The following is a 57,671-nucleotide window of genomic DNA, read 5'->3' on the forward strand; positions in this document are numbered from 1 at the left end:
CTATGTGGATCAAGGTTACACAGGAGAGCAGCCCGCCGAAGCTGCCCAAACAGAGGGCATCAGGCTGGAAGTGGTGAAACTTCAAGAAGCCAAGAAGGGCTTTGTGTTACTGCCCAGGCGCTGGGTGGTAGAACGCTCATTTGCTTGGTCAGCGCGGTTCCGGCGTCTGGCAAGAGACTATGAACGGTTGACGACCTCCCTGGCAGGCATCCACTGGCTGGCCTTTGCCGTGCTGATGCTTAACTCCCTCTTCTCAAGAGTTCATAACACGCTCTAGGCGCACTTGATTTTGCTGACCATTGTCCAGGACCAAGGTTGGTGCGTTTGCTTCATCGCTTGAAGGTCTTATAAAATTTTCCATTTCCAGGCCTTTTACCGCTGTCTGAATGTGGATCAGCGGCCGCAGCCCCGGTGAGCGTTGTTGGCTAAAATCGTCAGGCATCTTGCGGATCCTAAAATCGCGGAAGGTCACGTTGTGGATGTTTCCACCCCCTTCAGGAAAACGCCACCGATCCATATTCACCGCATAGAATCGGCAACCTCCTTCCACATCCCTCACGGTGACATTTTCTATCAATTCCTGATGACTAAGCAGCCGCACAAAAGTGAAGGCACTTTTTGCCCGTAGGTGCTCGACTGTGATATCTCTGATTGGGCCAGGCACCATGTCCTGCTGAATGACATATTCCTTGGCACTACCATCATCTGCATTCAATGCCACCATATCGTCGTTGGTCGCAAAAGGTGAAAGGGCCGTTAGATGGCGGATGGTGCCACGCTGGCAGAAGCCATCCAGATGCACACCATCCTGATTCATTCGCAAGACACTGAAATCGAATCCGATGTGCTCGATAACAAAGTCTTCGATATGGCAGGCACGGATGGCATAGGCGTCTGGATTCCGAATGGTCAGATTGCGCAAAGTGAGTCGCTGGACCTGGATGAAGTTGAGGGCCACTCCTGTGTAACAGGGCATTTCTTCGGGTAGACCGCGAACATTGTGCTCGTTGTTTCCATCCCAGGTTCCGCCTTCGACGGTAATGTCCTGATTGCCTTGCTTGCGATCTCGGTTCGTTAAGAGAAAGAGATTCACGTCGTTGCCTGAATGATCAGCCAGCCGGATCACCGCCTTTTCATCCAGAAGCAGGCTAGTATGAGAATCCAGAAGCAAGGCAGCGCTGATCATGTATTTGCCAGCAGGAATGACCACAGTGCGATTACCACCGTCGAGTGCCTTTTGAATCGCGGAGGTATCATCAGTGGCTCCATCTCCCTTCGCTCCCATCTCACGAACATTGACTGTCAGTGCGGAAATCGGACCAGACTCAGCCGCAGTTGATGGCGTCTGACAGCCAACAAAGAGACACAACACGGCAGCGCAGAAACCAAAGAAGGAGCGTAGGAAATGGCTTTTTACTTCGAGGGGGAGACTCCACATAGGAATCTAACGTTGTTGGGTGCATTTCTCTTCAAAGGTTCCGCTGAAACGGATACCTAGCGCAACCTCTCCACCACCACATTCCTCACTTTGGCAGTCGTTCCCCAAGTGGCGAAGCCGAAGGGGAGGCATTGGTCTATGAAACCGGGGCGTAGGGTAATGTTCTTGCCTTTGATGGTGGCATTCACCACGATCCGATCCTCCACCCAGGCCCGCAGATCCTCAGGACGCACCTCCACCCGCACGCGATACCAGCGGCCGTTTTCAAACCGCTGCTCGCCGCGGGTTTGATTCTCATTGGCATCCTTAAAGTTGATGCTGGAGATGCCTGTCACGGTGCCGCCCCAACCGCCGAGAACGAAGGTGGCGTAGGCGGCGTGACTGCCGACGGGGAAGGTGACCATGCCAAAGATGTCCTCCCCCTCCACCCGCTGGGCTTCATACTCGATGGCGTAGTTCGTCTGCGGCAGGTGGTCATCCCAGCCCAGCCATTTGGCCCCGGTCATGGGCAGACCGGCGCTGAGATGCAGCTCGCCATTTTTCACTTCGATGGTGCCCTCATCGGGAATCCCTGCCTGCTGCCACTGCGCGGCTGCAGTTCCCTCCAGCAGATGCCATACCTGCGGGGGCGGGGCGACCGGGGGCGGGTGGCGACCGCAACTGGCGAGCAGGAGCAGGACCAAACCGAGAAGACCAGAGAGACGCCGCATGGGGTGAGAGAAAAGGGATGAAGGAGCGCTCAAGATGCGAGGAAAGCGGGCGGGCAGCAAGGATAAGACGGGGGCGAGGTGGATTAATGGATGGTGGATGGGGAAGTGGGCCTGATGGGTTGAGGGCAACGTCATTCCCTGGTGAGCGCGGGGGAGACAGGTCTGCTTTTAAGATTGACTCTGCCCTGGCGGGGCCTTTAAAACCTGAGGCACTTCATTTCCCCCCCGACCTTATGAAGATTCCACGGCATCGTGCCACCCTTGTTATCCTGGGGCTTTGCCTGAGCCTGACCAGCGGTTGTCGAATGGCCGATTGGGTGTTTTGCGACGAATATGTCAACCATGTCTGGAACAGTGTTGGCATGGCCGCCATCGCCGCCTTTACCTTGCCTGTCTTGCTCGTGCCCTGGACTATGATTTGGGGGCTAGCCATGAGCGATCCTTATCCGAAGCCCCCGGTCACGCTCTGGCATTGGGCTCCGGGGAATCATGTCCGGCAGGTGTTTTGGGCGCTGTTCTTGGGTCTGCATGCCTTGGTGAGTGTGGCGTATGCATGGACCTTCGTATCTTTCATCGGCCCTCTTAGGACGGATGGTTTTGATGAGGCGGCTCTGGATGCCGGCTATAACGCCGTGGCCAGCCTTGGCGGGTTCTGGTATTGGGCCAGTCTGCGTGCGCTGGCCAGTTATCACTCCACGTTCAAGCTCTCGGCCAAGCACCGACCTACGCCTGCGGCTGAGCTACCGCCGACGACTGAGCCTTCCGCTGCGTGATCGGTCATGGACTTACGCCGAGCGCCGTGTTTCTTAGCCCATGAGCATGACTCTCGAAGCCCTGACCGAACGCATCTGCGCCTTTCGTGATGCACGTGATTGGAAGCCCTTTCACAATCCCAAGGACATGGCCGTGGCCATTGCGGCAGAGGCTGGGGAGCTGATGCAGCATTTTGTCTGGAAGACGCCGGAGCAGATTGATGAGGTGGTGGTGGCCAAGCGCGCCGAGATCACCGATGAAATCGCCGATGTGGCGATCCTGCTCTTCGAGCTGGCGCATAATCTGGACATTCCCCTGGCCGAGGCCATGAGCGCGAAGCTGGATCGCAACGAAAAACGCTACCCCGCCGACAAAGCGCGCGGCAACAATCTGAAATACAACGAGCTGTAAACGTCTCTGTCATTGACGATGGCTGCTGTTACTTGGGTCAGGTAGGGCACCTCACAAAACGCTCTGGGGCAGGTCCTGGCAGGCTCCACGGGTCCATCCATGTGGGCGTTTGATCCAGCTTAACTGGAGATGGGGCCAAGTTGATCCCCCCTGATGCGAGATGGGCCCCATCGCAACCCAAGAAACGGTTTTTCGTCCGATTGTGTCCGTGATGTCCAATTTCTTGCATCCCCCGGCTTCCTCGCTATCAAAAGCCGTTCTCCAATGACACGTCTTTTCGAAATCCTCGGTAAATTTGATCATGAAAGCGACTGCCAGAAGCTGCTCTATGCGCCGCTGCCGCAGAAGCTGACTTATCGGGAGACGACCGTGTATAAAGTGGACTTTGAAGGCGATGCCGCTGCGCTGGAAGCCTTTGTGGGCCAGGTGCTTCAGGACCCGATCAGCCAGACACTGCGTGACGGCGAGACCCTCGCTTTCGACAAGGCTAGCTTCACGCTGGAATACGGCATGAAGGGCGGTGCGCTGGACCTGGAGAAGGAGATGATCCTTAACTACTACCGCGCTTTGGAAAACCCAGCCTTCCAGATCACCAAGCTGACTTTGCGTAAACGCGTGTATGTCTTCGGTGACAAGGCCGATTCCAAGCCCTTCGTTCGCGATATCTGCAACCCTGCGATCCATACCTGGGAAGTGAAGCAGGCGGCCTAATGGCGGCAAGCTCCTTCGTGCCGCTTCAAGCTCATGCTCCGTTTTTCCTTCCTCGGTTTTCCCGTGATCATTCACTGGACCTTCTGGCTGACGCTGGCGCTCCTGGGTGGATTGATCGGTGCGGATACCCCCGAGGAGATGCAGCGCGTGCTCGTCTGGGTCATTGCCGGGGTGCTTTCCATCTTTGTGCATGAGCTGGGGCACGCGCTGACCATGCATCACTATGGGGCGCGGCAGGTGCACATGGTGTTTCACAGCTTTGGTGGTTATGCGGCCAGTGAGCGCCGGTTTGGCCGCAGTGAGTCTTTTTTTGTCAGTGCCGCAGGCCCGTTCGTGCAGATCGCTGCCGGGGTGGCCATGTGGTGGGTGATGGATGCCTGGCAGACCCCGAGCCTGATGGCCAGTTACTTCATGCGTTCCTTTGTGAACGTCAGCCTGTTTTGGGCCGTGCTGAATCTCTTCCCCATCGTCCCTCTGGATGGTGGGCATATCCTGGCGGCGGTGCTCGGTCCGCAGCGGATGAAGATCACCCTGACCATCAGCCTCGTCTGTGCCGTCGGGTTTGGGATTCTTGCGGCTTTACGCGGGCAGATCTTCATCGCCATCTTCTTCGGTATGTTCGCGTATAACAACTGGAAGCAGCTCCAAGGTGAGCGCCCCAGCATGATGCCTTGAGGCATCGGTGCAGGCTGGGCTTTCCGCACATGGAGTGTGCGGGGGACGGCATTCCTATGGAAACGGACCTCTTCGGGCAACTCGTGAGCACGAATGATTTTGATTCACATCTGTCAGTGATTAGTGTCGATTCGTGCCTCATTAGTGGTTCTTAACTCAGCTTCTGCTTACTCCATGTCTGCCGCCCTTGAAGATCTCCTCACTTGCCTGCGCTTCCCCAGCGTTTCCACGGATTCCAAGCATCATGCCGATACGCGTGCCTGTGCGGAGTGGCTGGTGGCGAAGCTGACCTCCATGGGGCTGAGCACCACTCTGCATGAGACTCCGGGGCATCCGGTGGTGGTGGCGAAGAACAAACACATCGCCGGTCGTCGCACGGTGCTGCTCTATGGCCACTACGATGTGCAGCCGGCGGAACCCTTTGCCGAATGGAAGTCCCCACCTTTCGAGCCGACGATCCGCGATGGCGTCATCTTCTGCCGTGGGGCGACGGATAACAAAGGCCAGTTGATGGCTCACGTAGCCGGGCTGGCTGAAACCCTGGCGGCTCATGCCGATCTGCCCGTGAACTTGACCATCCTCTTCGAAGGTGAAGAGGAGATCGGTAGCCCGAACTTGAAGCCTTTCCTGGAAGCCCACCGCGAGGAGTTGGCCTGTGATGTGGTGGCCATCTCGGATACGGGTATGGTCGGCCCAGGCATCGGCACCTTTACGTACGGTCTGCGCGGCATCGCCTGCATGGAGGTGAAGGTACATGGCCCGAGCATTGACCTGCACTCCGGCATCTTTGGCGGGGCGGTGCCCAATCCCGCCACCATGGCGGCGCGTTTGGTGGCCTCGCTGCATGATGCGCAGGGTAAGGTGCAAATCCCTGGCTTTTACGAGGCAGTGAAACCTCTCCAGGATTGGGAGCGGGCTGCCTGGGCCGAGCTTGGCGATGGTGATGCAGAAACCCTCATGCTCACGGGTGTGCCCGAGTTGTTTGGCGAACCTGGATTCACCGAGCGCGAACGCCGCTGGGCGCGCCCTACGGCGGAGGTGAATGGCATCGGCGGTGGGTATCAGGGCGAAGGCTCGAAGACGGTCATTCCACGTGAGGCTTTCTTTAAACTATCCTTCCGCCTCGTGCCGGACCAGAACCCCGAGCAGATTCTCGATTTGGCGACGGCATACCTCCAGTCCAAAGCTCCCTCCAGTGTGCGCCTGGATATCTATCGCGGTCACACGGGGCAGGCTTACCTCATGGATCCCCAGGGTTCACTCGGTCAGGCCGCACAGCGGGCCTTGTTGAAGACCTTCGGAGGCAAAACCGCGCTCATTCGTGAAGGCGGGAGCATCCCGATCGTGCAGGCCTTTAAGGACGTGCTGAATGCCGATACCCTGCTTCTCGGTCTGGCCCTGCCGGATTGCCAAGCTCACGCGCCGAACGAGAACTTCCCGATTGCCAACTTCGAAGCGGGCATTCGCCTGAATCAGAACCTGCTCGCTGAGTTGGGGGCGTGAAGGTGATCGTTAACAGGGCCTCTGGATTCGCTGCTTTTGTTCGGCCAGTTTTGGTGAGGGTTTCAGAGAAACGTCACCAATACTCGCCTACAGGTTTTTGAGCACATAGTCCCAGGTGGTCAGTACGGCCCATGTGGCAGCGACGCCTACCCCGATGTCCACTGCCGTGATGCGATTCCAGAGCCTTTTGCCACTGTTCAAGAAAGCCATCAAGGGTTCAGGAATCTGCTCTTCGGGTCGTTGGGGTGCGGTTTTCTCTCCGTCAGCTTCTGGATTTGTCGATGATGATGTTTCAGCTCCTGCCTGCAAGAGCAGATCTTGGGCACGTTTGAATTCTGCTAGATTCAGGCGGTGTATTGCAGCGGCTACGGCGATCACCAGGAAGTATTCGTTGTGATATTGGCGGTTGATCATCCAACCTGACATGCAATACGCGATCAGTAAAAGCATGGCTGCTCGACGACAGCGTTCATGATCCGTCTCGGGTTGGGTGAGCTGAGAACCGACCAGGAGCGAACGCCCAGCGATCCAGAGCAGGAGGAGGTAGCAAAAGAGTCCATTGATGCCTAGCTCCGCACCAACCTGAACGTAACTGGAGTGGGTGGCTTTATTTTCCATTTGGCCTTCCCAAATGATGTATCCTTTAAACTGTCCCCACCCTTCTCCTGTGGACTTGGTGCGGGTGATTTCACGGGCCATTTCCCACACCATCAGGCGGCCTTGCACACCTTCATCGGCACGAAGATTCCCCATTTTTTCCATGCGAGGTAGGAAACTCAGCGCGGACACGCCTAATGTGGCGGCGATGGCGATGGCGAAGATCTGCACCGCTTTTGGACGGCCGATGACAAAGACTAAGACACACAGCACTCCGCCCACCAGGAAAGAGCCCTTGGATTGGGTGCTGTAAGCACAGTGTGCTGCTAGGGCCGAGCAGAGCGGGAATATGATGATTCTGCCCGTGAAGCCGCCTTTCCAAAAATATAAAACGTAGCTGAGCGGAATGGCCACGATGACGGAGTGAGCGAGCGCGTTCGGATTATTGTGAAGCCAAGTGCCGATGCAGAGGCGGTCAAAGAACATGGAGGTCATGTCCTTGGCGCCGGTCAGATCCAAGCCGTAGAGACTGGCCACAGCCATGAAGGCCACCCCGAGCAGCATAAAGTTCCAGAACTTCAGGTAGCCTAAAACCCGTTCCCAGGTGGTAAGCGAGTGTAGTGTGAAGAAATAGAAGACGACGTAGGGTAAGAAGGCCTTGAACGTGCCATTTGAGTCAGGCGAAGTCCACACGATGTATCCGTAGTAGGCCAGCATAGCCCAGTCGTGCGGGGTCTTGAATACTCCCGGCACCGGAGACCGTGACCGGGCATTCATGAAGCTGGCGATCCAGATGAGGATAACGGGCCGCACAATATTGAAGCCGACCATCGCCGGTATCCAATCTTGAGGCCGGATATAATACAGAAATAGGAATAATAGAGCGGCTCTGTATTCCATCAGGAGGCGAGGCGGCGGCTAGAACGTCAGAATTCCTTTAAGCTGCAACAGCTTTCAAACAAGAGCAAAACGGCTTTTGGAAACATTCGTGTACATTTAACGGCTATTTCCAACTCCGATCCAGCAGATGCGCCGGGAAGAGGTCTGGACGGAACTGGTGCAGTTCTTCATAAGCAGGGCGCACAGCGTCTTTTGCCTCGGGGGATGCGTAAGTCGGGTGAGGCCTCCATTGCGGCTGAATGATGTCCCGGGTCCAGGGGCGATTTTCCAGTTCACTCTGAGACTTGAACAGGGCGTTGACCTTGGCGTGGGAGACTTGGCAGGCCAGGTTCTCTTGTGCCCAGACGTGGGGACGGAGCTTCGGGGTCTTCTGAAGCAGTGCTTGCAGATCTGCTGCCGCGTGGCCGTGGCGGAGTCGGCTGCCCGTTTGATCGTTGATGTAGGCGAGCGGGCCCACGTGGGCATCTTCTCGCATGGCCAGTGCACAGCCTGCAAAGAGCGACTCAACTGCCGCCACACAGCAGCCTTCGCGGCGGCTCATGATGACGGAGACCTTGGCTCGGCATTGATGGGCAGCCACTTCATGGATCGGGATGGATTCATGGATCTCGATGTGGTGGTTCACTCCAAAAGACCTGGCCAGTTGGCGAATTGTGTCTTGAGTCCGGCCGGGCTCTTTTTGACCGATGAGAACCACCTTTAACTCTCCTGGAATCTGGGCCAGGATTTGGAAGAGTTCCCAGTGTCGTTTGAACTCGCCCCAATTCGCAACCATCACGATGTCGGTGCTGCGTTGCTCATAGGGCAGGGGCTGGTAAAGGGTGGGATTGATCCAGTCACAAGGCAGGGTCGGCAGGCACTTCAAGCGAGGGTGAAAGCTCTCAATGATTGGAATCTCCTGATAATTACAGCTCTGCACATACACCGTGCCTGGAACGCGAGATACGGCACAGGCCAAGGCAGCGTAATCGGTGGGGGACCAACTGGTAGAGAGGACGAGATGGTAGCGATCATTTAGCCACCGAAACTCCGTTTCAGAGAGAGCGGTTAACAGTCGTGCCCAGTTATATTCAAAGGTCATCAACAAGATGCCTTTCTCGCCTCCCTCGGACGGTGTCTTCAGCAGGATGCTGCGGCTCAGTCCAGGATCGTCTGCAATGACCTTACGATAGCGTGAATTACAACGAACCACGGCGTCCCAAAGGGGGGCGTTTTCGATCCCGGGCTTTTTTTGAAGACTAGCGAGGATCCGTTGCTTCAGAATCGGAGATTCAGCCAGATCAAAGGCGCGGGCCAACCGAGCGGCTCTCTCTTCGAGGTCTACAGAAAGACGGCCACGGACTGCTAATGCACTGGCGAAGAGGGAACGGGCGAAAGTGGAATGCCGAATTTCGTCTTTGAGTCGTAGCAGTTGGACCATCGGAGATTGAGAGCTTCAGCGTGTATGACAGGCCCCTAGGCCACGTATGATCCTGGTAACTGCATGACCTGCTGATGCAATGCGGCGTCAGGGGTCATGAAGAACCAATCCTGGAGGCCTTTGCGGTCCTCATTGACCAAATCATTGATCTCTCGGAAAAGGAGATCACGCAGGATAGGGTATTGTTTATAATCCACACCGGCGTTGGTGATCTTAGTCAGGTGATGAGTGGGGGAAAAGAAGCTCTGCACTTGGTCAGTCACACCTTTGCGCAGGCAGTCATGCAGTTCGATGAGAATGTCGGCCTTATTGAGCCAAGAGACGCCGCCTTTCACCAGAAGCTCGATTTCATAACCATCGACATCGCATACGACCAGCGTCGTTTCAGGATTGACCTCTTTTTCCAGAGCGATCAAGCCCTGGGGATCGCAGGCACCTCGGATGTCGAAACGATTCTCGACACCGTTGAGTTTAGCGACTTTGGTGAGAGTGGCCCTCGACGGATCGTGCATTTCAAAAGCCACCGTTTTAGATTCCGGGAAAGCCAATGCCAGCCCCACGGCGTAGTAGCCATCTGCGGCGCCGATGTTGATGATGTGGGTGTAGCGGCGGTTCGCGGCCAAGTAGCTCACCAAGCTGTGTAGCTCATGCTCATAGGTGCCGATGACTTTTTGAAAGCGGCAGGAGATGTAACCTTCCGAAGGATATTGGAAGCCTTTGAACGGGCCTTTCTGCACGATGTCCCCGTAAGCACCTTTTTCCTTGAGACGTTTTTCAACCACACGGCGGCGGGCTCGTTGATGTTGATATTGCAGATAATCCATCCCCCGGCTCGCCAGGGGCTTGCTGAAGAGGTTGAGGGTAGGACCGTCTATGAGACGTCTGATCGACTGCACGAGCGGGTTTGCCATAAGTTTTCGGGAGTCTTGGAGTTACTTAGCGAAGGCTAAAGCCTCTTCACCCGTCCGTATAATTCCGGGTAAGGCATCAATCAACTGAGGGAGAAAATTTTGTGATAACATCATGGGGCATTCTCTTTAATGATGGACTCGCCATTTACGCTCATGAATCAAATCGATCTTTCTAACAGAAGCGCCATCGTCACCGGCAGCGCACGCGGTATTGGGTATGCCATTGCGGAACGTTTATTGAGATCAGGTGCGGCAGTGTGCTTGTGGGATGTGGATGCAGGAGCCCTGGCTGGGGCCCAGCAGAGTCTCGCCTCCCTCGGGCAGGTAGTGACAGCCCAAGTGGATGTCACGGATTCGGCCTCCTGCCAATCGGCTGCCCAAGAAACAGTCAGCGCTCTCGGGAAGGTGGATATCCTGGTCAATAATGCGGGCATCGCCGGAAATAACGCGAAGACTTGGGAGCTGAAGCCCGAAGAGTGGGCCAAGGTGGTGGGGGTGAATCTCACCGGAATTTTTCACTGCTGTCATGCGGTGGTGCCCCATTTGCTGAGCAATGGTTACGGGCGCATCGTCAATATCGCTTCCATCGCAGGGAAGGAGGGGAACCCGAACGCGGCCCATTACAGTGCGTCGAAGGCAGGGGTTATTGCCCTGACCAAGAGCTTGGGCAAGGAACTGGCGACCTCCAATGTCGTGGTGAATTGCATCACCCCGGCGGTGATCGAGACGGATATCTTCAGCCAGATGACCCAGACGCACATCGACTACATGCTGGCGAAGATCCCCATGGGGCGGTTCGGCCAGAAGCACGAGGCCGCTGCCATGGTGGCCTGGTTGTGCTCGGAGGAGTGCTCCTTTACGACCGGAGGCGTCTTTGATCTCTCGGGAGGCCGCGCCACCTACTGAAGATGACATCCGCCCCGTCTCGTTCTGCCGATCTTTCGGGGTAAGAAATGTGGCAGGAGTGGCCCCCCTCTCACCCCTGTCGTTGACAAACCCGCTGCGCGCTCCTTTTTAGCCAGCCCTCCCCGGGGAAACCCGCACAACCATCCAGACCGCACCTTTCCCATTATGGACTTCATCGCCAAAAACATCGCCGAACTCTCGCCTTCCATGACCCTTGCCATCACCAGCCAGGCGAAGGCGCTGAAGAAACAGGGCGTGGATGTGCTCAGCTTTGGGGCGGGAGAGCCTGACTTTAACACCCCGGACCATATCACCGCGGCGGCTATCGAGGCGCTGAACACGGGCAAGACCCGTTACACGGAGAGCGCTGGCCTTATTGAGTTGCGCGAGGCGATCGCGGCTAAGCTGCTGGTGGATAACGGCATCCAGTATGACCCTGCCCAGATCAGTGTGAACTGCGGTGCCAAGCACTCCTGTTACAATGCAATCGCCGCCGTCGTGAATCCTGGTGATGAAGTCATCATCCCGGCTCCTTACTGGACCAGCTACCCTGAGATGGTGAAGCTGGTGGGCGGTATCCCGGTTATCGTCGAAACCAAACTGGAAAACGACTGGAAGATCACTCCTGAAGAATTCGAGGACGCCATGTCCCCGATGACCAAGATGATCATCATCAACAGCCCAGGCAACCCAACCGGCTCTGTCTATTCTCGTGAGGAACTGAAGGCCATCGGTGAAATCGCTGCGGCTGAGGACATCCTCATCCTTTCCGACGAAATCTATGAGAAGCTGGTCTATGGCGAAGAGAAGCACGTCAGTATCGCCAGCATCAGCAAGGATATCTTCGACCACACCATCACCATCAATGGTTTTTCCAAAGCCTATGCTATGACAGGCTGGCGCCTCGGCTACACTGCGGCTCCGAAGAAGATCGCTGACGCCATCGACACGATCCAGAGCCACACCACCAGCAATCCCACCACCTTTGCCCAATATGGTGCCATCGCCGCTCTCCAGGGGGATCAACAGATCGTGGCTGACATGCGCGATGAGTTCGACGTGCGCCGCCAGTATATGCTGAGCCGCCTGCAGGCCATCAAAGGCCTCAAGGTCGTCGAGCCGAAGGGTGCTTTCTACTTCCTGGTCGGCATTGAGTCCTACGGCATCAAGTCCATCAACTTCTGCGAGAAGCTGCTCAGCAAAGGTAAAGTGGCTGCCGTTCCTGGCGTCGCCTTCGGTTCGGAATACACCCTCCGCTTCAGCTACGCCACTGGCCTTGATGTGATCAACGCTGGCATGGACCGCTTTGAAGAGTTTTGCGGTCAGCATTAATCCGAGGGCGTCAACTCACAGCACATCACCTTCTTGGAGGGCAGATCTTTGGATCTGCCCTTTTTCATGGAGAGTGCCTGCCCTTCGTCGAGGTGGATTCGCCAAGGATCACTGAACGGCGGAATCTGTTCAGTTTCAGGCAGTTTGAATGATTGGTCATACCTCTTCGGGCTTTTTGAAATCCAATTTGCAACTAAACATATTTTAATAACTAAATCACATTATAATGTGACTAACTCGGATGCGTTTCACCTAGAGCTCACGAGCTTCTCAGAAATGTAAAAGCAAATCGAAATTAGCTTTATTATTAAAAGTAAATATCATATTAATGCGCTTAATGAAGCAGCAAGTGCGTCGCGTCGTTTCTGCATAAAATGTTTTGAGGCCGCCAACCTGACCGAAGGTTTGTAGATCTAGCCCTGGTGTAAGAGAAAGAGAAGGCGCCAGTAAATCGTCATCCGAGTTCTAGTTCTACGTTTACAGCTTAAATTCTCCCCTTCTTTGCGTTGAATTTACAGCAAAAAAGACTGTTAACCCGCTTATCTCGGTCCTTTCCTAGAGCAACGGTGTTGGAACGACGAAATGGCAAAGCAGTCTTCGATTTCCCAATCAGGTTGGTTTGGATGGCAGCATCTGAATGTAATAATTAAGTAATTATCGTGGTCATAAGAGCCTGGAAGCTGCCCGCTTCAAATTTAGTCTCCCAGGATAATATTTAGCATTAGATACAATCATGCATTGATGAAATCGTAGGAAATTTATATTAGGTTAAGTTGCTGGCAGTTGCAAAATGTAATTGTATTGGGAAAAGATTAAATTTACTGTAAATATCATTACTGGTTCTCACTGGTGCTGATGTGTGTCAGAGCTGGCGACTTCATTCGTGTTTCTCAATTAGCTGGGCCTCTTCAGGCGTTCGATTATAGTAAATATAAAAACTATTACCTTATGAAAGTGAACAATACCCTTGTCGTTTCGGTCGGTCAGGCAGGAAACCAGATTGCTTCATCTTTCTGGAGAACGCTCTGCCTGGAGCACGGCATTGATCCTACAACAGCCCAGTGCAAATCGGGTGCTGCGCCTAAGGGAAACTGGAGTGCATTCTTCTCAAAATTGGGAGATGGAAGCTCTGCTAGCTATGTGCCACGTTCGGTCATGGTGGATCTGGAGCCGAGCGTGATTAATCAAATCAAGGCGACGACGGGCTCCTTGTTCAATCCAGCCAACCTAATCACCCGCATGGAAGGTGCTGGCGGGAACTTCGCCGTGGGTTACATGGGGGCGGGCCGCGAGGTTCTGCCGGAAGCCATGGCCCGCCTGGACTATGAAATCAGCAAGTGTGACCATGTCGGCGGCATTATCGTGCTGCATGCCATCGGGGGTGGCTCAGGCTCGGGTTTTGGCTCTCTTCTGATCGAGGAGATCAAGGAAAAGTATCCAGAACATCCCATTCTGAGCTGCGCCATCCTGCCTTCACCGCAAGTGTCCTCTGTGGTGACGGAACCTTACAACACGGTTTTCGCCTTGAGCACTCTGCGTCGTTTCGCGGATGCGTGTCTGATTTTTGATAATGAAGCTCTTTTCAATGTGGCCTTCCGTCGCTGGGGCATTGAAAGCCCGTCTGTGGATGATCTCAATTTACTCATCACAGAAGCCTTGGCTGGCCTGACCGCACCGATGCGTTTCAGCGGCTTCCTGACGGTGGAGATCAGCCTGCGTGAATTACTCACCAATCTCGTGCCTCAGCCGAGCTTGCACTTCTTGATGTGCACCTTCGCCCCGCTGACTCCTCCCCATCAGAGCAAGTTCGAAGAAATGGGCATTGAGGAGATGATCGAGTCCATGTTCAGGAATGAGTCGATGTTTGCCGCGTGTTCTCCCATGGAAGGCCGCTTTTTGAGCACCGCTGTGCTCTATCGAGGGGTGATGGAAGATAAACCGCAAGCAGATGCTGCACTGGCTTCCATTCGTGGGCGTCTCCCATTGACCTATTGGATTCCAACAGCTTTTAAAATTGGTTATGTTGAGCAACCTGGTATCACCCATCGTCGTAGCGTGGTGCTGGTGGCTAATAACACCGAGGTATCGCGAGTGTTTGAGCGCATCTGCTCGAACTTCGATAAGCTTTGGCAGCGGAAAGCCTTCGCCAATTGGTATCTGAATGAAGGCATGTCCGAAGAGCAAATCACAGCCATGCGTGCCTCGGCGCAGGATCTGATTCAGAGCTATCGAGTGGCGGAGGAAACCGGCGTCATGAACAGGGGACAGGAAATCCAGCGCAGGACCTCCACACCGGCATTGGCACCTGAGCCTGAGCCAACACCTCAACCCCAATACACTCCAGCTCCAGTCTCACGCCCCATCCCAATGCAAGGCTACTATGAGGGGGCACGCAGCAGCAGTTCCACCCACCTGCGAACGTTGGTCGAGCGCCGCTACTAGAGCGCTTGCATGACGCATTCATTCAACACTCAAGATCAAGAACTTTTCCCGGAGGACGAACAGTGAGAGAGATTTTAAGCATTCACGTGGGGCAATGCGGCAACCAGATCGCCGACAGCTTTTGGCGACTGGCCCTGAAAGAGCATGGCCTTACAGAAACCGGAACGCTGAAAGAGGGGGCCAATGCAGCGGCCAATAGCAATTTGGAAGTTTTCTTTCACCGCGTAAGAGAGGGAAAATACGTCCCTCGCGCCGTCTTGATCGATCTTGAACCTGGAGTGATTGGCAGGATCGAGAGTGGGGACATGTCCAAGCTCTTCGATGAAAGCTGCATCGTTCGCAAAATCCCAGGTGCTGCTAACAACTGGGCGCGTGGCTACCATGCGGAAGGTAAGCGGGTGATCGATCAGATCATGAATGTGATCGACAGCGCGGTTGAAAAGACCAAGGGGCTTCAGGGATTCTTACTCACGCATTCCATCGGAGGAGGTTCCGGGTCAGGTCTCGGGTCACTGATCCTCGAAAGGCTGCGTCAGGCTTATCCGAAGAAGCGCATCTTTACCTTTTCGGTCGTGCCGTCGCCGCTGATCTCAGACTCTGCTGTGGAGCCTTACAACGCTATTCTCACCCTGAAGCGCCTGCTGGATCACGCGGATGGTTCGGTGCTGTTGGATAATGAGGCTCTGTTCCGCATCGCTAAGACGAAGCTGAATCGCAGCCCCACTTACATGGACCTGAACAACATCATCGCTTTGATTGTGAGTTCCGTCACGGCGTCGCTGCGGTTTCCGGGGAAGCTGAATACCGACCTGAGTGAATTCGTGACTAATTTGGTGCCATTTCCTGGCAATCATTTCCTGACGGCAAGCTTTGCGCCCATGCGCACTGCTGATGACGAAAGCCAAGTGCGCATGAGCTTCCCTGAACTGGCCCGTGAGACCTTTGCGCAGGACAATTTTACGGCGGAGATTGATTGGCAAAACGGCGTTTACCTCGCTGCCAGCGCCTTGTTCCGGGGCGAGGTGAAGGCCAAGGAGGTGGATGAGAACATGGCCACGATCCGCAAGGAGTTGAACTACGCCAGCTACATGCCGGCCTCAGGCGGTCTCAAACTAGGTTATGCCGAGACCGCTCCGGCGGGCTTTGCCTCCAGTGGACTGGCTTTGGTCAACCACACCGGCATCTCAGCCGTGTTTGAGCGCCTGATCGGGCAGTTCGATATCATGTTCGATAATCACGCCTACACCCATTGGTATGAGAATGCCGGTGTGTCTCGCGATCAAATGGCCGTCGCTCGAGACCAGATTGCCAACCTCGCTCTATCCTACCGGGATGCCAGCTAACGCACGATACGGCTGAGCCTTCTTACCCCACCCTCCCACTCTCCTCTCTGTTATTCTTCAACCTTAACCTATCGCCCTCACCATGCCTTACAGTGTCGATACCAAGTTGGATCGTCAGATTGAGATTGCTTCTCGCCATGTGGAAGAAGCACGGCGTGCCGTCAATCGGGACGCCAGTTTCATAGGTCAACTTGTGGAGCAAATCAGCGTCCTGGCGAGTCTTCGGCAAAAGGACGGTGACTTCCCCAAGGCAGAGTCCCTTTACCGCGAAGCGCTTTATAGCGCCTTAGAAGCACGGCCTCGAGATGCGGACTTGCTGATCGGCATTTATTCGCTGCTCGCTCACCTGTATGATCGTTGGGGGCGGATGCCAGAGTCTGCCGAGTTTTATCAAATGGCCTTGGATGCAGCGGAAAAAGCTGGTGTTTGCAACAGCAAGGTGGCCACCATCAAGAACAACTTGGCCATGATTTACAAGCAGCAGCATGACTACGCTAAAGCAGAGCAATACTACCTGGAGGCACTCGACATCTTCGAAGCGACGGATGGCCGCTACAGCGCTAGTGTGGCCAGTGTGTTCAACAACCTCGGTGTTCTTTATTATTTGAACTTGGATGTCGAACACGCCATGCAGATGCACGAACAGGCGCTCGTGATTCGACAAAATCTCGGAGAAAGTCAGATGGATCCAGCGGATCTCTCTCAAACCTACATCAATCTCGGGGCGGCTTATAAAGCCACGGGAGACTTTCAACAGGCGGAGGTGTGGGTGGAGCGCGCGAAAAAACTGCGTGCGCAAATGCACATGAGTCACCCCACGCCCCAGCGAGCCGCTTCCCTTTTGGTGGATAAGCCGTTTTGAATAAATGGATCCTCGCGATAGTTTACAGGTCAGCTAAGTGGCAGCGCTTTGATGAGTTGCAAAGCGATGTAAGACCCTTGTGATTCTGCGTATCTATCTTAATTAGACGGTGGATCTTATAAAAGTGGGCATGAAAATCTCGTCTCGAATTTTCCTTTTCTTTTAGTCTCGGTGTCGTTGTGCTGGTCGTTTGGTTAGCCCTGCAAACAGAAGGAAAAACGGTCGGCACTCGACATTAGAGAGATGGGCTCTCAAAAACGTTCCGAGTCGAAGAAAACCCTCATCAAAAAGGAACGGATACCCCAACCCCCATTCTTTCAGGTTTGGTGGAGCTACAGGCTCCGTAATGGCAACGCTTCGTGCCGGTTTTTTCCTTTGCAAGCCTGCCGTGGCGCTCCTATAAACTTCCCCCTCACGTCCTGGGAGGCGCTGTCGTATTCCAGAACTCCGTTTTGAACCCCCACTCCTGCACTGCCATGGGAAACATCTACAACAACATCGTCGAAACCGTCGGTAAGACTCCGCTGGTGAAACTGAACAAGGTCACCGAAGGACTCGACGCCACCATCGCGCTGAAGTGCGAGTTCTTCAATCCCCTCGGGAGCGTGAAGGACCGTATTGGCATGGCCATGATCGAAGATGCAGAGGCTCGCGGCATCCTGAATAAGGACACCGTCATTGTCGAGCCGACCAGTGGTAACACCGGCATCGCGCTCGCCTTCGTGGCGGCTGCCAAAGGTTACAAGCTCGTCCTGACCATGCCTGAGACCATGAGCTTGGAGCGCCGGACCCTGCTGGCCCTGCTCGGCGCAGATCTGGTGCTGACCCCTGGCCCTCAGGGCATGAAGGGCGCCATCGCCAAAGCGGAGGAGATCCTCAAGGAGACTCCGAATGCCTGGATGCCCCAGCAGTTTGAAAACCCCGCCAACCCGGCTATCCACATGAAGACCACCGCCGAGGAAATCTGGGCGGATACGGATGGCCAAGTGGACATCTTCGTGGCCGCTGTCGGCACGGGCGGCACCCTCACCGGCACCTGCGAGGTGATCAAACCCCGCAAGCCAAGCTTCCAGGCCATCGCCGTGGAGCCTGAGGCCAGCCCGGTCATCAACCAGACATTGGCCGGTGAACCTGTGCAGCCTGGTCCGCACAAGATTCAGGGCACAGGCGCCGGTTTCGTGCCAAAGAACCTTCACCTCAAGGACAGCGCCGGTAACCCGCAGATCATCGAGTGCATCAAGATCAGCAATGACGACGCTTTCGCCATGGCTCGCCGCCTAGCTAAAGAAGAAGGCATCCTGGTCGGCATCAGCACCGGTGCCAACGTGTTGGCCGCCATCCGTGTGGCTCAGCGTCCTGAAAACAAGGGTAAGCTGATCGTCACCGTGGCTTGCTCCACCGGTGAGCGTTACCTCTCCACCGCCCTCGCCGATGAGGCGCGTGCAAAAGTGGGAGCCTAATCTCGTTTCTCCCTCTCGTTACTCTCCAGTTCGTTCGTTAGACCTCCACGGCTCATGTCTAAAGCCACACCAACCGCCCCCGTCGCCCCCCAGGCCCCCATGGAAGAATACTCCACCCCCATGGAGCAATTCCTGGAAGCCCACTTCAAAAAGCTCGTCCTCCTATGCGCCGTGATCGCTGTCGCTGCGGTGGCTTATGGGGTGATCAGCTACACCAACCATGCGAATGCTGTGGCGGCCGGTGAGGCCTTTGCTTCAGCCAAGACCGTAGAGGACTGTGATCTGGTCGTCAGCCAGTATTCGGGCACCATCTCTGCTGGCAATGCACTGCTGTTGAAGGCGGATCTGCTCTGGGAGCAGAACAAGAAGGATTCGTCGGTGGCGACGCTGCGTGAGTTCACAAGCCAATACAGCAGCCACCCGCTGATGGCTGAAACCTTGGTAGCGCTGGGCAGTAAGCTGGAGTCGATGAAGGAAGCCGAAGAGGCTCGCCCGGTTTTCGAGCGTGTGATTTCCGAGTTCCCGAATACTGACACTGCCGCTCTGGCCCAGCTCCGTCTCGGCGACTTGCTGTGGGCCACTGGAAAAGAAGAAGAGGCCAAGGCTGCGTATGAATCCCTGCCTGCGAAGTTCCCGAATGCCAATTCAGACTTCATCGAGCAGAGCGAAGGCCGCCTGAAGTGGATCGCCGCTAAGCTTCCTATCAAGGAAGTGGATGGCCCGCCCAAGCCGAAGGCCCCAAATCCGGCATCTCCTGCCCCTGGCGCTCCTCAGCTCAAGCTGAACACCCCGGGCATCACCCCCACCCTGATTCCAGGAGCTACTGGCGCAGCACCGACCATCCAGGTCACTCCCTCCACGCCTGAGCCAGCACCGCTGGCTCCGATTGAACTGAAGCCCGCTCCCGCAGAGGCCCCGATGGCCCCTCTCGAAGCTGTTCCAGTTCCGGTGCCTGCCACTTCAGCACCCGCTGACCCTCAGGTGGAGGTGAAACCTGTTCCTGCTCCGACACCAGCTGCTCCAGCGGCTCCCAAGGTGGAGGTCAAGCCAACCCCGGCTCCTGTCCCAGCCCCAGCCCCTGAAGCTCCCAAGGCTCCTTGATCTTGCGGGTTTAAAAGACTTGGCAATCATTCAAACGCTGATGGGATTCCCATCAGCGTTTTTTGTCAGCTGAAACTGAGAATCACGAGCTGCTTTGAGCTGCCTGTTGCTCCCACTGCTGACGGTAGTAGTCGAGGCGCTCCTTGATCCGCCCTTCCAGACCGTTGGTGGTCGGGTCATAGTATTGTTTACCGCCTTCGAGGCAGCGCTGAGGCACAAAGCCTCCCTCGAAGTCATGTGGGTAGAGGTAACCTTCTCCATGACCGAACTGCTTGGCCCCTTTGTAATGACTGTCGCGCAGGTGTTTAGGAACCGGCAGTGTGCGACCGTTTTTCACATCGTCCAAAGCGGCATTGATGGCCATGTAAGCGCGATTGCTCTTCGGTGCGGTGGCGATGTAAACGACGGCATGGGCGAGGATGATCCGCGCCTCGGGCATACCGATGACCTCCACGGCCTGCTGAGCCGCCACAGCCACGCGCAAGGCATTGCTATCGGCCATGCCCACATCTTCACTGGCCGCGATGACGATACGGCGAGCGACAAAGCGAATATCTTCCCCTGCATAGAGCATCTTCGCCAGCCAGTAGATCGCCGCGTCGGGATCTGAGGCACGCATGGATTTGATGAAGGCGCTGGCGGTGTCGTAATGCGCATCCCCATCGCCATCATAGACCACAGTTTTCTGCTGCACGGATTCCTCCGAAGTCGTGAGATCAATGGTGACCTTCCCCTCCGCATCTGGGGTGGAGGAGAGCACTGCCAGCTCCAGAGCATTGAGGCATTTGCGAGCATCGCCATCCGCCACAGTGGCTAGATGCAGACTGGCTTCTTCCGTGAGCGTCGCTTTCCAGGGGCCAAGGCCCCGCTCCTCGTCCTTTAAAGCACGCTCCATGAGCCCTTGCAGATCTTCGATGCTTAGAGGCTCCAAGGTGAAGACCTGGGACCGACTCACGAGTGGGCTATTGACGTAGAAGAACGGGTTGTGTGTCGTCGCCCCGATGAAGCGCAGCGTGCCCCTCTCCAGATGCGGCAGCAGCACATCCTGCTGAGCTTTGTTAAAGCGGTGAATCTCATCCACAAACAACACCGTCCCCTGACCAGTCAGTTTCTTCAGCCGTTGAGCTGCCTCGGCTTCTTTGCGGATATCCGCCACACTGCTCTCTACCCCGCTCAAGGTGACAAAGCGAGCCTTCGTCTCCTGACTGATGATGTGGGCCAGCGTCGTCTTACCCACCCCGGGAGGCCCATAAAGGATGATGGAGGAGAAACGATCCGCCAGGACCGCGCGGCGCAGCAGTTTACCCTCGCCTAGGATATGACGCTGACCTGTATACTCCGCCAGCGTTCGCGGACGCATGCGCGAGGCCAGCGGCGCATCCGGCTGGGCGTCCACGACTGTGGCGGGTGCCTCGCTGGATTGGAAAAGGTCATCGCTCATGAAGGTAAAGATTGCAGTGGTTGGCAGTTGTTTGCCGTCGTTGGCAATGGTTTCTTACGATTAGCCCCACTCTTTCCCGTTGCACGATTTTCTCTCCATCGAAAAGGTTTCTCGCCATTTCGGCGCTCTCAAGGCCGTGGATGACGTCTCTCTCTGCATTCGGCAGGGGGAGATCTTTTCCCTGCTGGGCCCCAGCGGCTGTGGCAAAACCACCTTGCTGAAGATGCTGGCCGGTTTCGAGCAACCCGACGCGGGTCGTATCGTCTTGAATGGGCAGGACATCACGGCTCTCCCCCCTGAGCGCCGGCCGGTGAATACCGTGTTTCAAAACTACGCGCTCTTTCCCCACCTGAGCGTCTGGGAAAACATTGCCTTCGGGCCTAAACTCGCCGGGAAATCTCGGGTGCAAATCCAGAATGCGGTGGAGAACATGCTCGCGCTCATCCAGATGGGCGACCACGCGCGCAAACGCCCTCAGCAACTCAGTGGCGGCCAACGGCAGCGGGTGGCCATCGCCCGTGCTCTGGTGAATGAACCCCAAGTCCTCCTGCTGGATGAACCTCTGGCGGCGCTCGATCTGAAATTGCGCCAGCACCTGCTTGCTGAGCTACAAACCATTCATCGTGAAGTCGGCACCACCTTCATCTATGTTACCCACGATCAGGGAGAAGCGCTGAGCCTGAGTCATCGCATCGCGGTCCTGGAGAAAGGTCAAATTGCTCAGGTGGATACCCCTCAGGCTCTGTATGAGGCTCCTGCCAACGGCTTTGTCGCCTCCTTCATTGGCGATGCCAATTTCCTCACCGGCACGGTGGAGGAGCCTCAGTCGGGGGGATTCGTTCGTGTCAAGGTCACCGGTCTGGATAGTCCGCTCGTCACTGGTCGTCCAGGCTTGCATTCAGGTCAATGTGTGAAACTCATGGTTAGGCCCGAGAAGCTGCATCTCAGTCTTCAGCGCCCTGCTAGCCACGAACGCGTGAACGTGGGCCGCTGCCAGATCGAAGCCGCCACTTACTACGGTGCTCATCATCGTCTGCGGGTGCGCTGTGGAGATCGCAGCCTGCACGTACAGCACTCCAGCCGCGATGCGGAGCTTTCCCCGGGGCAAGAAGTGTGGATCAGCTTCCAACCCGAGGCAGCACGGGTGGTGGATTGAGTTTGGCCGTTGCGAAACCCTTATCGGAACGTATCATCCCCTTATGGTAACGTTTTCAGAGATCCAAACAATGGCCTTTGATTTGCCCAAAGCCGACCAATTGAGGCTTGCTGATAATCTTCTCAGTCATGCGGCAGATGATCATGCCCTGGAGCCTGAGGAGATTCTCGCTGAAACGATCCGCCGTGATGAGGAGATGGAAAACGGATTGGACCCATCGCTTTCGGTGGAAGAATTCTGGGCAGGCGTGCGACGCCCCGGCCAAGCCAAATGAAAATCTCCGTTCATTCGCTCGCTCAAAGGGATTACTCCAGGGCGCTTGATTATTATGAGCAAGAGAGCGTTGCTTTAGCAGAGCGATTTGAAGCAGCTATCCAACAGGGTTTTGCCAAGATCATCGCTTCGCCTAAAGCCTTCCCTTACCATCTAAAATCGCAGATTTATCGTCGTTACAAAACGGCCCCTTTTCTTTATCCGATTGTTTATCGCCTCAAAGAAGATGAGATCAGAATCATTGCGATCAAGCATGAGAAGCAGCGTCCTTCTTTTGGAATGAACCGAAGCTGAACCTTCTAGATGAAATCGCGCCGTGAAGTCCTTCTCACACTTCCCTCGCTAGGGTGGTTGGGGATCTTCTTTGCCCTGCCTTGTCTGCTCATCCTCGGGCTGGCTTTTCGCAGCAGTGATCTGCGCGGAGGCGTGGGAGATACCTGGACCTGGTACACGGTCAAACTGCTATTGGATTCCCAGTATCTCTCCATCGCCTGGCGCACGGTGTGGATCAGTGCAGCGACGACGGTGCTGAGCCTCGCCTTGGCTTTGCCCATGTGTTGGGCGCTCGCACGGATGAAACCCTTTTGGCGGCAAGTCGTGTTGCTTCTGGTGGTGGTGCCATTCCTCACCAACTTTATCATCCGAATCTTTGCCTGGCGCTCTCTGCTGCATCCCGAAGGCCTCGTCAAACAAGCGCTGGTCTGGCTACATCTCGCCTCCGAGGATACCTTTCTGCTGAACAATGCCGGGGCGGTGCTGCTGGTGATGGTGTATACTCAGCTCCCCTTTGCCATCATGCCGCTGTATGCCGCCGCAGAGAAGTTTGACCTCAGCCTAGTGGATGCCGCTCGAGATCTGGGTGCCTCGAAATGGCAGGCCTTTACCCGCGTCTTTCTCCCCGGCATTCGCCAGGGGTTGCTGTCCGCTTTAGTGATCGTGTTCGTTTGTTCGTTAGGCCAATACGTGATCCCTCAATTCGTCGGCGGCACCGGCGATGAATTGATCGGCAACAAGATCGCTCAACGCGCTTTCACAGATCGCAACCTCCCCCTCGCCAGTGCGTTATCGGGAGCACTTCTGCTCGCCGTGCTCGTGCCAGTTGTGTGGCTAGGAAGAAAGCGCGAGGAGTGATGCGGCCACTCTTGGCCGCAGTCGAAGATCAAATGAGGTGTTTTGATGTCCTCACATGAAAAGTTGGGAAGCCGAGGGGTAAAGAGGAGCGCCAGAGCACCCTTGCGACCAAGAGTGACCGCATCACTTTACTTGAGCGAACACGAACCTCCTCACCCTCGTGCCCGAATCGCCACCGATTCACCGTGGGCATCCAGACCTTCGACCTTGGCAAATGCACGGACGATTGGCTCGGACTTGGTGACGCTTTCCTTGTTCAGGCGAATCATGCTGGTGCGGCGCTGGAACATGTCCACGGTCAAACCGGGGAAGGATTTCCCAGCTCCACCGGTAGGCAGGGTATGACTCGGACCCGCAAGGAAATCGCCCACCGCCACGGGGGAGTCATTGCCCAGGAAGATGGCACCTGCGGTGCGGATCATCGGCAGGATATCGCTTTCACGTTCGGTGATCAGCGTCAGGTGCTCGGGCGCGTAGACATTCACCAGACGGGCACCTTCCTCCAGACTTGGAGCGAGCAGCAGGAACACGCCTTTTTCCAGCACGGGGCCGAGCTGGGCCTGACGGCTGAGGGTTGCGCACTGGCGGTTCACTTCAGCCACCACAGCATTCAGCAGATCCGCATCATCGGTGATGAACCCGGCTTGGCTGTCCTTGCCGTGTTCGGCCTGAGCTAAGATATCCGCAGCGATGTAAGCCGGATTGCCACTCTTATCAGCCAGGATCAGCACCTCGCTGGGGCCAGGCAGGAGATCGATGGAAACCACGCCAAAGGCTTGTCTCTTGGCCTCCACCACGAAGCTATTGCCGGGGCCAAAGATCTTCGCCACGGGGCGGATGGTCTCCGTGCCATAAGCCATGGCAGCGATGGCTTGTGCACCCCCGACTTTATAAACCTCCGTGGCACCCGCCAACTTCAGCGCTGCCAGCAAACCGGGATTCACACTGCCATCGGGACCGCATGGCGTGCAGACGACGATCTCCGGCACCCCTGCCGCAGCAGCGAGAGTCACTGTCATGATGGAGGTGGACACCAGCGGGGCCGAGCCGCCAGGGACGTAACAGCCCACCCGCTCAAAGGGGTGATACACCTCGCCGACTTCGGCTCCCTGCTCATTGGTGCTGGACCAATTTTGGCGCAGGCTCTTCTGGGCAAAGGTAAAGACGTTTCGATGCGAGGCAATCAGGGCCTCTTGGAGTTCGGCATCTGCCGTATTCCAGGCAGCCGCCAGTTCATCCTGGGAGACAGCCAGTGTCTCAGGCGTCAGCTTGGCGCGATCAAATTTCTCCGTCAGCTCGATCAGGGCGGCATCGCCTCTAGCGCGCACCTGCTTAATCACCCCTGACACGACCTCCTGCACGGCGTCGCTGGCCTCAGCACGGCGGTTCAAAGCGGCAGCCGTTTGCTGCCAAGTTGGGTCGGTATGGCGGATGATCTTCATGGAACAGGGGGTTTACGTGCCACGGCCTCCCGTAGCACGCAAGATCAAGTAAAAACCCCTTCGCCCCCTGTCGCTCACTCAAAGCGGATACCGATGCCCTTGAACTTCTCCTTCATATCGGCAGCCAGGGTGGCGTCATCCCGATCCTTGAGCAAGCGGGTCAGCAACTGCTCTGGGCTGGCGCTTTCCAGTCCAGCCGCCTGGAGTCGAGCCGCTGCGGCATCTGGAGAACGGCTGCGTTTGGAGCGGTCAAAGATATTCCGGTAATACTCATGCAACCCTGAGCCTGTGCCATCGCCATCCAGGTAGCCAAAGTAATAGATGAGCAGGTAACTATCCATCTGCTGTTCCAGGCGGGATTTGACATCCGAACCGCGCGGTCCCGGGCGCATGTATTTGAGCATGCGGGGGAGATCGAGAGAGACTTGGCTCTGATCCGCCGCATCCTTCACAGCCTTACGCAGGGAAGAGACTAACTCCGTGGAGCGCACGGTGCCGTTGTTCTGATAGGCCACAAAACGCAGGAAGTTGGTAAACCCCCAGCCCGTCCAGGGTTGGGTCCAGCCATTCACATCATAGAGCATGCCATAGGCCACGATCCCCGTGATGCGCCCCGGCTCTTTTTCCCGAGAGTCGTATTGATACCGCGCTCCCACTTTCTTCAGCCCGAGCGAGCGGAAACGGATGAGGCAGGCATCGTTCACCATTTCGGAGGCATTGCTGTCACTACCGCCCAATTCCCGGTAATCCGAATCTGTCTCGGCCATGTAAATGATGAAACGATCTCCACTCTTGGGCTTGGGCGACCAGTCCCAGGGCTGGGCTTTCAGATACTTCTCCGTCAGGATGAAATCTCCGGCCACCTCGGCCATCACCGACTTGGCCAAAGGGGCCGTGGAGATGAACTCGAAGTTCTCCACCTGATAATGGTAACGCCGCGTGGTGGCCCGTTGGTCCCCCTCCTTCACCTCCAGTGTTTTGGGATCAATCGAGAGCACCTCTGGATTCCAGGTCAGCTTATCTCGTGCCGATGAGGTGGTTGCAGATGAAGGCTGAGCCGCATTTTCCAAAAAGGCCTGATCCACCTGGGAAAGCGCACCCACGGCCACCGTGCTGCGATTCCCATTGGCGAGTTGCAGAGTCACCTGACCTCCCTGCACGGCCACCAGCGAAGCCGTCACGGTCCGACCATCCTGGCTGGTCCAAACCCGAGGCGAGTGGAGTTGCTGAGCCTGGATCAATCCATTGCTCATTATCCAGAGGCCGAAGAGACGAGCCATGGGTCTAAGGTTCAAACACAGGCACCTAGCGCCTACCGGAGAAGTGAAAGTCATGTTTCATGTTCTAGACAAAGCAGGGAAGCGTGAGAAGTAAAATGTCTAACTTCTCAATGAAGTTTTTTTGATTCACTTAGGTTCATGGCTGCATCGCCAAATCACCTCATGAGGTGGTTTGCGCAATCTCCTTCACAGGGTCCAGCGGCTTAGCTAAATCGAAATTACCCTAGGAGTGGGGAGCTGTCCCTGACGGAGGGCATGCAAAGGTGGAGATTTGCAGCATGTCCCTTAGAAACTCACTTTCTCAGGGCTGAGGAGGCTCAATTCTTAGACACCATGCGAGGGGGGGCTTGGCGCCAAAGATGGCGGTATTGAGATTGATGCCACTAGAGGGCTAACCTGATGGCTGCCGCACGGCAGCTCAGTCGAAACTGGTGCCCTCAATTCAATAACTTGCCCAGCGGGCCGGTATAAAGGTGAAACCCCGCACTTGCATCTCTGCCCTGGCGAGGCACTCTCCCAGCTTTCCGGCGGCGGAAGCGCGCCGGGGTTTTCAACCATGTCCAAGCACACTTACAAACAAGCCGGCGTCGATATCCATGAAGCAGCATCCTTTGTGGATGATATCGGAGCGCTGGTGAAGGCCACGCAAAAGAAGCGTAAGCTGGCCAATGCCTTCGGTCTTTTTGCCGCCGGTTATGATCTGAGCAAATACAAGGAGCCTATGATCTTCACTGGTTGTGATGGCGTGGGCACCAAACTGGAACTGCTGCTGAAATACGATCTCCTGGAAAATGCGGGTAAAGATCTGGTGGCCATGAACGTGAACGACGTGCTCACATGCGGGGCAGATCCCATCATGTTCCTCGATTATGTGGGCGTGAATCAGATCAAGAAGAAGCAACTCGCCCGAATCATCGCTGGTATGTCGGAGTATCTCCAGGCCTGCAACTGTATCCTGGCCGGCGGTGAAACCGCTGAAATGCCCGGCGCTGTGCTCGAGGGCATGGTGGAGCTGTCCGGTTTCGCCATCGGGGCTGCTGAGAAGAAGGACGTGCTGAACCCTGCTGAGATCAAGGAAGGCGATGTACTCATTGGCTGGCCGAGCGCCGGATTCCACGCTAACGGCTTCAGCCTCGTGCGCCGCATTCTGGAAAAGGAAAGGATCAAGCTTAGCAAGAAGGAAGCCGCCCAACTCCTCACCCCGACCCTGCTGTATCATGAGCAGTGCTGGGGCCTGAAGAAGGCGAAGATCAAGCCTGCGGCCATGGCCCACATCACGGGCGGTGGTTTGGTGGAAAACCTGGGCCGCATCTTCACCAAGCGCGGCTTCGGTTGCCATCTGAAGGTGCCTTATTGGAAGAACGACGTGGTGCAGAAAGTGCTGCGCCACGCGGACCCTGCGGATTGCTGGGATACCTTTAACATGGGCATCGGCTGGGTGGCTATCGTGGACGCCAAGCACGTAAAGAAAGCGCTGAAAGTCGGCACCGGGGGAGTGGTCCTAGGTGAGATGGATAGGAGCGGTGCAGTCACCTGCGAACTGGTGAAGTAAGGTTCTATCTCGTCATTTTCCTTTTCAACGAAAGCCGTTCCCCTGCGCTTTGGGAACGGCTTTTTAGTTCATTGATCTGTGGAGAGGGCAACCTCAAAAAGATGCGCTTCGCTTTGAACTAATGAAAGGGTGAGGAAGGCTTTTGCAAATCGCAGGGTAGAAGATTGCACATCGCAGCCTAACTGGAAGCGAGATCAAGATCTTGATCATGCAGACTTCACGATCCGGGCTTTTGGTAAAAAATAGGGGTCCGATCAAATAAAGCGAGTCGAAGCCTCTATGAACCTGGGGCGGGCCACAGGCCTTTGATTTCAAGTCCGCAGGTTTGACCTAACCAACACACAAACCATTCCATCTATATGAAAACATCCATCTTTTCAGCGCTCGTCGCTGCAGGTCTCATTCTGACTCCTGCTGTGATGTGGGCGCAAAGTTCCACAGCCAACCCGTCTGGTAGCCCACAAGGAGGCCGGGGTGAAACGGCCGGACAGCCCCAGGCTGGTTCTCAAACCAATGCCGGACAGACGACCCCTGCCGTGCCTAACACCGATGCAAGTGCGAACCGTGATGCAACCGCTGCTGGCGATAACCGCACGGAAGCCCAGAAGAGTAATGCCAATGCAAATGAAAAGGACGCGAACAATCGTGCAGCTGCGGCTCGAGGGGAGACTCCTGCTCTCACCGCCGAAGAGCGTCGTCAGGCCCGGGAGGCCCGTCGCGAAGCTCGTGAAGAACGTCAGGACAACGCACAGGAGCGCGCTGATCGCCGACGCAGCATGACCTCAGATCAGAATGAGAACACCACCATGAGTTCTCGTGAACAATTCGGCAAATTGGATGCCGACAGCAGCGGTGGTCTTTCTCAGGCCGAGTTTGCCAACTTTTCGCCCGTCATCCCCAATCCTACCCGTGATGCTAGCAGTTCTACTGGCGTCGGCCGCAATGGTACAGGTCCAGGCACCCCTGGCAGTACGACCGGTAGCACGGGTGGCATCGTCGGAAAGGACAATGATGCCGACCGCAGCCGCACCGAGCAGACGATGACACCTCAGCAACGTTTTCAAGCTCTGGACATCGATAACAACGGTATCCTCAGCCCCGACGAATTTGCCCGCATTTCCCCAGTGAACCCCGATGAAGGTCGTGATGCCAGCAGTTCGACCAGCGCAGGCCGTAACGGCACAGGCCCAGGTACCCCAGGCAGCACAACTGGGAGCACGGAAGCCAGTACTGAAAATCTGAATGGCAAGAAAGACTGATTAACTTTTTGTTAGGTTTTCGGTGCCCGGTCTAGAACTCATTTGGGTTCGACATTTGCAGGCGGAGCCCACAGGCTCCGCCTGTTTTATTGAGCGGCTCGTTATGGGGTCAAAGTGCGAACATTGAGGCGTGCGAATCTTCGAATTTGGCCTTCCAAGGAAGGGTTGATACGCACCGTCACTAACTCCGTAAAACCATCGCCCGTGGGCGTGGTGGAGAGCACTTCCGCTGTGGTAGAGTCCGCCAGAACCCAATCCTCCAGTCCTGAGCTCGTCTCAATGTCATAGACTAGATTCGAGGGTGGGGTAATGAGGCGGCGGTAGCGAAGAATGAGGTGCGCCCTATGAGTCTCGGGATGCAAAGCCGTGCTGAGCGTCGGTAACGCGGAGGCCGAAGAGGAATTTGCATGGAAGGCATATTCCAGCAGACCAGAGAGGCCATTGGCATCGGCATCGAGATCCAGATCTGGAATGCGGGTGACGGTCCAGGTGATGCTGCGGGTGTTCGGTGGGGTGGCGTTATCCGTAGCGGTGAGGGTGACGTTATTGAGCCCATCCGTCAGAGTCAGCGGAGTGGTAAAGGCACCTGGTGTGAAGGGGGTGCCATTGATCTCTAGACTGGCAACGCCACTGGTGGCATCGGTGGTGCTGCCGATGAGGTCGAGGCTGCTGAGCAGGGTGATGCCGTCGCTCGCACGCTCAAAGTTAAACAAGGGCGCAGTGGCATCCTGAGTGGAACGCTCGACCACTGACCATTGGCCTGAGGCACCCTCTTTCACGCCCCGACCTCGGTAGTAGTAGAGCTTACCGTCACTGAGCCCTGTGAAGAGATGCTCCGGCGTGTTGAGGGGGCCGCTAGAGACGGCATCGTTAAAGTTAGGCTGGGTGGCGCGCTGAATCTCATACAGGTGGCCTGCGCTGAGCGCCGCCCCACTGATCTGATTGCTCGTGCCCCCGGTAAAGGTGGGCTCAGTGGCCAGGGTGAAGGCCTCCACCGCGATGGCATCTATGGCGGAAGAGCTGGAGGTGACGGCGCTATCGACGGTGTCCGTCACCACAAGTTGCGCATCCACACCTGCCGCCTGGAGCGTGACTTGGCCGCTCCAGCTTCCTTGGTTAAAGGGGGTGGTCGTGGTGGGGGTCAGGGCCAGAGGCTGACTGGCGCGTTGAAGACGCAGATTGGGCAGACCGTTGTAGGCCTCGGCCGTTGGCGAACTCCCAGACCATGACAAAGGATCTCCATAGTTGCTGTCGGTGCGGTAAGCCAGGGTGCGGTAGTCACTGATGATGGTGGTGCGGGTGGTGCCGTCCGTGCTGTAGCTGGTGTTGTTAAAGCTGAAGTCCACCATCAGGTTCTGCGTGCCATCGTAATCGAACGGCGTGGTGAAGGTGAACCACACCCAGCCGGTGGCGGAGAGCGTTTGATCCGCACTGTAAACCGTGGTCCAATCCGACTCCCAGGTGAACCCTCCGCTGAGGTAATCCGTCTTCGTGGTATGACGCATGCGGATGGTGAAGTTGGTGAGGGTTTGTCCCGGCACGGTGCCGAGGTTTAGGGCCAAGGCGGTGAGCTGGCCTGCAGGACCGGCTTCCTCTGGGCGGTAGATGCTCTGAATGCGCACATCGTGATAGCTGGTGGAGAGGGGGTAAATCCATGGATAGCTGCCGGTGCCGGTGGTGGATTCAGGTTGCTGGATTTGCGCGGTCAATTGCGCCTGTCGTCGATAGCCTGTCACAGGGATCTCATAGGCATCCACGGCGGTCACCCGCACTGGAAAAGGCACCCCTACCGCCACTACTTCAGGCAGTGGATCCCAGGCATAGTGATGCAGCGGACCTGGAGTCACGGTCGTGAAGGTCCAGGAAGGGCCATTGCGGCTGCCCGCACCTGCCAGGGCCACGACCCGCCAGTGATAAGTGGTGCTGGGCTGGAGCTTGGGCAGGGTCAGCGCCCAATACGGCTCCACGGTGGTGCCGAGCAAATCTTCCGGGCCATCTCCGGTCCGGAAATAGACTCGGTAGCTGGTGGGCGCAGCGCCGCTGTGGTGATCATAGCTCCAAACCAGCGGGCTGGAGGGGGAGACACTGATTTGGCCTGCCGAGGGGAAGGGATCGCTCGGCAGGGCCGGCACTTCATCATCGGCAATGATTATCGTTGCCCTGGCAGATGTGAAGTTGGGACTGCTGGCTGTGATTTCCACCGTTGGATCTCCATCGACCACCGCATCGTCCTGAGGATGCAGGGCAAAGGTAGCGTCGGAGCTGCCCGCAGGAATGGTCACACTGGCAGGCACGATGAGGTCTTGGGGCCGATTGCTTGTCAGACTGATCGTTAGGGGGGCGGGAACGAGACCGGGGACGCTGACTTGACCTTGGTTAGGCAGTAATCCGGCACTCTCCAGGCGCTTGGCGGGAAGGGTGAGGGTGATGACGGAGGCTTCATTATCTGTCACGATCATCGTACTCTGCCTGCTCGGCCAATTGACGACGGACGCTGTGACGGTCACGGTTTGCGGCCCATCAATGCTGGGATCATCCTGAATGCTGAGAGGGAAAAATACCCCAACTTCGCCTTGAGGAATCGTGACGCTGGCGGGCACTTGCACTTCCGTCAGGTCATTGGAGCTCAGGTAAACGGTTAGGTCTGTTGGAGCGGGATCATTGATGCTGATCGTCGCCTGATTGGTGACTGTCCCACTGCCCTCCGGCAGGCTGGCAGGCAGCAGGAGGAAAAGCTGATCCTGCTCGTCATCATGCACCAGGAGGCTCGCGCTACCTGTGGGGTAATCGACTGCTGTGGCGGTGAGAGTGACCTTCTGACTTCCATCCTTGAAGTTATCCTGGAGAGGCGTGACAGCAAAGATGGCTTGGGTCTGACCAGAGAGGACGGAGACAGTCGCTGGCACGCTGACTTCTTCACCGGGGCGACTGGAGGTGAGGGTGACCGACAGATTGGTGGAGGGGGCGGGTGTGACGGTGATGGTGCCCTGGCCTGCGGCACCACCTTCCGTCACGGACTCAGGCAGAGTGAGCGCCAGCTTCACATTCGGCACACCCTGAATCTGCACATCATCAATGTTCCACCCGGAGTAAGGATACGCCCCGAAGCTGGCCACCTGATGCCCCCAGCGCAGATACACTTGAGCTTGGCCATCGGCATAGGCGGAGAGATCGTATTCGACCGGCGTCCAGGCCCCATCGTTGTAGGCATCCGTGCCGTTGTTCCATAGAGGTGTCCAGGTGCTGCCGTTGGTGGAGACTTCCAGCGTAGCATACACCCAGGTCTGGTAGTCAGAGTTTAACCAACGTTGAAACTTGAGCCGCGTATTTTGATAACGGGAAAGATTGATCGGCCCCGTCGTCAGATACTGAGCGGCACCGGTGCTGGTGGAGTAATCCCCAGCCAAATTGATGCCAAAGACGTGGCTGCCCGTGGCGCCACGTTTCGGGTCAGGATAACCAAAGCTGGTGCCCCCCAATCCCTGTGGCACGCCGAACTGCCATTGCCCCGTGCGCGTCCAGCCTGGATCGGCATCCAGAGGCTCCGTGTAGATGGTGTCAGGATTCACCACCACCGTCACGGGGCGGGTTTGGCTGCGGCCTGTGCCGGTATGGGTAAAGGTGAGTGTCGCCGTTTGATTGCCTGCGGTGAGTTGCTCCGTCTGCTCATTCAGGCTCACAGTGACCTTGATGCTTTCTCCCGCCGAGAGGGTCCCACTGGTCGCTGAAAGCGTGGCCCAGGGCTGATCCAGACTGGCGGTCCACACGGCGTTCTGCTGGGTGTAATTGGTGATCGTGTAGGTTTGACTCGTTGGAGTGAATGGTCCGCCGAGCGGGCCTGTGGCCACCAATGCACTGCCAGGCGTCACCAGCATGTCATCGCTGGCCAGGAGCGCATTGAACACATTCAGCCGCCCCCCCGTGACGTTCTTGCCAGCCAGAACCGGGATACTGTCCACGGATTTCAAGATGATGTCTTTGACCTGAAGATGCGTGAGACTTGGTTTGAAAGACTTCACCAAGGCACAAGCTCCCGCGACATGCGGGCAGGCCATGGAGGTGCCGCTGTTGTAGCCATAACCTCCGCCCGGCACGGTGCTGTAGATGTCCTGTCCGGGAGCCGCCAGATCCGTCGAAACCGCGCCATAGTTGGAAAAATCCGCCAGCGTCTCCTGATAAGTCGTGGCAGCGACGGCGATTAAGTTTCCGCTCGTGTAGCTGCCTGGATATTCAGGGAAGGACTCCACATTGTTGCTGCTATTCCCCGCCACGGTCACAAACAGCACACCCGCTTCACCGGCCTCATCAATGACGTCCTTCATGGCCTGAGCATAATCTCCGCCGCTCCAGGAGTTGGAGGTCAGGGTCACCCCGAGTTGGGTGGCATAAGCAATGGCCTCCACAGCATCAGTGAGTGAGCCACTGCCAGAAGCATCCAGGAACTTCAAACCGATGAGTGAGACATTCCAGCATACGCCCGCCACGCCGCTGCCATTGTTTCCCACTGCGCCGATGGTGCCTGCACAGTGGGTGCCATGTCCATTGTCATCGGTGGGATTGGCATCGCTATTGACGAAATCCCAGCCGTGCACGTCATCCACGTAGCCGTTGCCATCATCGTCCACGCCGTTACCGGCGATTTCATCCGGATTGGTCCAGAGATTTGGCACCAGATCAGGGTGAGTTTGATCAATGCCGGAATCGATCACCGCCACTTTCACCGAGGCACTGCCCGTGGCCAGATTCCAGGCTTCAGGAGCATCGATATCCGCATCCACCACGCCGCCTGACTCGCCTGTGTTGTTCATGCCCCAGAGCAGATTGAAAGAGCTGTCGTTAGGCACCGCATTGGCGCTCATGATGTAGTCCGGCTCGGCATAGCGAACGAAAGACTTCATGGCGCTGATGCGTGCCACCATGTCAGGCACCGTATCCAGCGTCGCAGGGGAAAAAGCCACGAGCCAGTTACCCGAGGCAGGCATTTTTTTCCGCAGGGTTGCGCCCTGTGCCTGGAGTTGCTCCAGTAAGGCCGCCTCACTCATGTCAGCTTGCTGCGGTTTCACCAGCACATGATCCCCCACCATGGCCACCTGACGCACGAGGCGATCTCCCTGTGGGCTCCGCACCAGCTCATCCACCACCCGGACAAGGGGGTATTTGAAGGATGGATCACGCACCAGCCGCACCCGCTCCACCTGGGTCAGGCCCTGCACCTGCTGGACGGTTTCTTTCTCCTCCAGCACTTCCTTGCCCGCATAGCGATCTTTTCTCCCGAGATTTGGCTGCTCGGGGTCAGAGCCCGAGATCTTGATCTCCCGGCCACTCACCTGAGCTTGGGCTAAACCCGCCGCTGAGAGACGACTCGGGGCCCGCCCTGGACGAGAAAACAGCGAGTCCTCCATCCGTTGTTCTTTACCTTGGACCGTCGCGACGGTGGCAACTGCGGCTTTCTCTCTCAGGGGATCAATAGGAGGGCTAACTGTTCTCTCACCGTTCAGCCACAACCAAGTCGCGATGCCAAAAGCCGATAGAGCAGCCACCACCAAAAGACGTTGGAGGATCGTTTTCATGTAGGGGGGTCAGAAATGCACTCGGAAGAAACTGAAATCAGCGAGGGATAGCCCTGCGAGAGCATGAACGGAGGCTAGCGATTTTTAATCTCAGTGTAAAGCCTAGAAACTGTCGAGGGGGATAGGGAGAAGAGGCCGGAGAAAAATGGCAATAGCCTTGGGCATGGGCACCGATCATAGAAAGTCGGATCAAATCCTCTTAAACCTTGGGTGAGGTTGGCCGTTGCGCCTGATTTCTCTCATGAGCTTTAGCCACAGTCGTTCGGTAGAGAACGCATCCCCGTGAAAGTCTCTTCCTGATATTCAAGATGAACTGATCAAACCCCCATTGCCCAATTTGAGCGCAGCCATGTGTAGTTCTTCTCGGAGCGGTGTGGCCTTGGCTGCCAACGCACGTTGTTCCTGTTCATAACGTTGGCGGCCTTCTTCAGTTTCGATGCATAGGGCTTCGTAGCCCAGATGGCGTAAGTCATAGGGGCTGGCGCGCATGTCCAAATCACGACCCTGACTGGCTAGCTCGAAGGCGCGGCCGACGAGATCACTGCCGATCCATGGCCAGAGCTTGGCAGACCATTTGTAAAGATCCATATTTGCATGCAGACAAGCGCCTTGCTCCATCTCCTGCCGGGTGTCTAGCGTCGGATTCAGCAGATTCAAAGGGCGTGCTTCAGGTGTGAAGAAACGGTAGGCGTCGTAATGTGAGCAGCCAATGCTCTGAGACTCAACGAATTTAGCAAGTTCTGTGGGGGCTAAACGTAGTTCATAGCCGCTGTGGCGGATCTCTTCTCGAGATTGCTGATAGACCATGGCCCATTCGTGGAGCCCATAGCAGCGGAAGTGTTGAGAACGCTTCAAGACATTCGCACAAAGCACAGCCACCCATCGTGCTAGGTCTCGTAGGTGCGGCGAAACCTGGGTGCCATCCAAGGTGACTGAATTGCCATTTCGGAGAAACCGCTCTCCGGTGAGCCAAGGCATCTGCAACAGATCAGGCTCCTCGATCTCGATGGCAACACCGAGTGGCGGGAGCCACTGTTTTAGCTTAGCGGGAGAGAAGCTGTAATAGGTAAAAAGAAAGTCGTGAACAGGATGCTTCTGCTGCCGACTGCGGCGTTGGACGAAGGCGTCCGCTTGCTCCGCAACTCGGGCCGCATGGGCTTCATGCAGCGGTTTCCACCAATGTTGCGGCCAGATCTGACAGGTAGAGAAAACGGTCGATGAAGTGACCATGCTGACGCTGCGCATTAAGCCTCCATTTCGATGTGATAGCGAGGCAGGCTGGGATCAATCTCTCGGCTGTAGGCGTCGATGCCACCAGTTAGGCATTTCGCTTGGGTGAAGCCATGCCCGATAAAATAAGCGACGGCATCTAGAGAACGAGAGCCTGTGTGATCATAGAGCACAAGGGGAGCGTTTTTATCCCAATTGGAAAAGGCATCCTGAACCACTTCCTGGGTCATCAAGAGGGAACCCGAGATGTGCACCGCTTCGTGTTCCTCCCGTGTACGGGCATCTAGGACCTTGAGGTCAGGGGTCTCCTTGCGCAAGGAAGCAAAGTCAGCCGGGGAGATCTGCAGGCTCACATCGCCTTCATGGCTGTCTTGGATGTGCTGAATGACTTCTGATACCGGAAGATTATCATTACGGGCACAGAGTTGGGCTAATGTTTCCGTCGGGCTAAAAGCACAGCTCTGGCAGCCACCGATGTGATAACGTCCAAAAAGCGCTCTTTGAGCCCCCGGGTAGCCTTTCAACACCTGGGCCAAGGTGGTGTCTGGAGTAAGTTGTAGAAGATCCTGCGGAGTGGTCATACGAGTCATAATACGGATTTTTTTAAAGGGAGACGTGATTTTGTTCAAAAGGAAGGGGGACGAGCAAAGAGAGTGGATACGCTTGCCGACCTCTGGTCATCCTGCTTGCTTGAGCTTGCCAGGACTCGTTAGCCGCCCTTTCATGGGCGTAGCCCTCCACCATGCGCGCGCTTTTTTCTAAACCCTGGGTTCTAGCTCTCTTTCTCCTGCTGCTCGTCGTCGCAGGTTTCATGCGTCTGCGTCTGGAGACGGATATTCTGGGCACGCTGCCAGAGGATCTGCCCGAGGTGAAGGCCCTGCGGCTGCTGCGGGATGGTTTCTCGGGCGGGAGCGATCTGCTCATCGCTATGCAGGCGGAGGATGATGCCCTGGCGGAAGACGCCATGACCACCTTGGCGGAGCGGCTGGAGAAACGCACCGATCTGGTGAAGGAAGTGCGCTGGGCGCAGCCCATGGAGCAGCAGGCGCAATCCGGGGCGGCGCTCATGGCCTGGGCCCTGCAAAACACCGACCCGGCGCAGCTCAAAGCCGTGCGCGAGCGACTGACGGGCGATGGGGCGAAGGCCAAGCTGCAACAGTCTCTACAAACCGTGGCAGGCTCGCTGGATGCCGAGAAGGTGCAGCGTGCGTCCTACGATCCCCTGGGCCTGCTGGACAGTCTGGATGCCTCCGCCATGAGTGCCCTGGAGGGGTCCATGTTTGGCTTGGTCTCCGAGGATGGTCTCTTCCGCCTGCTGCTGGTGACGCCCGCTCAGAGTGTGAGCAATTACAAGTCTGCCGCGGCTTGGCTGGATCAAATGAAAGCCGAGATCGCTCAATGGCGTCAGGATCAAGACCCGGAGAATAAACTCATCCTTCGTTATACCGGCGAGCCTGCGTTTCAATCGGAGATCGGCGCAGGCATTGAGAAAGACATGTCGAATACGGTGGGTCTGACGGAGGTGCTCATTGCCGTCTTGTTCTGGGTCATGTTCCGCCGCCTGAAACCACTGCTGTGGATTCAGGGACTGCTGATGCTCAGCATGATCTTGACGCTCGGCGCGGGCGGCTTGCTGGTGGGTAAACTCTCCATCATGAGCCTGGGTTTCGCAGCCATCGTGCTCGGCATCATTGTGGACTACGCCGTGCTCATCATTCAGGAGTCGCGGCAGCATCCGCATCTGGATTCCAAGGGGCTTAGAAAACTGGCGGCACCTGGCATTGTCGCAGGTGCCTGCACCACCTCCACGGTGTTCCTCTCGCTCCTTTTCAGCGGGCTGCCGGGCCTGTCCGAACTGGGCTTGCTCGTGGCCGTTGGTGTGCTGGTGGGATTGGGCGTGATGCTTACTTTTGCGCCCAAGTTTGCCGCCGGTAAACAGCCGCCCAACACGGTGGTGGAGCCCTCCGGTCAGCCTGCCAAGCATGGGCTGGCCATCGTGGCCACCTTGCTTCTCTTCGGGGGTATGGCAGGCATCTTTGCGGTGAAGGGGTTGCCCAAATTTCAAACCAGTGCTGAGACTCTGAGACCCTCCAACAGCGAAGCCATGGATACCCTGCAATGGGTGCAGGATCGCTTGGGACAACTCAATGAAGCCAGCCTGCCGGTGCTGATCACCGGGCCGACCGAAGAACTGCGTGCTCGCACGCAGAAGCTGGCGGACAAGTTGGCCGCTGCGGTGAAGGATGGCACGCTGGTGCGTCAGGCCATGCCCACGCTGCTCATCGGAGATCCAGCCGCCCAGCAGGACAATCGTGAGTTCATCCAGTGGTTGCTGGCGGAGCGTCCGCGTCTGGAGAAAGAGATCGATGCTGCAGGCTTTGCCGATGCCGCTGCCGCCCTGTTGCGCAGTGTCTGCAGTGTCTGGGAGCCTGCTTTGAAAGGCCCCTGGCCACAGGATGAAACCACCGCCGCTGCAGGCTCTGTGTTGAGCCGACTGCTGGCCACGGGTGAACGTGCGGTCAAAGGTGGTATGCAGCCCGGGCAAGCCGTAGCGCTGGCTTCGGTGAGTGTCACGGGTAAGCCCGGTCTGCCGGATCGCGATAAATTGGCGGCTGTGCAGGCCCTGCTGACCCCGGATACTGGAGCCTGGGTGGCTGGCTGGGAGACATTGGGTCGTGCGCTCTCCACACTGGTGCAGCATGATTTGAATCAGCAACTGCTACCCATCATGGGCATCATCGCCTTCACTCTTTTGGTGACCTTCCGCAGTGTGAAGGATCTCTTGTTATCCATTTTGTTGTTAGGTGGAGGCCTCGGTGCTCTGGCCGCGACGATGAGCTTGCTGGAGCAGGGATGGAACCTCGCCAGCCTTGCGGCGATCCCTCTCCTGCTAGGCACTGGCATTGACTATGGCATTCACCTGCTGCTGGCCTTGAAACGATCTGGCAATGACATCCGTCATGTGCAGGCTACCACTGGGAAGGCCGTTTTCTTCTCTGGCATGACCACCGTCATCGGCTTCGCCAGCCTGTTCTTTGCAGGGAATCGGGGCATCTCCAGCCTGGGCCTCGCTTGCTGCGTGGGCACATTGTGGATCCTGCTCATTGTGCTCTGGCTGGTGCCGCACTGGCGCGCCTGGCTGCGGGCAAAATAGGTCCCAGGGCAATTACAACCTCCGCCCACTCGGCTTTTCCACCCAACCTGCGGTGCGGTGCCCTGTGCCGGGTTGGCCTGCATCGCCGATGGTTTCCCGCGCGCCGTCTGCCAGTTTCTTGAGGCGGGCGACGATGTGAGGATGCGCTGTGGCGACTTCGTTCTGCTCGGTGACATCATCGCGCACGTTGAAGAGCTTGAGCGGGGACGAGGCCTGCTTTTTGGCATTCACGCGTTTGGACTCCAGAGGCAGGTAGAGCTTCCATGGACCACTGCGCACGGCCTGGAGCTGATCACCATGGTAAAAGAAGAAGCCGGTATTATCGGTGGGTGAGTGGGCGTCCTTTTGACCTAACAATAGAGGTGAAATATCGTGACCATCAATCGGTACGGTGGGCGGTGCGGCACCGATGAGGGAGGTCAGGGTGGGCAGAATGTCCAGCATGGAGGCGAGTTCTCTGCACTCCTTGCCAGCAGGCACATGGCCGGGCCAGCGGGCGATGCAGGGCACGCGCATGGCCCCTTCGCTGGTGTCGTAACCCCAGCCTTGATAGGGGGCGTTGCTGCCTTGCGGCGGCTGGCGGCGTGGAGCGCCATTGTCGGAGGTCCAGATGACCAAGGTTTCCTCGTCGAGCTTCAGTCGCTTCAGGGCCGCGAGGATCTCGCCCATGGACCAATCCAATTCCTCCACACTGTCACCCCAGTGACCATTGGCGGATTTGCCTTTAAAGGCCGGGCTGGCGTAGGGATCAGCGGTGCTGCCCGGCATGGCATGGGGCAGGTAAAGGAAGAAAGGAGCGTCTTTTTGAGCTTCGATAAAGCGGATGGCCTCCTCAGTATAACGTTGAGTGAGATAGTCGCGATCCACTGGTGCCTCGATTACCTTTTCATCACGCATGAGCGGAAGCTCGGGCCATTCTTCAGGTCGCTTATCCCGCGTCATGTCATCGCTGTAAGGGATGCCGAAGAAGTGATCGAAGCCTTGGCGGGTGGGGAAAAACTCGGGCTGATCTCCCAGGTGCCATTTGCCAATGATCATGGTGGCATAACCAGCACTCTTCATCACCTCCGCTAGGGTCGTTTCCGTGGGGTTGAGGCCCTTGGCGGCGACGGGTTGCAGCACGAGTCCGCCCTTGTCACTGACATGCATGTCCAAGCGATAAGGATAACACCCGGTCATCAAGGCCGCGCGGCTGGGTGTGCAAACACCACTGGCGGAGTATAAGCTGGTGAAGCGCATGCCCTCGCTGGCCATTCGGTCCAGGTGCGGAGTGCGATGCACCGTTTCGGGATTGAAGCAGCGCACATCGCCATTGCCCAGGTTGTCGCAAAAAACAAAGATGACGTTAGGCCGCTCGGCTGCGTGTGTGAAAAGGGGGAGGCAGAGCGCTGCGGCGAGGAGTAATCTGAGCATGGCGGGTTGGGATTCGAATCTCAGGCGACCGAGCGTGCGGCATCGAGTCCCAGGCAATGGAGTCCAGAGATAACGAAGGCTGCTGCGCAAAAATACAGGGCTTCATGCCAATCGGCATTGGCATCAAGGTGTTTGTTGATGAGCGCGATGAAGACAGGGGAGAGTGCTAGGCCAAAAAGAACGTGACCGAGAATCATTTTTTCGGGGCCGTTAAAGCTGACATTACATCGTGTCTTCTTTGATCACGGGTTGCTGCGAATTAATACCGAGAGCCAAGAATCCAGCCAAAGCAAAAGCAATGGCACAAAGGTAAATGCCCTCCTGGTAATCGTGATTGTGATCAAAACTCAGGAGGATAAAGGCGAAGAGCTTCGGCTGGATCGCTGCTCCAAAATTGCCCCACATATTGGACCACCCGAAGAGCTGTGCCTGATGGCGTCCACTGATATCTTGCATGGTAGCCCAGGTAGCGGGCAGGGCTAGGTCAGCAAAGAAGGCGACGGCTCCAAAAGCGATCGCCAGTGCAAGAGGTGTATCCAGACTCAACGCCCATAGATAGCTCCCAGCAGCGAGAAATCGTGTCATGGAAAGTGGCAGGAGGCGCCCCCAACGATGTCCCATTTTGCGAGTGCAGTAGTCCGTCAAAATCCCCCCCAAGGGTAAGGAAGCGATGCCGATTGTCAGAGCCAGAGTTGAGATGGTTCCCGTTTCTTTTTCGCTCAAACCCACTGCCTTTGTCAGATAGTCCGGCAGCGAAAGAATCAAAAAGGCCCACCCAATATTTGTGAGGCACTGATAGGCATTCATTAACCATAGGTTCCCGCTGCGCAGTACCGGTGCCCAGGGGAAGCGTCGCGGGGGGGGCTTTGCACAGGAAAATTCACCCCGCCCTTTCGCCAGTAGAGCCACCTCTTTATCATTGCAACCTGGGTGCATCTTGGGGTGCTCCCGATAGACCGCCCAGAAAAGGACTGCCACACCGATGCCGGCAACACCGTAGATCCAGCCAGCCCAGCGCCAATCGCCCAGACTCAGAATAACGGTGGCTGTTAGCCAGGGGGCCAGGGCACCACCGATACGCCCTCCCATGGAAATGATGCTGCTCGCCAATCCACGTGATTCCACATGCGCCCATTTGGTCATGAAACTGCTACTCGTCGGATAAGCTCCGGCTTCAGCTAGCCCGCAGCCGAGCCGGGCCAAAAATAGTGTGGTAAAACCCAATGAGAAACTCGTAGCCAGGGTGAATAGCGACCATGTGGCGATGTAAATCGTCATCAAGATGCGTCCACCGAAACGGTCGCTGAGCCATCCTGCAGGAACCTGAGCTAGAGCATAGGCCCAAAAGAAGGCACCTTTGACCCATTCCATCTCTGTTTCGGTGACATGCAGATTCTCCTTGAATGAGGTTGAGCCAACGATCCATGCTAGACAAACGCGGTCCAGATACATCAGGAACGCCGCCAGGGTGGTGACAGTGAGGATGGAGTGGCGGACCTTCGTGGGAGCAGCAGCAACGGCCATCCCTAAATTACGGCAGGTGTCGTGCCGCTTTGCAGGGGAGTATGCAGCCGTCTGTGCTGCGTTTCGGTATCCCTGCGTTGTTTGAACTTCGGTGGATCAGTAAAACAAGAGATTGATCTCCGAATCCGTCAGCAGGGAGGTGTCATGCACCGCCAGGAGATCGCCCATCTGTTCCAGATTCTGCCATTCGGTTTCAAAGCCGGGCATAAGCGGGAAGTCTACCTCGGCAGTGGCCACCGTCGAAGCGGGCTCGGCTTTTTCAACCGAGGCAATCTCAGCTCTGGAGATAGGGACAGGGGCAGGGTTCGTGACTGCCGCGAGGTTCGCCGAGGACTCCTCGGAAGCCGCAGGCGTGAACAACACGGCGCTAGCTGTTAGGGCGATCGCCGCTGCGGCGGCTGCCCAGGTCCAGGTGGCGGCCGTGCCGACTTCCTGTTTCTCCTGCCACCAGCTCTTCAGCCGGGCCAGCCAGCCACGATCTTGCGGGGTCTGGCGGGCCATACGCACGACGTTCTGCGTGAAGTTGGGGCGCACCTCCACCCGCTTGGTTTGGCCAAGCACTTTCCAGAGCGGATCGTTGGGGCTGAGGGGTTCCATGGCAGGTTCCAGTGTGTTGTCTCAGGGAGTCAAACAGAGTCCAGCAGCGAAAGTTGCGCCAGAGACGAGATTTTTTCAGCGGTCTTCAGCCTGGAGGCCAGGCGAGGTCGCGACCTGCCAGCAGATGCATGTGCAGGTGCGGCACGGTTTCCCCCGCATCATGACCGTGATTGACGACGAGGCGGAAGCCCCTGGAGCGATCTTTGACGCCGAGCTTGTCCGCGATCTTCCCTGCGGCCAGGAACAGAGCTCCCAGGGTTGCCTGATCCTCCGCCACGGCCTCTCCCACGCGTGGGATCAGCTTCTTCGGCACGATCAGCACGTGGATAGGGGCCTGGGGATTGATGTCGTTGAAAGCGGCGACGAGATCATCTTCATACACCAGCGGTGCAGGGATCTCGCGATCGATGATCTTCTGGAAAATGGTTTTTTCAGACATGGCGGGACTGCAAGGTGATGCACGCCGCGTCGGCTGCAAGAGCTTAGGCGGGGTTGTTTTGGAATTGCTTCACCACCATCCAATTCGCCACGGCATAGAGGAGGATGAAAAGAGCGATCAGGGCTTCCTTCAGCTCGCCAGATTGCAGGCCGTAGTAGCCCGGGATGGCCATCTCGAAGTGGTTGGCGATTTTAGCCGGAACCCCGATGGTATTGACCAAGATGCCGACCAAGGCCGAGCGGATGGAGGGCCACAGCCAGAACTGGATCTTGTGGGAGCGCATGTCCTTTGTGGCAAAGGTGAGACCGAGCCGGGTGTAGAGCCATGGAATGAGCAAACCACCGACGATACAACCCGTGGAAAGGGCATTGCGCAGCACCTTCGTGAAAAAGAACTCCACGCCACCGGTGAGGTTATGTAGATTGGTTTCGCGTTGGCGGTTGACCTCTTGCCAACCTTCGGAAGTGGACCAGCCAAAGTAGTGCTGCCCCCAACTGATTTCTTCCCCCAAGAACACGAAGGCTCCCAGAGCTAGGATGATGAGCCAGACCTTGTGTAGAGGCCCCAGACCACGCGGAATGGCACGCAGAAACAGGATGAAGGCGGAGAGCAGAAACAGCACCGTGAGGTTTTCCATCAACCCGTATTCACGATTCAATTCCTTTTCCCAGTTCAATGCGGGTATCAAAAGGAGAAAGGGATACACCATCATGAAAACGGGCACGCCATAAGAGAGCCATTTAGGGAGAGGCTGACAATAAGAGGGGCGAGGAGCGTTCGAGAGCATCTCACTACTGTGTCCATTTCGTCACCTGAGACCAGTTATCATTTCGGGAAAATTGCCTGAATTTGATATTTATTTACCCGTCTTCTGGAGATGATGGAGTGCCGAGGTCCCTGCTTGCAGAGTGGTAATGCCCCACCTATGACGGGAGAAATGGAGTCTGAAGCAAGTAAACCCGACTGGCGGAGACGAGTCTTTCTGACACTGCGGATCGGCCTGGCCCTAGCGCTGCTGATCTGGGTATGGACTCGTCTGGATGCGCATCAGCTTCAGGCGCTTTCCTGGTCAGCCATGAATCTGCGCTGGCTGCTGCTGGCGTTTGCTCTAGGAGGCATCTCAGTGCTCGGGTGGGCAGGCAGGTGGTGGTGGTTTCTGAGGGTGTATGAGGTGCGCGCCCGTTATCCAGAACTGCTGCGTCTGACCCTGTTTGCGGATTTCTTCAATCTCTACTTTCTGGGTCCCATTGGCGCAGATGGCATTCGCCTGCTGTTGCTATCCCGCCGGTTTCCTGAGCGTCGGGGTGCCATTCTGGGCTCGCTGCTGCTGGACCACGTGGGTGGGTTCTTTGGCGGCATGCTGCTGTATCTCTTTTTCGCCAAGCACTCTGGTCTGTCTGAAGGGGTGCTGAAGGCGGCCGACCTTTCCCTTTGGTTCTTTGGTCTGGCCACCTTCTTGGGTCTGGGTGTGATCATGGAGCCTCCGATCCAGCGGCTCTTTCAGCACATTCCTGGCCTACGCTGGATCTCCCAGCGGGCGGCTTCGATCTACGCGGGCACCTTTCGGCATCCTTGGTTATTCTCGGGGTTCGCCATCTCCACGCTAGGCACCGCCTGCGCCTATGCGGCCTACTGGGCAGCGGCTCACGCGCTAGGGGCTCATGTGTCTTTACCTCAGATGCTGGGGCTGATGCCGGTGGTGGATCTCATCGCCTCTCTGCCCGTGACTATCAGTGGCATTGGCGTTAGGGAGGGACTGCTGGTGGAATGGTTAGGCCATCAGCCCCATTGGGATGCCGCCCACGCCTTGGCCGTCTCCCTCCTCGGTTTCGCCGCCCTTGGCCTCTGGGGGCTGATCGGCGGGGTGTGGCTGGCGTTTTGGAAGAAGAAAGACGCCATGCCTAGCAAGTCGTTCAGTTGACTCCAACGGAACGACTTTGAGGTTCCATCTTACACCACCGCATAGTCCGCCGGGTTTTCGTCGTAGATGGCGAAGCGGGTCATGAAGCGGAGGAGATTGCGGCTGTAGGGGTGGTTGGTGAGGCCACCACCTGCCATGCCGGAGATGTTTTTCTCAAAGTGACGCTGCATGATCATGCTGATCTTGCCCGGGAACATCTGAGACATGCGAGTGCCGGTGCGCTGGAGGGCAAAGATATGGCCCCCGTAGAAGAGATCCACCAGTTCCTGCCACGCGCAGAGCATATCGCGGAACCAATCGAGATAGTTCTGGAAGGCGCGATCCCAGTTGCCGGGGCGATTTTTAACAATGGCCTCGGCCAATTCCTCAGCAGAGGTCATGGCCATGCACAGACCGGGGGAGAGCATGGGGTCCACGAAACCAAAGGCATCTCCCACGCAGACCCAGCCATCGCCATGGGCTTGCTCGGAGATGAGCTGATAGTTGGCATAGGTGGTCACTGGCGTGATTCGCTTACGCTTCATGCAGGCCTCGGCCAGGGGCTTGTTCTGATCAATCACTGCCTCGAGCTGTTCCTCGGGGGTCTTCCCGTATTGCTTGGCGTGTTCTTTATCGAACACCACACCGATGCTCAAGGCATTGCGCAGAGGGATGCGCCAGGACCATCCGTGCTTCAGACGGGTGATCACGGCTTGGCCTTCCGGCTTCGGCATCTCGCAGTTTTCGTAATGAGCGAAGTGAGAGACGTCCTTGCGGTCACCGATGGCGGCTTTGATGCCCAGCAGCTTGGCAAAGAGACGACGGCGGCCGCTGGCATCCACCAGCAGATCCGGCTGCTGGCCTTTCCAGTCGGGGACCAGGGCCAGTGTTTCAGGGCTCAGGCGCGGCACCTTTTCACCACGCTCGGTGGTGCCCACCTGCAGCTTCACATCGCAGGGGATGAAGCGGGCTCCGGCCTTGAGTGCGGTTTCATGGACGAGATCATCAAACTCACGCCGGGGGACGTTGTAGGCGTAGGTGGGTAGCACCCCGCGCATGGCTGTGAAGGACAGCTCCAGGGCGTCATTTTCATCGAAGATCCACGTCACCCCGGGCTTGTAGGTGCCGAGCTTAGCCACCTCCTCTTCGATGCCGAGATGACGGAAGACATTCACCAGCCGTGGCACCAGGGACTCTCCCACCACCATGTCAGGCCGCTTGCCATCGTCGAAGAACACAGCATCCACCCCCTTTTTTGCCAGTAAGCAGGCGAGGGTGGCACCGGCAGGACCAGCGCCGACGATGCCGACGCGGAGGGGTTTGGAAGCGATCATCATAGGGCAGTCTCGATGTGGAAAAATAGGTGTGCTGCCGCAGGGCGCAACCTTGAGCAAGAACTGTCTAACTTTTTATCCTCGGGCCTCACGTAAAGCTGCAACTTGCACTGCGGCAGATCGCCCCCATCTTCCGCACCCCCTTTCCCTTTCTTTCTATGAATAAGCTGGATGAGATCATCGCGCACAAGCGCACCGAAGTGGAGAAGCTGCTGCCCCGCCTAGAAAAGCTGCGCGCGGCCGCCACCCTGAGGGATGATTTCCGGTCCCTGGAAGATGCCCTGCGCCTGGACCCCACCCGCCTCGGCATGATCGCGGAGGTGAAGCGCGCATCCCCCTCCGCAGGCACCATCTCGGCAGATTTCAACCCGCTCACCATCGCTCAGGGCTATGAAAAAGCCGGAGCGACGGCCCTCTCCATCCTCACCGATGAAAAGTATTTCCAAGGTCGCCTGGAATACCTCTCCCTCGTGCGTGAGCAGGTGGACATCCCGTGCCTGCGTAAGGACTTCATCATCCACGAGGCCCAGATTTATGAAGCCGTCGTCGCCGGGGCCGATGCCATCCTGCTCATCGTTGCCGCACTGAAGCAGGACGAACTCGTCAAGCTGCTCGACATCGCCCACACCTTCCAGCTCGATGTGCTGATGGAAGTTCACGATCTTCCGGAATTGGAACGCGCTCTGGAAACCGATGTGCGCATCCTTGGCGTGAACAATCGCAATCTGAAGTCCTTCACCGTGGACATGGCCACCACCGAGGCCCTGGCCGAGGAAGTGCCAGATGACCTCCTGCTGGTCTCTGAAAGTGGCATCAAAACCCCCGAAGACGCCGCCCGCCTCGCCGCAGCCGGGGCCGACGCCTTGCTGGTGGGTGAGACCCTGATGCGCAGCCAGAACATTCTCGTGGATCTGCCTCTGCTCCGGGCGCAGAAGCCGTGAGAGCCAGTAGAAATTAAATGCCTGATCGCCGTGTTGGCGGTCAGACAAAATTCCTTTGCTAAGGGATGGGTCATGTAAGGACCCACGCTGCCTTTGACTATCTGTCTTCTCACCTCAGCCGCTCGGGCCCGGGGGGCGTGGGAAGAGCAGGCGGGGTTGTGGGGTGGTGGGGATCGGCGGAGTGCTTGACCTCGAAGTGGGCGAAGAAGGTCTGGATGGTCTCGTGCAGGATGGACTCCAGGCGCACGGCGATGTTATCCAGACGGCGGACGAACCAGGTGTGGGCGAGCACGGAGGGCACCGCCACGAAGAGGCCAGCGATGGTGCAGCGCAGGGCCACACCGATTTCCTTGGCAATGGTGGCAGTATCTGGCCCGGCCTCGCTGCCAAAGGCGGAGAACATGCCTACGAGACCTGCGGTGGTGCCCAGCAGGCCCAGCAGCGGGGCCACGGTGACCATGACCTCCAGCACGGAGACGCCGCGCTCCAGGTGGTGCAGGTCCTCACGAGCGCGGGCGGTGATCGTCTCCACGCACTCTTGACGGCTGGAGAAGGTGCCGCTGATGGCGAGGCCACCCAGGCGGGCGAGCAGGGAGGGATCGTGGGCGAGGTAGTCTTGCAGGGGTTTGATATCTCCCTTGGCAGCATACTTGGGCAGGTTACGCAGTTGCTCAATGACCGTCTGAGGCAGCACGAGGTGATCTCTCAGGCGCAGGAAAGCGGAGATCATAACCGTGACTGCGGCCATGGAGCACAGCACGATGAAGAACATGACGAAGCCTCCTGTGCTGAGGAAATCCCACAGCAGGGACAGCATGCCGGGCTTCGGCCCTGGGGCGACGGCATCTGCGGCGAGGTGCAGGTGGGAGAGCAGGTCAGTAAACAATGGCTTCATATTCGATCTTCACTCGTCCGTCATCGAGAGTGGGCAGGAGGTCAGCGGGTATGGGAGGTATTTGCGCATCCAAGACGGCTCGCAAGGTCAATTCGCGCAGCACGAGGTCGGAATCAGCGGTGCTGGAGAGGAATTTGATATCTTGCGGGTGGCCCTCGCGATCCACATCAAAGCGGATGCGCACCCGACCAAAGTTTAGTGGATCTCGACGAAGCCTGATGTTCGTCTGCCACTTATCCTCCACAGCACCGGTCACTTGGCGCATGTATTTTTTGAAAGATTTATTCTCAGAGCTCTGGGGAGACGTGCAATTGGACAGAGCTAGGCTCAAGCCCAACAGGCCGAAGAGTGACAGCCCCAAAAGGAATCGTCTCACAATGATTGGGGAGATGCCTGGGCCAAGGCTCATGCCGTCAGTAAACAATGGCTTCATATTCGATCTTCACCCGGCCGTCATCGAGAGTGGGCATGAGGTCGGCGGGGATCGGAGGTATTTGCGCATCCAGGATGGCTCGCAAGGTCAATTCTCGCATGCGGGGGTCGGCATCGCGAGCATCGGAGAGGATTTTCAGGTCTTGGGGGGTGCCCTTACGGTCCACGAAAAAGCGGAAGCGAACGCGGCCATAGGTGACGGAGTCCTTCGCCAGACGCACATAGAGGTGCCATTTTTTGCCGACCGCGTCCGTGACTTGACGGGTGTAGATCCCCATCGGGGTGGCTTCGGCATCGACGGCATTGGGGCCTTCCTGGTTGATGCTGCCGTCCGTCTTGCTCGTGCGGGTGAAGGGGGAAAAGGCGTCCGCTTCGGGTTTGGGCGTATTGAGGGTGACGGGGTCATCCATCACAGGCACCGCTTTGACGATAGGCGGCGGGGCCTCTTCAGGCATGCGCACCTGGGGTTGCTGTTGAGGAGGTGTCGGTGGGGCCGGCTGGGGCGCGGGGGGAGCCGGGGGCGCTTCTTCGGCGATGGTGAGGGTGTCGGGCTTGCGCACCTCCAGGGGCAGGCGATCATTTTTGTTGGGAACCTGAGCTTGCTGATCCATTTCCGCCATCATTCGGGTCAGCGGCGTGGGGGCTTGTTTAGCCTGAGCTATGGGTGGCAGCGGTGGCGGTGTGGCGGCGGCGACGGGCTGGGGATGCAGCGTGCCCGGCTTCGGCGGAGGCGTGGCCATGGCGCTGTCGTTTTTAAACTGGCCGTCTTTGTAGTCGCGATTGGCCAGTTCATTGGCCGCAGGTGCGGTGCCATCCAGGGTGGGCATTGGCAGGGTGGAGCCTGCAACGGCGTTTTTCTCACTGCCCGCGCGGGTATTGCGGTCGGAGATGAACGGGGCGCTGGAGGGCTTGACGGGCGTGGCCTCGTTCTGGGTGGTGCGGATGTAATACTGCGTTTCCGGGGGGGGGGGCGGTTTGGGCGGCTGGGGCAGGAGCTGATCGGGGAAGATGAGGGTCACCTCCTCCTCTTTGGCCTTGGCCGCCTCGGCCAGCAGGTGTTGCTCGCGGAGAAACCTCAGCGCCTCTTGGATGCCCAGGGCCCAGGCCAAGATCAGCAGCAACACCACATGGATCGCCACGGAGATGGCGAGGCCCGTCTGGAAGTTTCTGTCGAGCGTCTGGGTCACGTGCAGCTACGATGCCCCGACCTGGGCGGGAAGCAAGAGGGATGGTTCTGGGGTCTTGGTTCGACGTTTGGAGGGGTGAGGAAAGCGGCAGGGCCTGACCGGGAACTCACAATTTTGTTCCTTGGCTCAATGTTTCTTGATGCTGGTCTTTCACGGAATGGCCTTACAGGCTGCGGATATAAATGTCCTTAAACCAGATGATGCCGCTGTGGCTCTGGAGGCCGATGCTGCCGCTGCCGAGGCTGGCATTGGGGGAGTTCGGCGGTGGCCGCCAGCCGTCAGGTTGAGTCCATTCGTTGATTTGGGTGCCGTTGAGGAAGACACGGATGGTTTTATCCTGCACGATGATCTTCAGACTGAACCACTGACCGTCGCTGACCAGTTGATTGGTCAGGGGTTTGATGCCGTGGAGGCTGCCGGTCTTTTGCGTATCAATGCCGTTGTTGCAGATTTGCACCTCCACGCCCGGGGGCTTGTCATCGGAGGGGTTTCTCGCGGTGTGGATCCAGACACCGCTATTACCTTTGATCTCCGTCATGACTTTGAGATTGAGCTCGAAGTTTTTCCACGGGCCGATGGTGCTGATGAGTGAGCCTTTTTGGTGAGCGGCTTTGATGAGGCCACCGGTGACGCTGAAGGCGCTTTTATCCCCTTCGATACGCCAGTTATTGAGAGTCCTCCCGTCAAAGAGAGCGATCCCCTGCGTGGCGGGAGCAGGGGCTGGGGATGTGCCGATTTGAGGAGGGGCATTTTGGGTGCGGATGTGGGAGAGGTCCTCACGGGCTTTTTTGACGCGCACGGCTTCGTCCAGACGCTTCTGCTGGGTGAGCTCGGTTTGGTAATCGGCGAGCAACTGCTCATAACGATCATAGAGCGGTTGGGAGTCAGATTTGCGGCTAACAATGAGTTTGGTGAGTGCGTCACGGTAGGTGAAGCGTAGCTTTTTCAGGCTCTCCGGCAGGGTTTCGAAGTCATAGGAGGGCAGGGCTTGCTTGTCCCGGATGCGTTTGATTTCTTCCCGAAGTTTGACAGCTTCATCGAGCTGGCCGGCGGAGCTGGCGGCATCCATGGCACGCTGGACGGCGGCGAGGTATTTGCCATCCAGCTCGGCCACGGCGGTGTGATGCAGGGCCAGGATGTCGCGGTCGTAGGCGGTCTGGAACTGCGCGGCGAGCATGCTTAGCCGCTGAGCCACATCATCTTCATTCTGAACAGGCTTCGGTGATGGTGTGGGGGTGGCGATTGTGGGCGTGCGTCTCTCGGCGTCTGAGACGGGCTCGATCCAGAGCATGATGCGGGAGAGGCCAGGCTGGAAATCATAGTCCACGTCCAGCATGCGGCCGTTACGTTCCGTGAGGCCGATGAGCTCGGGGGAGTTTCCCCAGGCACGCCAGGTGCCATCTGGCCGCTGGGCGGCATACAGGGTGCGGCCCGCTTTGACGCTAATGACCGGCGCTAAACCGGGAGGGATGGATTGCTCCTTCACAGTCGATTCACGCGGCGGCAGGGAGAACACCTGGGGGCTGCCACTGCTGGTGAGCAAGATGACGGATTGATTGGTGCTGTCCAGTGCGACGGTATTGAGGGTGCTGGCTGGAAACGTAGTGCGTGTGCCCAGAGTGATGTCCCAGCCTTCGACAGGCTTGCCCGGCTTGGCGACGACACAGACATCCTGGCTGGCCGCGACTGCATTGAACCCTTCGAAGAAATCTGCCGGAGGCCCTTTCTTCGTGTTGCTTCCCCACTCGGTGGTTTTGAGGATTTTACCTTCGGGGTTGAGGGCCAGTACCAGCTGATAGGGATGTAGGCAGATGCTGGCCTGAGGGTGGGTCACCTCATCCCGTCGCAGGGTTTCACCGAGCCACAGAGTGCGGTAGCCGAGGCCGCCGTTGCCGAGCTGCTCCAAGAGGGACACCATGTGACCGGCGCGGAGATCCTTGGTCTTGAACGGAGCGAGGTGAAGATTGGGCCATGCGCAGGCATAGGTCTCGCCACCTTTCCGACGCGCTGCCCAGCCATGTTCTCCGACGGCGACCTGCACGAAATCATCGAACTCGATGGCCTTGCCCAGGCTGAGGGCTTGATCCCTCCAGGTGCCGAAGATCTTTAGCCGGCCACCTTTCTGGCGGGCGTCTTTGAGCCAATCCGAAATCGGCACGGTCAGCTCACGGGCTGTCACGACGGGCTGCGCCGGAATGGAGGAGAGCGGGGGCGGCAGTGGTGAGGCGTTTTTGGTTAGGCTGGTCTGCGGGGTTGCTGTTTTCGGTTTTTCCTCTGGGACAGCTTTCACCTCTTGGAGGCCTGAGGTGGCGATTCCTTCGGGACTGTTTTCCGTGGAAGCAGCAGTCTGTTCCTCAGGAACTCGGGAGACCTCATAGCGTCTGGAAAGCCAGCCGTAGGCTCCAGCCAGGAGCATGAGCGGCAGAGTCACCGCCCAGAAGAGCCCCATGCCACTTTTCTTGCGGCGCTGGATCGGCGTGCGGTTGCCGGGGGCAGGCGGTTTGATCGGCTTGGGCTGAGGACCCGGGGCCGCAGTCGGCACCTTTGCTGCGGGAGGAAGTGAGGTTACTTGAGCAGGCAGAGTGCCGGGAAGGGGAGTGAAGCGGATCTGATCCACATCCGTCTTCATCTCACTGGCCTGCTGATAACGCAGAGACACGTCCTGCTGGAGGGCACGGACGACTACCCGATCCAGCCGCACATCCACTCGCACGCGCTTGCTCGGCGGCATCCATGCCCCTCGGGGTGTCTGGCCGGTGAGCATCTCATACAGCATCACCCCCAGAGAAAACAGGTCCGCCCGGTGGTCTGCATGGCCGTAGAGCTGCTCTGGGGCGATGTAGTCTGGCGTGCCCATCACGATGTTGCTGCGTGTGAAGCTGCCGCTTTCTTCATTCATCGGGCGAGCCAAACCGAAGTCTGCCAGCTTGGCCCGGCCATCGGTGGTGAGCAGGAGATTTGCGGGCTTGATGTCCCGGTGCATCACACCGTGTGAGTGCGCGTATTGCAGCGCCTCACAGACCTGGGCGACGATTTCCAGAACTTGCTCCGGCTTCAAACCCGGGCCGTGGATGATGCGGTGCAGGTCCGTGCCATCCACATACTCCATGACGAAGTAAAGGTGCCCCTGAGCGGTCTGGCCAAAGTCATAAACGGAGACGATGCCCGGATGCTGGAGTCTGGCCAGCGTGCGAGCCTCCCTTTTAAAACGACCGGTGAACTCGGCATCGTTGGCCAGCTCGGCGGGCAGCAGCTTGATGGCAATCGGGCGGTCCAGTGCGGTTTGTTTACCTCGATACACCGCCCCCATGCCGCCCCGGCCGATCAAGCACTCGATGGCATACTGGGGCAGCAGTTGGGCCAGCTCTTCCGGCTTCGGCGGCACCCAGCTCCCAGGGCCGGACGGGGGCTTGAGGCTATCCAGTCCGCGCTGGAGGAGGTCGGCCGGTTTCAGGCCCTCCAAGAGAGGATCTTCGGGAGTGCTCATGGCGCGGGAGAAAGCATGGAGATTTTAGGAAATGGGGTGGGATTTGGAAAGCATTTGTTAGGCCCAAAGGGGATTCATCTGCCCAAAATCCATGGATTCTTCATAGGCATTGCATCAATTCTGAGAGCTCCGCCTTGATCTCCTCGGAGCTGGGGTCATCCAGGGTCATGCTGACTTGCTCGAACAACAGCTCCCGCCACCGCTGGCGCAGACGAAAGACTTGGGTCTTCGTATTGGTGAGGCTCTGGCCGAGTTTGGCGGCCATGGCCTCATAGCTCTGCTCCGGCTCTACCCCTAGCCCGAGGTAAGGGCGCAGGTGTTCGAAGAGCACGCCTTTGCCTTTGTCCTCATACTCATCCTTCAGCAGCCGCAGGGTGTGCTCCAGCACGGTGAGCGCCCAGCGCCGCTGGTAGAGGCGATCAGGGGTGAGGTGATCCACCGGCTCGTGCAGGTAGCGGTTCTCCGCCCAGGTGGTGTCCATGCTCACGATCAGCCCGGCACCGCGTTTCTGGGCCATGCGACGTTCCGTTTCATGCGCCAGAAAGCGGCGCAAGCAGGTGAGCAGAAAGGTGCGCAGCTTTCCACGGCCGGGGTCGGCCGTCGTGAGGATGTCTCGATCCAGCATGCGGGCAAAGAAACCCTGGGTGAGATCCTCAGCATCCTCTGGACTGTAGCCGCTGCGGCGGATGAAGGCGTAGAGGGGATACCAGTAGGCCTCGCAGAGCGTCTCCATGGCATCCAGCGCCTCAGCAGAATCATCGGCCGTGGCCTGGCGCACTAGACTCCACCGCGTGGTGTGAAAGCAGCGGGGAATCGCCTGGAGGGAAGACAACTTCATCAGGCCACTGTATTCAGGAATTCAGCAGGGAAGTTGCAAAAAAAGAAAAGTTCTGAAGGCAAAAATAGTGGATCTGAAATCAGCTGGGAAACCACCGACGTGAAACCATTTCTCCTTCTTGGGTATCGGAGGGGAAGCCGTTTCCGTCATTCTAAGATTGTGGAGCCCAGGCGATCAAGGGGCCTGTTTCCGCACCAGTGCAAAGCGATACCACATGGACCCTCCTTGAAGATCGGGGATGTAGATGGAGTATTCCCCATCGATCAGGTTCGTTTTCACGGGGTCGCGGTTGGTGATGCCAGACTCGCCGCGGTGTGGGGTGACATTGAGGAGTTTGAACTCAATCTTCAGAGGGTCGAGGTCATCGACGCTTTTGGTGGAGGTCTGGTCCACACCACGGTCCTTTTTCGGTTCCTTCCAGTTCGGTCTCCAGGCCTTGCCGTCCACGTAGGTGGGCGCGTCTTCGCCGAGATGACGACCGGGTTTGGCGTTGCCTCCATTGATCCAGTAGATGCCGTCTTTTTTCACGCGCAATTCGGAAGGACCATCAATCAGGGCCTCGATGATCACAGAGCCAGCGGGGGCAGGTTCCTGGCCGGAAGTTCCGGATCTAGGAGCGGTCTCGGCGAGAGTTTTCTGCTGGCGGAGGAACTGGTGATCCGCATCGGAGAAGTTGCTGAGGCTCATGGTAAAGGTCTGGCCGCTATCGTGCTTGAGGATGACGATGCTGCCTTTGAAGGAGACCAGTTCGGCCTTGAAACTGCGGCCTGTCCGATCCGTAAAGACACGTGGCTCAGCCGCATGAAGCAGCGAGGATAGGGAGGCCAAGACAGCTATGGACCAAGCGGCCAGGGGTGAGTGAAAAGGCAGACACATACGTTTCCTGGTTTGAACGTTCATCGGGTTAGCGAGTGAGTTTCAAGTCGTCTCTGGCCGCCTACTTTACCGCAAGCCGCTTGCCCAAAACCATCTGCAACTGGGCTCGTTCGGCGGGGCTGATGGAGGCGGTCTGGATCCAGACATGGAATTGCTCCACAATGGCAGGCTTAAGCTGAGGATTCCGGGCGAGTTGCAGCCGGGCCTCACGGCCGATATTGCCGGGCAATTGCTGGGTCCAGGCCAGTGGCGTGGTCACGGGGGCTCGGTTATCGATCCAGACTTTGCAAAAGTCACTGGCGCGCGCCACTGCTTCCGGGCCGAGCCGCTCCAGGTCGAGATTGAGGATCTCGGCCGCGTTGGCGTCGATATTGTCTAACTTATTGTAATATAAACTGCTGAGCATACGCAATGCGGCGGGCTCCCAATCACCACGGGAGTGAGCCTGGATGTAAGCGAAGGCTTCTTCAGGCCGCCCGGGAAACTTCACCATGGCGAGTTGCCCCAGAGCATCGGCATACTTTTTGGGGTCCGTAATCTGTTGAATGAACCGGGTGGACTGAGCGAGGTCGTTCTTTGCGGCAAACTCCATCACCGCGTGGGCCATGGAAAGATCGTAGTCTTTCCCTTTCAGCCTCTCCTGCTGCACGAGGTCCAGAGTTGCTTGTGGATCGACTGCTGCCAGTCGCCGGGCTAGGGCTCTGGCGAGTTCCTGGCGATTCTCTCCCTCAGGCAGCTGCTTGAGCCACTCGGCTGCTGCAGCGGCTTCAGAGAAGGGCAGCATGCGCATCACCTCCATCGCTGCTTCCACTTGATCAACGATCACGGTGGACTGAGTGATTTTTTGCAGTTGCTCAAACAAGCTGGTGGAGAGTCGCCCATACAGGGCGGCAAGGGCAATATCTTGGGCCTTGCTGGGGGTGCCTGCCATCCAATGCAGCAGGGTGGTTTCATCCGGCAAGGTGGTTAATCCGCGCAGGACATTCCTCATGCTGGCGAGGTCCTTTAAGCCACCCGTGTAATGCATGGCGGCCTGTGGATCTGCCGCCGCCCAGGCATAGAGGATATCGATACTGAAGTTACTCATGCCGACGCGATCACAGATCTCGGCCAGCTCCAGGGCTTGAAGGTAATCCGTCCCCGCATCACCGCGCACCGCACGGAGGATGTTTGTGGCACCGACGCTGATGTTCGGATCGGCAGAGCGGGCCAACTCTCGGATCAGTTGATCGAAGTGTGGCGGTGAGACGCCTTCATCCAAAGCCAAGCGCATGGCTCGGGCGACGATGGCGCTTTTGCCTGCGGCGAGTTTGCGACCAAACGCCGCCCAATCCAAATCTTTCCCTCTATGGAGCAAGGCCAGGTCCACGAGGAAGCCTTCGTTACCTCCGGTGCCCATTCGGGCGATCAAGGAGGCTGGATTGCCGATCGACTCCAGAGCAATCATCGCCTCCTGACGCATGGTGGGTGTGGTCAGGGTCCCGATCCATTCGCGCAAGGTCTCCGATGGCACCTGTTTGTTCGCGAGCACATAGAGCAGTTGTTTACGAAGGCCTAAACCGCCATCGGGTTGAGCCGCCACCCAGGCCAGGGCATCCAGCGGCGCCTCGTTACTCCAGGCCATGAGGTAATTGTCAAAGGCCTCCGCACGATTCGATAGCACCGTGTAGGTGTCTCGCCAGGAGGCGACACTGGCATCTAAATCTTTGGCAATGAGTTGATCAAACCCAGCCCGCGAAAGCCTCACCCCCATCTGCTGGAGCAGGGCGTATCGAGCGTCGGGATCACTCTCCAGCAGCACCTGCTTCTTTTGCTGATCCAAGGCCATGGCACTGGTGAAGCGGAAGCTGGCCTCCCACTTGCCTTTCTTTGCCGCACCGGCAGACGGGGTGCGGGAAGATCCGCTCTGCGCGAGGGTCGCGGAGGCACTGCCACCATGGCTCCCTGGAGCGGTGGCGGAGGAGTGGGTTAAACCATAGCTGATGGCGGCGACCGTCACCGTGCTGACCACAGCCACTGTGGTGAGCAGAAACTTCGACTGCACCAGGGTCAGCACAAGAGAAGAACTGACGGGGGCGGTCATCATCGCGGTGACCATGGCCGAACCACCCACCATCGACGCCGAGGCTCCATGGGTGGCCAGTAAACCTGCTAGAGCCACGCTGCTCACTGCGATACGCCGCTGGGTAAAAAACTGCCTCAGGGCCTCCACGGCAGCGCTCAGTTCCCGACTGACGACGCTCTCTGAGCAGCCCAAAGCAGCGGCAGCGGAGCGCTGCGATTGATTTTGGAAATAGCACTGCAACACCAGATCGCGCTGGCGTTCTGGCAGGGTGAGCATGGCATCATCCAGATGCGGCTCGATCTCTGTCCACAGATTGGGTTGGGCATCGGGTGTCATTTGATTCAAGGCCTCCACGGAGTTTTCACGGACTCGGCGGCGGATCGCTGTCCGTTGATGGTTCAATGCCGTGCGACAGGCGGCATGATACAGCCACCCGGCCAGCGAGGTGCCCGCAGGTAAAGAAGAGGCCTTCTTTACCAAGAGCACAAAAGTTTCCTGCGCCGCATCCTCCGCCAGTCCTTCATCCCGCAATACCCGCAGGCAGGCGCTCTTCACCAAAGGCCCATACAGAGCCACGATCTTTTCACAGGCGGCTGCGGTCCTGCCCGCACGCAGCGCGGCGAGCTCTTCATCCATCGGTGGGTTGGGCATCGCATTCATAGTCTTCACTCTCAAGTGTCCGCCCGACGTGAGAACTTGCATCAAAACGCAGGGAGTCTTGTCACTCGTTAGAAAAATGAGGGCTCTCGGCCTTACCACCCTTGCCATTTTTTGTAATGT

At 57.4% G+C, this 57,671-nt stretch carries 47 protein-coding genes; 22 read left to right on the top strand and 25 right to left on the bottom strand.

Annotated elements, in window-relative coordinates; all coding sequences use genetic code 11:
• Positions 1-277 (top strand): transposase (locus B5D61_RS14160; protein WP_139373261.1); only part of this gene is annotated, 277 nt, incomplete at its 5' end.
• Here the strand turns inward: B5D61_RS14160 and B5D61_RS14165 are convergent.
• The gene (locus B5D61_RS14165; protein WP_078814040.1) at positions 254-1,438 is read right to left on the bottom strand and encodes a glycosyl hydrolase family 28-related protein; all 1,185 of its coding nucleotides are present in this window, start codon (positions 1,436-1,438) and stop codon (positions 254-256) included. The two genes, B5D61_RS14160 and B5D61_RS14165, sit on opposite strands and share 24 nt — an antisense overlap.
• A gap of 56 nt (positions 1,439-1,494) precedes the next feature.
• Positions 1,495-2,148, bottom strand: coding sequence for a 3-keto-alpha-glucoside-1,2-lyase-like domain-containing protein (locus B5D61_RS14170; RefSeq protein WP_139373262.1), 654 nt, complete (start codon positions 2,146-2,148; stop codon positions 1,495-1,497).
• Positions 2,149-2,381: 233 nt separating this feature from the next.
• Here B5D61_RS14170 and B5D61_RS14175 point away from each other — a divergent pair, with 233 nt between their 5' ends.
• The 5 genes from B5D61_RS14175 to B5D61_RS14195 all read left to right on the top strand — a co-directional run bounded on the left by B5D61_RS14175 (position 2,382) and on the right by B5D61_RS14195 (position 6,201).
• Positions 2,382-2,921 carry a hypothetical protein gene (locus B5D61_RS14175; RefSeq protein ID WP_139373263.1) on the top strand — a complete coding sequence of 180 codons (540 nt, stop codon included), beginning with the start codon at positions 2,382-2,384 and terminating at the stop codon, positions 2,919-2,921.
• Between the two features lie 40 nt (positions 2,922-2,961).
• Complete coding sequence (locus B5D61_RS14180; RefSeq protein ID WP_217698982.1) at positions 2,962-3,312, top strand: nucleotide pyrophosphohydrolase; 351 nt, start codon at positions 2,962-2,964, stop codon at positions 3,310-3,312.
• A 264-nt stretch (positions 3,313-3,576) separates the two neighbouring features.
• A complete protein-coding gene (locus B5D61_RS14185) occupies positions 3,577-4,023 on the top strand; it encodes a hypothetical protein (protein ID WP_078814043.1) in 447 nt (148 codons plus the stop codon).
• 33 nt (positions 4,024-4,056) lie between these two features.
• Complete coding sequence (locus B5D61_RS14190) at positions 4,057-4,698, top strand: metalloprotease (protein ID WP_078814044.1); 642 nt, start codon at positions 4,057-4,059, stop codon at positions 4,696-4,698.
• A gap of 174 nt (positions 4,699-4,872) precedes the next feature.
• Positions 4,873-6,201, top strand: coding sequence for a dipeptidase (locus tag B5D61_RS14195; RefSeq protein ID WP_078814045.1), 1,329 nt, complete (start codon positions 4,873-4,875; stop codon positions 6,199-6,201).
• Positions 6,202-6,288: 87 nt separating this feature from the next.
• Here B5D61_RS14195 and B5D61_RS14200 read toward each other — a convergent pair whose 3' ends face one another.
• The 3 genes from B5D61_RS14200 to B5D61_RS14210 all read right to left on the bottom strand — a co-directional run bounded on the left by B5D61_RS14200 (position 6,289) and on the right by B5D61_RS14210 (position 10,029).
• Positions 6,289-7,698: an O-antigen ligase family protein gene (locus B5D61_RS14200; protein ID WP_078814046.1), complete on the bottom strand. Its 1,410-nt coding sequence runs from the start codon at positions 7,696-7,698 to the stop codon at positions 6,289-6,291.
• A gap of 103 nt (positions 7,699-7,801) precedes the next feature.
• Complete coding sequence (locus B5D61_RS14205; protein ID WP_078814047.1) at positions 7,802-9,118, bottom strand: glycosyltransferase; 1,317 nt, start codon at positions 9,116-9,118, stop codon at positions 7,802-7,804.
• Between the two features lie 35 nt (positions 9,119-9,153).
• Positions 9,154-10,029, bottom strand: a complete 876-nt coding sequence (locus B5D61_RS14210; RefSeq protein ID WP_139373264.1) for a class I SAM-dependent methyltransferase — start codon at positions 10,027-10,029, stop codon at positions 9,154-9,156.
• A 153-nt stretch (positions 10,030-10,182) separates the two neighbouring features.
• On the opposite strand from B5D61_RS14210, the gene B5D61_RS14215 reads away from it, so the two are divergent.
• The 7 genes from B5D61_RS14215 to B5D61_RS14245 all read left to right on the top strand — a co-directional run bounded on the left by B5D61_RS14215 (position 10,183) and on the right by B5D61_RS14245 (position 19,475).
• Positions 10,183-10,935: an SDR family NAD(P)-dependent oxidoreductase gene (locus B5D61_RS14215; protein ID WP_078814237.1), complete on the top strand. Its 753-nt coding sequence runs from the start codon at positions 10,183-10,185 to the stop codon at positions 10,933-10,935.
• A 165-nt stretch (positions 10,936-11,100) separates the two neighbouring features.
• Positions 11,101-12,267 carry a pyridoxal phosphate-dependent aminotransferase gene (locus B5D61_RS14220; protein ID WP_078814049.1) on the top strand — a complete coding sequence of 389 codons (1,167 nt, stop codon included), beginning with the start codon at positions 11,101-11,103 and terminating at the stop codon, positions 12,265-12,267.
• Positions 12,268-13,215: 948 nt separating this feature from the next.
• The gene (locus B5D61_RS14225; protein WP_176159439.1) at positions 13,216-14,709 is read left to right on the top strand and encodes a tubulin beta chain; all 1,494 of its coding nucleotides are present in this window, start codon (positions 13,216-13,218) and stop codon (positions 14,707-14,709) included.
• Positions 14,710-14,771: 62 nt separating this feature from the next.
• Complete coding sequence (locus B5D61_RS14230) at positions 14,772-16,052, top strand: tubulin beta chain (protein WP_176159440.1); 1,281 nt, start codon at positions 14,772-14,774, stop codon at positions 16,050-16,052.
• A gap of 82 nt (positions 16,053-16,134) precedes the next feature.
• Positions 16,135-16,914 carry a tetratricopeptide repeat protein gene (locus B5D61_RS14235; RefSeq protein ID WP_078814052.1) on the top strand — a complete coding sequence of 260 codons (780 nt, stop codon included), beginning with the start codon at positions 16,135-16,137 and terminating at the stop codon, positions 16,912-16,914.
• 476 nt (positions 16,915-17,390) lie between these two features.
• Positions 17,391-18,374: a cysteine synthase A gene (cysK, locus tag B5D61_RS14240; RefSeq protein ID WP_078814053.1), complete on the top strand. Its 984-nt coding sequence runs from the start codon at positions 17,391-17,393 to the stop codon at positions 18,372-18,374.
• Between the two features lie 54 nt (positions 18,375-18,428).
• On the top strand, positions 18,429-19,475 hold the full coding sequence (locus B5D61_RS14245) for a tetratricopeptide repeat protein (protein WP_078814054.1): 1,047 nt from the start codon (positions 18,429-18,431) through the stop codon (positions 19,473-19,475).
• An 82-nt stretch (positions 19,476-19,557) separates the two neighbouring features.
• On the opposite strand, the gene B5D61_RS14250 is transcribed toward B5D61_RS14245, so the two are convergent.
• Positions 19,558-20,916 (bottom strand): replication-associated recombination protein A, encoded by a 1,359-nt coding sequence (locus tag B5D61_RS14250; RefSeq protein WP_078814055.1) that lies wholly within the window; start codon positions 20,914-20,916, stop codon positions 19,558-19,560.
• A 79-nt stretch (positions 20,917-20,995) separates the two neighbouring features.
• Here B5D61_RS14250 and B5D61_RS14255 point away from each other — a divergent pair, with 79 nt between their 5' ends.
• The 4 genes from B5D61_RS14255 to B5D61_RS14270 are packed head-to-tail and all read left to right on the top strand — an operon-like array spanning position 20,996 to position 23,476.
• The gene (locus tag B5D61_RS14255; protein ID WP_078814056.1) at positions 20,996-22,072 is read left to right on the top strand and encodes an ABC transporter ATP-binding protein; all 1,077 of its coding nucleotides are present in this window, start codon (positions 20,996-20,998) and stop codon (positions 22,070-22,072) included.
• A gap of 43 nt (positions 22,073-22,115) precedes the next feature.
• A complete protein-coding gene (locus tag B5D61_RS14260) occupies positions 22,116-22,346 on the top strand; it encodes a hypothetical protein (protein WP_139373265.1) in 231 nt (76 codons plus the stop codon).
• Positions 22,343-22,639 carry a type II toxin-antitoxin system RelE/ParE family toxin gene (locus tag B5D61_RS14265; RefSeq protein ID WP_078814058.1) on the top strand — a complete coding sequence of 99 codons (297 nt, stop codon included), beginning with the start codon at positions 22,343-22,345 and terminating at the stop codon, positions 22,637-22,639. Before B5D61_RS14260 ends, B5D61_RS14265 begins: the two co-directional genes overlap by 4 nt.
• A 9-nt stretch (positions 22,640-22,648) precedes the next feature.
• On the top strand, positions 22,649-23,476 hold the full coding sequence (locus B5D61_RS14270; protein ID WP_078814059.1) for an ABC transporter permease: 828 nt from the start codon (positions 22,649-22,651) through the stop codon (positions 23,474-23,476).
• Between the two features lie 152 nt (positions 23,477-23,628).
• On the opposite strand, the gene hisD is transcribed toward B5D61_RS14270, so the two are convergent.
• The gene (hisD, locus tag B5D61_RS14275) at positions 23,629-24,918 is read right to left on the bottom strand and encodes a histidinol dehydrogenase (protein ID WP_078814060.1); all 1,290 of its coding nucleotides are present in this window, start codon (positions 24,916-24,918) and stop codon (positions 23,629-23,631) included.
• A 74-nt stretch (positions 24,919-24,992) separates the two neighbouring features.
• The gene (locus B5D61_RS14280; RefSeq protein ID WP_078814061.1) at positions 24,993-26,198 is read right to left on the bottom strand and encodes a hypothetical protein; all 1,206 of its coding nucleotides are present in this window, start codon (positions 26,196-26,198) and stop codon (positions 24,993-24,995) included.
• 556 nt (positions 26,199-26,754) lie between these two features.
• On the opposite strand from B5D61_RS14280, the gene purM reads away from it, so the two are divergent.
• Together purM and B5D61_RS14290 are read left to right on the top strand one after the other, a co-directional pair.
• On the top strand, positions 26,755-27,750 hold the full coding sequence (purM, locus tag B5D61_RS14285; RefSeq protein WP_078814062.1) for a phosphoribosylformylglycinamidine cyclo-ligase: 996 nt from the start codon (positions 26,755-26,757) through the stop codon (positions 27,748-27,750).
• Positions 27,751-28,109: 359 nt separating this feature from the next.
• Positions 28,110-29,009 (top strand): hypothetical protein, encoded by a 900-nt coding sequence (locus B5D61_RS14290; RefSeq protein WP_078814063.1) that lies wholly within the window; start codon positions 28,110-28,112, stop codon positions 29,007-29,009.
• A gap of 101 nt (positions 29,010-29,110) precedes the next feature.
• On the opposite strand, the gene B5D61_RS14295 is transcribed toward B5D61_RS14290, so the two are convergent.
• The 3 genes from B5D61_RS14295 to B5D61_RS14305 form a co-directional block, all read right to left on the bottom strand.
• A complete protein-coding gene (locus tag B5D61_RS14295; RefSeq protein WP_078814064.1) occupies positions 29,111-34,579 on the bottom strand; it encodes a S8 family serine peptidase in 5,469 nt (1,822 codons plus the stop codon).
• Between the two features lie 303 nt (positions 34,580-34,882).
• The gene (locus tag B5D61_RS14300) at positions 34,883-35,809 is read right to left on the bottom strand and encodes a hypothetical protein (RefSeq protein ID WP_139373267.1); all 927 of its coding nucleotides are present in this window, start codon (positions 35,807-35,809) and stop codon (positions 34,883-34,885) included.
• 14 nt (positions 35,810-35,823) lie between these two features.
• Positions 35,824-36,390 carry a rhodanese-like domain-containing protein gene (locus tag B5D61_RS14305; protein WP_139373278.1) on the bottom strand — a complete coding sequence of 189 codons (567 nt, stop codon included), beginning with the start codon at positions 36,388-36,390 and terminating at the stop codon, positions 35,824-35,826.
• Between the two features lie 161 nt (positions 36,391-36,551).
• On the opposite strand from B5D61_RS14305, the gene B5D61_RS14310 reads away from it, so the two are divergent.
• Positions 36,552-38,963 carry an MMPL family transporter gene (locus B5D61_RS14310; RefSeq protein ID WP_078814067.1) on the top strand — a complete coding sequence of 804 codons (2,412 nt, stop codon included), beginning with the start codon at positions 36,552-36,554 and terminating at the stop codon, positions 38,961-38,963.
• A 12-nt stretch (positions 38,964-38,975) separates the two neighbouring features.
• Here the strand turns inward: B5D61_RS14310 and B5D61_RS14315 are convergent, their stop codons facing one another.
• The 6 genes from B5D61_RS14315 to B5D61_RS14335 form a co-directional block, all read right to left on the bottom strand.
• On the bottom strand, positions 38,976-40,376 hold the full coding sequence (locus tag B5D61_RS14315) for a sulfatase family protein (RefSeq protein ID WP_078814068.1): 1,401 nt from the start codon (positions 40,374-40,376) through the stop codon (positions 38,976-38,978).
• Positions 40,377-40,396: 20 nt separating this feature from the next.
• Positions 40,397-40,573 (bottom strand): hypothetical protein, encoded by a 177-nt coding sequence (locus B5D61_RS26355; RefSeq protein ID WP_176159441.1) that lies wholly within the window; start codon positions 40,571-40,573, stop codon positions 40,397-40,399.
• A gap of 25 nt (positions 40,574-40,598) precedes the next feature.
• On the bottom strand, positions 40,599-41,900 hold the full coding sequence (locus tag B5D61_RS14320) for an MFS transporter (protein WP_078814069.1): 1,302 nt from the start codon (positions 41,898-41,900) through the stop codon (positions 40,599-40,601).
• A 96-nt stretch (positions 41,901-41,996) separates the two neighbouring features.
• Entirely contained in the window at positions 41,997-42,497 is a 501-nt protein-coding gene (locus B5D61_RS14325) for a hypothetical protein (RefSeq protein ID WP_078814070.1), read from the bottom strand.
• Positions 42,498-42,582: 85 nt separating this feature from the next.
• A complete protein-coding gene (locus tag B5D61_RS14330) occupies positions 42,583-42,936 on the bottom strand; it encodes a histidine triad nucleotide-binding protein (RefSeq protein ID WP_078814071.1) in 354 nt (117 codons plus the stop codon).
• A 43-nt stretch (positions 42,937-42,979) separates the two neighbouring features.
• Positions 42,980-43,624: a hypothetical protein gene (locus B5D61_RS14335; protein WP_176159442.1), complete on the bottom strand. Its 645-nt coding sequence runs from the start codon at positions 43,622-43,624 to the stop codon at positions 42,980-42,982.
• A gap of 249 nt (positions 43,625-43,873) precedes the next feature.
• Between B5D61_RS14335 and B5D61_RS14340 the strand changes: the two genes are divergently transcribed.
• Positions 43,874-44,857 (top strand): lysylphosphatidylglycerol synthase transmembrane domain-containing protein, encoded by a 984-nt coding sequence (locus B5D61_RS14340; protein ID WP_176159443.1) that lies wholly within the window; start codon positions 43,874-43,876, stop codon positions 44,855-44,857.
• 29 nt (positions 44,858-44,886) lie between these two features.
• On the opposite strand, the gene B5D61_RS14345 is transcribed toward B5D61_RS14340, so the two are convergent.
• The gene (locus B5D61_RS14345) at positions 44,887-46,173 is read right to left on the bottom strand and encodes an NAD(P)/FAD-dependent oxidoreductase (RefSeq protein ID WP_078814074.1); all 1,287 of its coding nucleotides are present in this window, start codon (positions 46,171-46,173) and stop codon (positions 44,887-44,889) included.
• A gap of 155 nt (positions 46,174-46,328) precedes the next feature.
• Between B5D61_RS14345 and trpC the strand changes: the two genes are divergently transcribed.
• Positions 46,329-47,111 carry an indole-3-glycerol phosphate synthase TrpC gene (gene trpC / locus B5D61_RS14350; protein WP_078814075.1) on the top strand — a complete coding sequence of 261 codons (783 nt, stop codon included), beginning with the start codon at positions 46,329-46,331 and terminating at the stop codon, positions 47,109-47,111.
• Between the two features lie 109 nt (positions 47,112-47,220).
• On the opposite strand, the gene B5D61_RS14355 is transcribed toward trpC, so the two are convergent.
• From B5D61_RS14355 to B5D61_RS14385, 7 genes are all read right to left on the bottom strand, one after another.
• Positions 47,221-48,006 (bottom strand): MotA/TolQ/ExbB proton channel family protein, encoded by a 786-nt coding sequence (locus tag B5D61_RS14355; protein ID WP_078814076.1) that lies wholly within the window; start codon positions 48,004-48,006, stop codon positions 47,221-47,223.
• Positions 47,987-48,271: an energy transducer TonB gene (locus tag B5D61_RS26360; RefSeq protein WP_176159444.1), complete on the bottom strand. Its 285-nt coding sequence runs from the start codon at positions 48,269-48,271 to the stop codon at positions 47,987-47,989. The genes B5D61_RS14355 and B5D61_RS26360 overlap by 20 nt, the downstream gene beginning before the upstream one ends.
• Before the next feature lie 148 nt (positions 48,272-48,419).
• Complete coding sequence (locus B5D61_RS14365) at positions 48,420-49,625, bottom strand: energy transducer TonB (RefSeq protein ID WP_078814078.1); 1,206 nt, start codon at positions 49,623-49,625, stop codon at positions 48,420-48,422.
• Positions 49,626-49,788: 163 nt separating this feature from the next.
• Positions 49,789-53,112 carry a protein kinase domain-containing protein gene (locus tag B5D61_RS14370; RefSeq protein WP_078814079.1) on the bottom strand — a complete coding sequence of 1,108 codons (3,324 nt, stop codon included), beginning with the start codon at positions 53,110-53,112 and terminating at the stop codon, positions 49,789-49,791.
• Between the two features lie 100 nt (positions 53,113-53,212).
• Positions 53,213-53,950, bottom strand: a complete 738-nt coding sequence (locus B5D61_RS14375; protein WP_078814080.1) for an RNA polymerase sigma factor — start codon at positions 53,948-53,950, stop codon at positions 53,213-53,215.
• Positions 53,951-54,124: 174 nt separating this feature from the next.
• Positions 54,125-54,778 carry a hypothetical protein gene (locus B5D61_RS14380; RefSeq protein ID WP_139373269.1) on the bottom strand — a complete coding sequence of 218 codons (654 nt, stop codon included), beginning with the start codon at positions 54,776-54,778 and terminating at the stop codon, positions 54,125-54,127.
• Positions 54,779-54,887: 109 nt separating this feature from the next.
• Positions 54,888-57,551: an RNA polymerase sigma factor gene (locus B5D61_RS14385; RefSeq protein ID WP_176159445.1), complete on the bottom strand. Its 2,664-nt coding sequence runs from the start codon at positions 57,549-57,551 to the stop codon at positions 54,888-54,890.
• Positions 57,552-57,671: the final 120 nt, after the last annotated feature.

Source organism: Prosthecobacter debontii, assembly GCF_900167535.1.
Classification (GTDB): domain Bacteria; phylum Verrucomicrobiota; class Verrucomicrobiia; order Verrucomicrobiales; family Verrucomicrobiaceae; genus Prosthecobacter; species Prosthecobacter debontii.

Coding starts and splice junctions, on each gene's coding strand:
- B5D61_RS14165 (WP_078814040.1), bottom strand. CDS start 1,438: ATGTGGAGTCTCCCCCTCGAAGTAAAAAGCCATTTCCTACGCTCCTTC.
- B5D61_RS14170 (WP_139373262.1), bottom strand. CDS start 2,148: ATGCGGCGTCTCTCTGGTCTTCTCGGTTTGGTCCTGCTCCTGCTCGCC.
- B5D61_RS14175 (WP_139373263.1), top strand. CDS start 2,382: ATGAAGATTCCACGGCATCGTGCCACCCTTGTTATCCTGGGGCTTTGC.
- B5D61_RS14180 (WP_217698982.1), top strand. CDS start 2,962: ATGAGCATGACTCTCGAAGCCCTGACCGAACGCATCTGCGCCTTTCGT.
- B5D61_RS14185 (WP_078814043.1), top strand. CDS start 3,577: ATGACACGTCTTTTCGAAATCCTCGGTAAATTTGATCATGAAAGCGAC.
- B5D61_RS14190 (WP_078814044.1), top strand. CDS start 4,057: ATGCTCCGTTTTTCCTTCCTCGGTTTTCCCGTGATCATTCACTGGACC.
- B5D61_RS14195 (WP_078814045.1), top strand. CDS start 4,873: ATGTCTGCCGCCCTTGAAGATCTCCTCACTTGCCTGCGCTTCCCCAGC.
- B5D61_RS14200 (WP_078814046.1), bottom strand. CDS start 7,698: ATGGAATACAGAGCCGCTCTATTATTCCTATTTCTGTATTATATCCGG.
- B5D61_RS14205 (WP_078814047.1), bottom strand. CDS start 9,118: ATGGTCCAACTGCTACGACTCAAAGACGAAATTCGGCATTCCACTTTC.
- B5D61_RS14210 (WP_139373264.1), bottom strand. CDS start 10,029: ATGGCAAACCCGCTCGTGCAGTCGATCAGACGTCTCATAGACGGTCCT.
- B5D61_RS14215 (WP_078814237.1), top strand. CDS start 10,183: ATGAATCAAATCGATCTTTCTAACAGAAGCGCCATCGTCACCGGCAGC.
- B5D61_RS14220 (WP_078814049.1), top strand. CDS start 11,101: ATGGACTTCATCGCCAAAAACATCGCCGAACTCTCGCCTTCCATGACC.
- B5D61_RS14225 (WP_176159439.1), top strand. CDS start 13,216: ATGAAAGTGAACAATACCCTTGTCGTTTCGGTCGGTCAGGCAGGAAAC.
- B5D61_RS14235 (WP_078814052.1), top strand. CDS start 16,135: ATGCCTTACAGTGTCGATACCAAGTTGGATCGTCAGATTGAGATTGCT.
- cysK (WP_078814053.1), top strand. CDS start 17,391: ATGGGAAACATCTACAACAACATCGTCGAAACCGTCGGTAAGACTCCG.
- B5D61_RS14245 (WP_078814054.1), top strand. CDS start 18,429: ATGTCTAAAGCCACACCAACCGCCCCCGTCGCCCCCCAGGCCCCCATG.
- B5D61_RS14250 (WP_078814055.1), bottom strand. CDS start 20,916: ATGAGCGATGACCTTTTCCAATCCAGCGAGGCACCCGCCACAGTCGTG.
- B5D61_RS14260 (WP_139373265.1), top strand. CDS start 22,116: ATGGTAACGTTTTCAGAGATCCAAACAATGGCCTTTGATTTGCCCAAA.
- B5D61_RS14265 (WP_078814058.1), top strand. CDS start 22,343: ATGAAAATCTCCGTTCATTCGCTCGCTCAAAGGGATTACTCCAGGGCG.
- B5D61_RS14270 (WP_078814059.1), top strand. CDS start 22,649: ATGAAATCGCGCCGTGAAGTCCTTCTCACACTTCCCTCGCTAGGGTGG.
- hisD (WP_078814060.1), bottom strand. CDS start 24,918: ATGAAGATCATCCGCCATACCGACCCAACTTGGCAGCAAACGGCTGCC.
- B5D61_RS14280 (WP_078814061.1), bottom strand. CDS start 26,198: ATGGCTCGTCTCTTCGGCCTCTGGATAATGAGCAATGGATTGATCCAG.
- purM (WP_078814062.1), top strand. CDS start 26,755: ATGTCCAAGCACACTTACAAACAAGCCGGCGTCGATATCCATGAAGCA.
- B5D61_RS14290 (WP_078814063.1), top strand. CDS start 28,110: ATGAAAACATCCATCTTTTCAGCGCTCGTCGCTGCAGGTCTCATTCTG.
- B5D61_RS14295 (WP_078814064.1), bottom strand. CDS start 34,579: ATGAAAACGATCCTCCAACGTCTTTTGGTGGTGGCTGCTCTATCGGCT.
- B5D61_RS14300 (WP_139373267.1), bottom strand. CDS start 35,809: ATGGTCACTTCATCGACCGTTTTCTCTACCTGTCAGATCTGGCCGCAA.
- B5D61_RS14305 (WP_139373278.1), bottom strand. CDS start 36,390: ATGACCACTCCGCAGGATCTTCTACAACTTACTCCAGACACCACCTTG.
- B5D61_RS14310 (WP_078814067.1), top strand. CDS start 36,552: ATGCGCGCGCTTTTTTCTAAACCCTGGGTTCTAGCTCTCTTTCTCCTG.
- B5D61_RS14315 (WP_078814068.1), bottom strand. CDS start 40,376: ATGCTCAGATTACTCCTCGCCGCAGCGCTCTGCCTCCCCCTTTTCACA.
- B5D61_RS26355 (WP_176159441.1), bottom strand. CDS start 40,573: ATGATTCTCGGTCACGTTCTTTTTGGCCTAGCACTCTCCCCTGTCTTC.
- B5D61_RS14320 (WP_078814069.1), bottom strand. CDS start 41,900: ATGGCCGTTGCTGCTGCTCCCACGAAGGTCCGCCACTCCATCCTCACT.
- B5D61_RS14325 (WP_078814070.1), bottom strand. CDS start 42,497: ATGGAACCCCTCAGCCCCAACGATCCGCTCTGGAAAGTGCTTGGCCAA.
- B5D61_RS14330 (WP_078814071.1), bottom strand. CDS start 42,936: ATGTCTGAAAAAACCATTTTCCAGAAGATCATCGATCGCGAGATCCCT.
- B5D61_RS14340 (WP_176159443.1), top strand. CDS start 43,874: ATGGAGTCTGAAGCAAGTAAACCCGACTGGCGGAGACGAGTCTTTCTG.
- B5D61_RS14345 (WP_078814074.1), bottom strand. CDS start 46,173: ATGATGATCGCTTCCAAACCCCTCCGCGTCGGCATCGTCGGCGCTGGT.
- trpC (WP_078814075.1), top strand. CDS start 46,329: ATGAATAAGCTGGATGAGATCATCGCGCACAAGCGCACCGAAGTGGAG.
- B5D61_RS14355 (WP_078814076.1), bottom strand. CDS start 48,006: ATGAAGCCATTGTTTACTGACCTGCTCTCCCACCTGCACCTCGCCGCA.
- B5D61_RS26360 (WP_176159444.1), bottom strand. CDS start 48,271: ATGCGCCAAGTGACCGGTGCTGTGGAGGATAAGTGGCAGACGAACATC.
- B5D61_RS14370 (WP_078814079.1), bottom strand. CDS start 53,112: ATGAGCACTCCCGAAGATCCTCTCTTGGAGGGCCTGAAACCGGCCGAC.
- B5D61_RS14375 (WP_078814080.1), bottom strand. CDS start 53,950: ATGAAGTTGTCTTCCCTCCAGGCGATTCCCCGCTGCTTTCACACCACG.
- B5D61_RS14385 (WP_176159445.1), bottom strand. CDS start 57,551: ATGAATGCGATGCCCAACCCACCGATGGATGAAGAGCTCGCCGCGCTG.